General features: G+C 51.0%; 44 protein-coding genes (2 of these 44 only partly in view). 20 read left to right on the top strand and 24 right to left on the bottom strand.

Annotated features, from left to right (window positions below):
* The 8 genes from msbA to M975_RS04060 all read right to left on the bottom strand — a co-directional run.
* Nucleotides 1-892: the 5' portion of a lipid A ABC transporter ATP-binding protein/permease MsbA gene (gene msbA / locus M975_RS04095; RefSeq protein WP_064557521.1), read on the bottom strand. It extends 857 nt beyond the left edge of the window; only the first 892 of its 1,749 coding nucleotides appear in the window; its start codon is at nucleotides 890-892; its stop codon lies off the left edge, out of view.
* 37 nt (nucleotides 893-929) lie between these two features.
* A complete protein-coding gene (locus M975_RS04090; protein WP_280643760.1) occupies nucleotides 930-3,200 on the bottom strand; it encodes a ComEC family protein in 2,271 nt (756 codons plus the stop codon).
* 203 nt (nucleotides 3,201-3,403) lie between these two features.
* Nucleotides 3,404-3,691: an integration host factor subunit beta gene (ihfB, locus tag M975_RS04085; RefSeq protein ID WP_034494322.1), complete on the bottom strand. Its 288-nt coding sequence runs from the start codon at nucleotides 3,689-3,691 to the stop codon at nucleotides 3,404-3,406.
* A 90-nt stretch (nucleotides 3,692-3,781) separates the two neighbouring features.
* Nucleotides 3,782-5,458 carry a 30S ribosomal protein S1 gene (gene rpsA / locus M975_RS04080; RefSeq protein ID WP_064517522.1) on the bottom strand — a complete coding sequence of 559 codons (1,677 nt, stop codon included), beginning with the start codon at nucleotides 5,456-5,458 and terminating at the stop codon, nucleotides 3,782-3,784.
* A 195-nt stretch (nucleotides 5,459-5,653) separates the two neighbouring features.
* Nucleotides 5,654-6,340, bottom strand: coding sequence for a (d)CMP kinase (gene cmk / locus M975_RS04075; protein WP_064557516.1), 687 nt, complete (start codon nucleotides 6,338-6,340; stop codon nucleotides 5,654-5,656).
* Between the two features lie 249 nt (nucleotides 6,341-6,589).
* Nucleotides 6,590-7,873: a 3-phosphoshikimate 1-carboxyvinyltransferase gene (gene aroA, locus M975_RS04070; RefSeq protein WP_064557673.1), complete on the bottom strand. Its 1,284-nt coding sequence runs from the start codon at nucleotides 7,871-7,873 to the stop codon at nucleotides 6,590-6,592.
* A 79-nt stretch (nucleotides 7,874-7,952) separates the two neighbouring features.
* Nucleotides 7,953-9,038, bottom strand: a complete 1,086-nt coding sequence (serC, locus tag M975_RS04065; protein WP_064557514.1) for a 3-phosphoserine/phosphohydroxythreonine transaminase — start codon at nucleotides 9,036-9,038, stop codon at nucleotides 7,953-7,955.
* Nucleotides 9,039-9,198: 160 nt separating this feature from the next.
* The gene (locus tag M975_RS04060) at nucleotides 9,199-9,891 is read right to left on the bottom strand and encodes a DUF421 domain-containing protein (protein WP_064557512.1); all 693 of its coding nucleotides are present in this window, start codon (nucleotides 9,889-9,891) and stop codon (nucleotides 9,199-9,201) included.
* Nucleotides 9,892-10,028: 137 nt separating this feature from the next.
* Between M975_RS04060 and ycaO the strand changes: the two genes are divergently transcribed.
* The 4 genes from ycaO to pflA all read left to right on the top strand — a co-directional run bounded on the left by ycaO (nucleotide 10,029) and on the right by pflA (nucleotide 16,378).
* On the top strand, nucleotides 10,029-11,786 hold the full coding sequence (ycaO, locus tag M975_RS04055; RefSeq protein ID WP_064557510.1) for a 30S ribosomal protein S12 methylthiotransferase accessory factor YcaO: 1,758 nt from the start codon (nucleotides 10,029-10,031) through the stop codon (nucleotides 11,784-11,786).
* Nucleotides 11,787-12,192: 406 nt separating this feature from the next.
* Entirely contained in the window at nucleotides 12,193-13,050 is an 858-nt protein-coding gene (gene focA, locus M975_RS04050; RefSeq protein ID WP_064557509.1) for a formate transporter FocA, read from the top strand.
* A gap of 53 nt (nucleotides 13,051-13,103) precedes the next feature.
* A complete protein-coding gene (gene pflB, locus M975_RS04045; protein ID WP_064557507.1) occupies nucleotides 13,104-15,386 on the top strand; it encodes a formate C-acetyltransferase in 2,283 nt (760 codons plus the stop codon).
* A gap of 251 nt (nucleotides 15,387-15,637) precedes the next feature.
* Entirely contained in the window at nucleotides 15,638-16,378 is a 741-nt protein-coding gene (gene pflA, locus M975_RS04040; protein ID WP_064557506.1) for a pyruvate formate lyase 1-activating protein, read from the top strand.
* Between the two features lie 75 nt (nucleotides 16,379-16,453).
* Here the strand turns inward: pflA and M975_RS04035 are convergent, their stop codons facing one another.
* From M975_RS04035 to lrp, 9 genes are all read right to left on the bottom strand, one after another.
* Nucleotides 16,454-17,602 carry an MFS transporter gene (locus M975_RS04035; protein WP_064557672.1) on the bottom strand — a complete coding sequence of 383 codons (1,149 nt, stop codon included), beginning with the start codon at nucleotides 17,600-17,602 and terminating at the stop codon, nucleotides 16,454-16,456.
* 277 nt (nucleotides 17,603-17,879) lie between these two features.
* Nucleotides 17,880-18,740 carry a dimethyl sulfoxide reductase anchor subunit family protein gene (locus tag M975_RS04030; protein ID WP_064557502.1) on the bottom strand — a complete coding sequence of 287 codons (861 nt, stop codon included), beginning with the start codon at nucleotides 18,738-18,740 and terminating at the stop codon, nucleotides 17,880-17,882.
* 1 nt (nucleotide 18,741) lies between these two features.
* The gene (locus M975_RS04025) at nucleotides 18,742-19,359 is read right to left on the bottom strand and encodes a DMSO/selenate family reductase complex B subunit (RefSeq protein WP_064557500.1); all 618 of its coding nucleotides are present in this window, start codon (nucleotides 19,357-19,359) and stop codon (nucleotides 18,742-18,744) included.
* A gap of 10 nt (nucleotides 19,360-19,369) precedes the next feature.
* The gene (dmsA, locus tag M975_RS04020; protein WP_064557498.1) at nucleotides 19,370-21,814 is read right to left on the bottom strand and encodes a dimethylsulfoxide reductase subunit A; all 2,445 of its coding nucleotides are present in this window, start codon (nucleotides 21,812-21,814) and stop codon (nucleotides 19,370-19,372) included.
* Nucleotides 21,815-22,168: 354 nt separating this feature from the next.
* Nucleotides 22,169-23,461: a serine--tRNA ligase gene (gene serS / locus M975_RS04015; protein WP_064557495.1), complete on the bottom strand. Its 1,293-nt coding sequence runs from the start codon at nucleotides 23,459-23,461 to the stop codon at nucleotides 22,169-22,171.
* 93 nt (nucleotides 23,462-23,554) lie between these two features.
* Nucleotides 23,555-24,898: a replication-associated recombination protein A gene (locus M975_RS04010; RefSeq protein WP_064557493.1), complete on the bottom strand. Its 1,344-nt coding sequence runs from the start codon at nucleotides 24,896-24,898 to the stop codon at nucleotides 23,555-23,557.
* Between the two features lie 8 nt (nucleotides 24,899-24,906).
* Nucleotides 24,907-25,518 (bottom strand): outer membrane lipoprotein periplasmic chaperone LolA, encoded by a 612-nt coding sequence (lolA, locus tag M975_RS04005; RefSeq protein ID WP_064557491.1) that lies wholly within the window; start codon nucleotides 25,516-25,518, stop codon nucleotides 24,907-24,909.
* A gap of 163 nt (nucleotides 25,519-25,681) precedes the next feature.
* Nucleotides 25,682-29,470, bottom strand: coding sequence for a DNA translocase FtsK 4TM domain-containing protein (locus M975_RS04000; RefSeq protein WP_064557490.1), 3,789 nt, complete (start codon nucleotides 29,468-29,470; stop codon nucleotides 25,682-25,684).
* 121 nt (nucleotides 29,471-29,591) lie between these two features.
* Entirely contained in the window at nucleotides 29,592-30,086 is a 495-nt protein-coding gene (gene lrp / locus M975_RS03995) for a leucine-responsive transcriptional regulator Lrp (protein WP_000228469.1), read from the bottom strand.
* A 490-nt stretch (nucleotides 30,087-30,576) separates the two neighbouring features.
* Between lrp and trxB the strand changes: the two genes are divergently transcribed.
* The 5 genes from trxB (at nucleotide 30,577) to infA (ending at nucleotide 36,570) form a co-directional block, all read left to right on the top strand.
* Complete coding sequence (trxB, locus tag M975_RS03990; protein ID WP_064557488.1) at nucleotides 30,577-31,545, top strand: thioredoxin-disulfide reductase; 969 nt, start codon at nucleotides 30,577-30,579, stop codon at nucleotides 31,543-31,545.
* A gap of 189 nt (nucleotides 31,546-31,734) precedes the next feature.
* Nucleotides 31,735-33,498, top strand: a complete 1,764-nt coding sequence (gene cydD / locus M975_RS03985) for a heme ABC transporter permease/ATP-binding protein CydD (RefSeq protein ID WP_064557486.1) — start codon at nucleotides 31,735-31,737, stop codon at nucleotides 33,496-33,498.
* On the top strand, nucleotides 33,498-35,219 hold the full coding sequence (gene cydC / locus M975_RS03980; RefSeq protein WP_064557485.1) for a heme ABC transporter ATP-binding protein/permease CydC: 1,722 nt from the start codon (nucleotides 33,498-33,500) through the stop codon (nucleotides 35,217-35,219). The genes cydD and cydC overlap by 1 nt, the downstream gene beginning before the upstream one ends.
* A gap of 148 nt (nucleotides 35,220-35,367) precedes the next feature.
* Entirely contained in the window at nucleotides 35,368-36,060 is a 693-nt protein-coding gene (gene aat / locus M975_RS03975; RefSeq protein WP_064557482.1) for a leucyl/phenylalanyl-tRNA--protein transferase, read from the top strand.
* Between the two features lie 291 nt (nucleotides 36,061-36,351).
* Nucleotides 36,352-36,570 (top strand): translation initiation factor IF-1, encoded by a 219-nt coding sequence (gene infA, locus M975_RS03970; protein ID WP_002211347.1) that lies wholly within the window; start codon nucleotides 36,352-36,354, stop codon nucleotides 36,568-36,570.
* 114 nt (nucleotides 36,571-36,684) lie between these two features.
* On the opposite strand, the gene clpA is transcribed toward infA, so the two are convergent.
* Together clpA and clpS are read right to left on the bottom strand one after the other, a co-directional pair.
* Nucleotides 36,685-38,958, bottom strand: a complete 2,274-nt coding sequence (gene clpA / locus M975_RS03965) for an ATP-dependent Clp protease ATP-binding subunit ClpA (RefSeq protein WP_064517462.1) — start codon at nucleotides 38,956-38,958, stop codon at nucleotides 36,685-36,687.
* A gap of 27 nt (nucleotides 38,959-38,985) precedes the next feature.
* Nucleotides 38,986-39,306: an ATP-dependent Clp protease adapter ClpS gene (gene clpS / locus M975_RS03960; RefSeq protein WP_034456405.1), complete on the bottom strand. Its 321-nt coding sequence runs from the start codon at nucleotides 39,304-39,306 to the stop codon at nucleotides 38,986-38,988.
* A 323-nt stretch (nucleotides 39,307-39,629) separates the two neighbouring features.
* Between clpS and cspD the strand changes: the two genes are divergently transcribed.
* Nucleotides 39,630-39,854, top strand: coding sequence for a cold shock-like protein CspD (gene cspD / locus M975_RS03955; RefSeq protein WP_034456407.1), 225 nt, complete (start codon nucleotides 39,630-39,632; stop codon nucleotides 39,852-39,854).
* A gap of 89 nt (nucleotides 39,855-39,943) precedes the next feature.
* Here cspD and macB read toward each other — a convergent pair whose 3' ends face one another.
* Nucleotides 39,944-41,890: a macrolide ABC transporter ATP-binding protein/permease MacB gene (gene macB / locus M975_RS03950; protein WP_064557480.1), complete on the bottom strand. Its 1,947-nt coding sequence runs from the start codon at nucleotides 41,888-41,890 to the stop codon at nucleotides 39,944-39,946.
* The gene (macA, locus tag M975_RS03945) at nucleotides 41,887-43,002 is read right to left on the bottom strand and encodes a macrolide transporter subunit MacA (protein ID WP_064557478.1); all 1,116 of its coding nucleotides are present in this window, start codon (nucleotides 43,000-43,002) and stop codon (nucleotides 41,887-41,889) included. Before macA ends, macB begins: the two co-directional genes overlap by 4 nt.
* A gap of 141 nt (nucleotides 43,003-43,143) precedes the next feature.
* Here macA and M975_RS03940 point away from each other — a divergent pair, with 141 nt between their 5' ends.
* Nucleotides 43,144-44,091 carry a VirK/YbjX family protein gene (locus M975_RS03940; RefSeq protein ID WP_064557671.1) on the top strand — a complete coding sequence of 316 codons (948 nt, stop codon included), beginning with the start codon at nucleotides 43,144-43,146 and terminating at the stop codon, nucleotides 44,089-44,091.
* 12 nt (nucleotides 44,092-44,103) lie between these two features.
* Here M975_RS03940 and M975_RS03935 read toward each other — a convergent pair whose 3' ends face one another.
* The gene (locus tag M975_RS03935; RefSeq protein ID WP_064557476.1) at nucleotides 44,104-45,759 is read right to left on the bottom strand and encodes an ATP-dependent endonuclease; all 1,656 of its coding nucleotides are present in this window, start codon (nucleotides 45,757-45,759) and stop codon (nucleotides 44,104-44,106) included.
* A gap of 470 nt (nucleotides 45,760-46,229) precedes the next feature.
* On the opposite strand from M975_RS03935, the gene aqpZ reads away from it, so the two are divergent.
* The 8 genes from aqpZ (at nucleotide 46,230) to M975_RS03895 (ending at nucleotide 56,202) form a co-directional block, all read left to right on the top strand.
* Entirely contained in the window at nucleotides 46,230-46,925 is a 696-nt protein-coding gene (gene aqpZ / locus M975_RS03930) for an aquaporin Z (RefSeq protein ID WP_064557475.1), read from the top strand.
* A gap of 173 nt (nucleotides 46,926-47,098) precedes the next feature.
* The gene (locus M975_RS03925) at nucleotides 47,099-47,998 is read left to right on the top strand and encodes a LysO family transporter (protein ID WP_064557474.1); all 900 of its coding nucleotides are present in this window, start codon (nucleotides 47,099-47,101) and stop codon (nucleotides 47,996-47,998) included.
* 143 nt (nucleotides 47,999-48,141) lie between these two features.
* Nucleotides 48,142-49,794, top strand: coding sequence for a hydroxylamine reductase (gene hcp / locus M975_RS03920; RefSeq protein ID WP_064557472.1), 1,653 nt, complete (start codon nucleotides 48,142-48,144; stop codon nucleotides 49,792-49,794).
* A gap of 9 nt (nucleotides 49,795-49,803) precedes the next feature.
* Entirely contained in the window at nucleotides 49,804-50,772 is a 969-nt protein-coding gene (gene hcr / locus M975_RS03915; protein WP_064557470.1) for an NADH oxidoreductase, read from the top strand.
* Between the two features lie 103 nt (nucleotides 50,773-50,875).
* On the top strand, nucleotides 50,876-52,597 hold the full coding sequence (gene poxB, locus M975_RS03910) for a ubiquinone-dependent pyruvate dehydrogenase (protein WP_064557468.1): 1,722 nt from the start codon (nucleotides 50,876-50,878) through the stop codon (nucleotides 52,595-52,597).
* Nucleotides 52,598-52,635: 38 nt separating this feature from the next.
* The gene (ltaE, locus tag M975_RS03905) at nucleotides 52,636-53,637 is read left to right on the top strand and encodes a low-specificity L-threonine aldolase (RefSeq protein ID WP_064557466.1); all 1,002 of its coding nucleotides are present in this window, start codon (nucleotides 52,636-52,638) and stop codon (nucleotides 53,635-53,637) included.
* A gap of 16 nt (nucleotides 53,638-53,653) precedes the next feature.
* On the top strand, nucleotides 53,654-55,102 hold the full coding sequence (locus tag M975_RS03900; protein ID WP_064557465.1) for an SDR family oxidoreductase: 1,449 nt from the start codon (nucleotides 53,654-53,656) through the stop codon (nucleotides 55,100-55,102).
* 92 nt (nucleotides 55,103-55,194) lie between these two features.
* Nucleotides 55,195-56,202 carry an NAD-dependent epimerase/dehydratase family protein gene (locus M975_RS03895; RefSeq protein WP_064557464.1) on the top strand — a complete coding sequence of 336 codons (1,008 nt, stop codon included), beginning with the start codon at nucleotides 55,195-55,197 and terminating at the stop codon, nucleotides 56,200-56,202.
* Nucleotides 56,203-56,261: 59 nt separating this feature from the next.
* Here M975_RS03895 and M975_RS03890 read toward each other — a convergent pair whose 3' ends face one another.
* Nucleotides 56,262-57,107, bottom strand: a complete 846-nt coding sequence (locus M975_RS03890) for an N-acetylmuramoyl-L-alanine amidase (RefSeq protein ID WP_064557462.1) — start codon at nucleotides 57,105-57,107, stop codon at nucleotides 56,262-56,264.
* Entirely contained in the window at nucleotides 57,104-57,427 is a 324-nt protein-coding gene (locus M975_RS03885; protein WP_064557461.1) for a heavy metal-binding domain-containing protein, read from the bottom strand. The genes M975_RS03890 and M975_RS03885 overlap by 4 nt, the downstream gene beginning before the upstream one ends.
* A gap of 107 nt (nucleotides 57,428-57,534) precedes the next feature.
* Between M975_RS03885 and M975_RS03880 the strand changes: the two genes are divergently transcribed.
* Nucleotides 57,535-57,671, top strand: partial view of a lipoprotein gene (locus M975_RS03880; RefSeq protein ID WP_064557459.1) — the beginning only. The gene runs 391 nt beyond the window's last position; only the first 137 of its 528 coding nucleotides appear in the window; it begins with the start codon at nucleotides 57,535-57,537; its stop codon lies beyond the right edge, outside the window.

Here is a 57,671-nt window from a genome sequence, read left to right as displayed (position 1 = left end):
GTGGGCGCATCAGGGCAATCATAGAAGAGAAGACAACGGTGATAGTACCCGCTGTCAGCGTTTCCATAACACTTGGGAAGCTTGCCGCATAAATCACGAACGCCAGCGCCAGGGATGCAATCAGCTGAATAATCGGGTCAGAAATAGACGAAGCCGATACCAGTTTCATACCCTGGCGACGCATACGGTTACTGACTTTGTTGAAACGCTCGGTTTCCACTTCCTGACCGCCAAAGATCAATACTTCTTTGTGACCTTTCAGCATCTGCTCCGCACTGGTCGTTACCTGCCCCATCGTGTTTTGCATATTTTTGCTGATGTTACGGAAACGTTTGGAGACCATGCGAATAGCAAAGGAAACGATAGGCGCAAGGACTATCAGAATCAGTGAAAGCTGCCAGCTATACCAGAACATCAGCACGAACAGGCCAATGATGGAGGCCCCTTCACGTACAACTGTTATCAATGCGCTAGATGAAGATGACGCAACTTGTTCAGAGTCGTAGGTAATACGCGAAAGCAGCGTACCCGTGGACTGTTGATCAAAGAACGAAACTGGCATTCCCATCATGTGACTGAACAGGCGACGACGCATGTTCATTACTACCTGCCCTGAAACCCAGGAAATGCAGTAGCTTGAGATGTAACTTGTGATACCGCGCATCACCATAAGCCCGATGACAACCAGCGGCATCCATAACAAAACGGATTTATCCGTTTTACCAAAACCATCATCCAGTAACGGTTTGAGCAGCGATAGCATAAAGGTATCGCTGGCTGCGTTGAGGATTAACGCAATCCCAGCCACGACCAGACCAGCTTTAAAAGGCGCAATCATCGGCCATAGGCGGCGGAAGGTCTGCAATGTGGAGAGATCTTTATCGTTCTGCATTAAGTCGAACCAGCATTTGATGAAATAGCCGCATATTCTACCCATTATCCCGGGATACACCAAACCACTGATGATACCAACGGGGTGAAATTTGAGCTCTGAAGCTATTGATTTGCCATTTATCACTATTTATATCGATAGTGAGCTGGCCCGAATGCGCCGTGTCGTACCATTTATACCCTTGCGACTGGTAGCGTTGAACAACTTTTGCTGAGGGCAAATGCCAGGCGTTATAGCGCGATGTAGAAGATAGCGCAGCACTTCCAGCGACTGCACGTAGCAAAGGAGCACTCGAAGATGTACGGCTACCGTGATGAGGGACTTGAATAATATCAGCATGTAAGATACCCCACCGCCTCTTCAGCATAGCCAATTCCGCTTCAGCTTCCACATCACCAGTGAATAAAATACGAAAGTGACCGTCACTCACCATCACCACGCATGAACCATTATTACCTTTCATGGCTGGCTGTGCAGGAGGCCACTGGACGGTAAATTGTAACCCCTGCCATTGCCATTGATCCCCTTGAAAACATGAGTGATGCCCTTCCCAGCGCAGCGGGCTGCGAATTTTTAGTGCTGGCCATGCACGTTGCAAACTGGGCAAACCACCACGGTGGTCAAGATGTTCATGACTGATGACCACTTGTTCGAGCGATAAATGGTGCCAGCGCAACCAGGGAATAATAATTTGCTGGCCTACGTCACCGTCAGGCCAGGCGTTGCCGGTATCGTACAGAAATACTTTTCCCTGGCGGACAATAGCAATTGCCAGCCCATGCCCTACGTCCAGCATAGTGACTTGCCACGAATCATCTTTTTCTTCTGTTCGCAAAGTAGGCATAACCAATGACACCATCAGAGCCATGATTGACAGGCATGAACTGCGCCACAACGCTAAACGATGAATAATGACTACCAGCCAACCACTCAAACTCAGGACCTGAAACCGTTTATCAACGTCCAGCCAACCTTCTGGCAGCAAGGAAAGAGCCTTGAAAAGTAGAGCCAGCAAGCGATCGACGCCCCACCAGAGATATTCTCCTGCCCACGGAAGATCGGTAATGACCAAGCCTGCCAGCAAGGCTGGGACAACGGCAAATGAAATCAGTGGCACTGCGAATAGGTTCGCGATCAATGCGCTAAGACTCATGCCATGGAAAATTAATATCTGCAGCGGCATCAGTAAAAACATGATGCCAATTTGCAGATGCAATAAGGCTAATGGATATCGATAAAACCCTTTTGCGGCCTTCAGGCTTCGAGGTAGTGGCATCCACTGATACCAAAAAATCAGTGCGGCTACGGCCATTGCCGATAACCAAAAGCTATCTGACAAAACCGTCAGGGGGTCGTATATCAAAATCCCGCTTATGCAGCAGAGCCAGACCTCCCAACCAGACCAGTTTCTGCCTTTTAGCCGGAGCAATAGCCATATCATTACGCCAATGAATGCCCTTATCGCAGGTGGGTTTCCTCCTGCAAGCCAGGTATAAATCCCTGCGGCGATAACACTGGCGATTAACGGTAACCTGAAATGAATACGGTGCGCCGGGAAACTCAGTTGCGCTAAACGTGCAACTAACCACCCCACCATCGCTGCCAGTGAAATATGCATACCTGAAATAGCCATCAGATGTGCGGTTCCCGTCTGGCGCAACAGGTTCTTTTGCTCGTCGCTCATTCCAGCCCGCTCTCCAAATGCCAGCGCCAGAATGATGCCCTGATAAGGCAACGACTGAGTTGCGGCGGTGACATGAGCAAGCCACCGGGCGCGCAAATCACAGCTTCCTGTGACGCTTTGGGCCGAGATAATACGCGCACTGAGCGGTTGGTGCTGAGCAAGCGCATACCGTTGGCTGTCAAAGCCCCCAACATTGAGTTGCCCGTGCACAGGGCGCAGATGCACTTTCATGCGCCAGCGCTGTCCAGCACATGTACTATTCGGGAAGTATTCTCCCCGAACTCGAATGCCAACAGGTGGGAAAACTCTCAGCCCTTCCAGCGATACCATTCGCAACTCATGATTCTCTTTGCCATCGCTGCGGTCCATAACCGCCTCCACCGTTACGGGTTTGCCTGTCCACTTTTCGAAGGGTGCCAGGCTTTCTTTTGCATTGATTAGCGCCCAGCAAAAGCACAGTAAAGAAAACGCGACATAGCGCGCTAAACGGTGCGGAATAAATGCAATGCATAAAGAGGCAGCGAGCAGCGCGGCTATAACTGGAAATTGTGGAATAGCGGCTAACCACATTAATGGCGCGATGCCGATGATTGAGCAAAAGCAGAACCCTGTTAGATTCCTCACATGCACCTCCTTGTTAGAAGGAGTTTGAGGCATCCTGGTATGGGCGTCTGTAGGGGGTTATTAACTGTACGAGAAGGGTTCCAGAGCTTTAATGCCGGATGAACAAATATTGCAGAGTTTTGCGAGTGGCCTCGAAAACAGCCCATTCAGATATAAAAAAACGGCACCCGAAGGTGCCGTTCTTGAGAATCAAATCCGAAGATTTAATTGCCGTAAATGTTGGCGCGGTCACGTAATTCTTTACCTGGTTTAAAGTGCGGAACGTATTTGCCTTCCAGATCCACTTTATCGCCAGTTTTAGGGTTACGTCCGGTGCGAGGAGCGCGATAGTGTAAGGAAAAACTGCCGAAACCCCGGATTTCAATACGCTCACCTTGGGCGAGAGTAGAGGCCATATGCTCCAGCATCTCTTTAACTGCATCTTCTACAGCTTTCGCCGGGATGTGAGATTGCGAAGTTGCAAGTCTTTCTATCAATTCTGACTTGGTCATGATTCCTCCGGTTTCCTTTCAGGAAAATTAGCTTACAGCTATCAATCGAACAAGGGCGGCCGTAGCCGCCCTGATTTAGTGCTCGGGCGATTACTCGCCTTTAGCTGCTTTGAATGCTTCAGCCATAGCGTTAGAGAAGTTCGGTGCATCTTCCTGTTTGTTGTTAACAGTAGCGATTGCATCTTTCTCGTCAGCTTCGTCTTTAGCACGAACAGACAGGCTCACAACACGGTTTTTACGGTCAACGCCGGTGAATTTAGCTTCAACGTCGTCGCCTACGCTCAGAACCAGAGTTGCATCTTCAACGCGGTCACGGGAAGCTTCAGAAGCACGCAGGTAGCCTTCTACGCCATCTGCTAATTCAACTGTAGCACCTTTCGCGTCGACTGCTGTTACTTTACCAGTAACGATAGTACCTTTCTTGTTCAGTGCAACGTAGTTGTTGAACGGATCTTCTGCGAGTTGTTTAACACCCAGGGAGATACGCTCACGTTCTGCGTCAACTTGCAGAACCACAGCCGCGATTTCGTCGCCTTTCTTGTATTCACGAACTGCTTCTTCGCCTGCAACGTTCCAGGAGATATCAGACAGGTGAACCAGACCGTCGATGCCACCGTCCAGGCCGATGAAGATACCGAAGTCAGTGATAGACTTGATTTTACCTTCAACGCGGTCGCCCTTGTTGTGGGTTTCAGCGAACAGCTGCCATGGGTTAGATTTGCACTGCTTCAGACCCAAGGAGATACGACGACGTTCTTCGTCGATATCCAGAACCATAACTTCCACTACATCACCAACGTTAACAACTTTGGATGGGTGGATGTTTTTGTTGGTCCAATCCATTTCGGAAACGTGAACCAGACCTTCAACGCCTTCTTCGATTTCTACGAAGCAGCCGTAATCAGTCAGGTTAGTCACGCGACCAGTCAGTTTGGTACCTTCTGGATAACGCTTAGCAATTGCGACCCATGGATCTTCGCCCAGCTGTTTCAGACCCAGAGACACACGAGTACGCTCACGGTCGAACTTCAGTACTTTAACGGTAATTTCATCGCCAACATTCACGATTTCGCTTGGATGCTTAACGCGTTTCCATGCCATATCAGTGATGTGCAGCAGGCCGTCAACGCCGCCCAGATCAACGAATGCACCGTAGTCAGTAAGGTTCTTAACGATACCTTTAACTTCCATGCCTTCTTGCAGGTTTTCCAGCAGTTGATCACGTTCTGCGCTGTTTTCAGATTCGATAACTGCACGACGAGAAACAACAACGTTGTTACGCTTCTGGTCCAGCTTGATGACTTTGAACTCAAGCTCTTTGCCTTCCAGGTGCAGAGTGTCACGTACCGGACGAACATCTACCAGTGAACCTGGCAGGAACGCACGAATACCGTTCAGCTCTACAGTGAAGCCACCCTTAACTTTGCCGTTGATGATACCGACCACAGTTTCAGCTTCTTCGTAAGCTTTTTCCAGCGTGATCCAAGCTTCGTGACGCTTAGCTTTTTCACGGGACAGCAGAGTTTCGCCAAAGCCATCTTCAACAGCGTCCAGAGCAACATCAACTTCGTCACCAACCTGGATTTCCAGTTCGCCAGCAGCGTTTTTGAACTGCTCAATCGGAATTGCAGATTCAGATTTCAGACCGGCGTCAACCAGTACTACGTCTTTATCAATAGAAACTACAACACCACGAACGATGGAACCCGGACGGGTTTCGATTGTTTTAAGGGATTCTTCAAAGAGTTGAGCGAAAGATTCAGTCATGTTGTTAATCTTCAAGGTTCTTTAGTTTAACGTCCATTTAGCATCCCGCCGAATGGGGTTGTTTCACATACCCCGCCATTGGCTCCATGCCGACAGGGTTTAGGTTACAGGGGTAAAAAACTACCCGATATGTCAGGATACCACTATGGCAATATCATGACAAATATGACAAAACACACACCAGCACAATATCGACTATTGAGCTGGTGTTAAAATTTTCTGCGCATATATCAGCGCTTGTTTGATGACTTCGTCAATGGACATGCTGGTTGAATCCAGCACCAACGCATCTGCGGCTGGCACTAACGGTGCTACTGCACGGTTACGGTCACGATCATCACGTTCTTTAATTTCTGCCAAAAGGCGCTCAAAGTTAACACTAAAGCCCTTCTCCTGCAACTGTAGCATACGCCTGCGAGCACGCTCTTCCGAAGACGCGTCAAGGAATATTTTTACCGGGGCATCAGGGAAAACGACAGTTCCCATATCACGGCCATCAGCAATCAGGCCAGGGGCTTCTCTGAATGCACGCTGGCGGCGTAATAACGCTTCGCGAACACGTGGGAAAGCCGCAACTTGTGAGGCTGCGTTGGCAACTTCCTGAGTACGGATTTCTGCGCTAACGTCTTCGCCTTCAAGGATCACTTCCAGGTTGCCGTTGTTGGCAACGAAACGCACATCAAGATGCGCGGCCAACGGGACCAGCGTTTCTTCGGACGCCACATCAACCTGGTGATGCAGGGCCGCCAATGCCAGAACTCGATAAATTGCACCAGAATCAAGCAGATGCCATTGCAATGCTTCCGCCATGGCTTTACACAGCGTGCCTTTACCTGCGCCGCTTGGGCCATCGATCGTTATTACCGGGGCGGGTGCCGTCATCGTACTCTCCTCTCGCTGGAATTGCGGACCTAAAATATCAACGCCGCATATTATACGCCGCCAGATTCCTGACCGTTATCTTTCCTGCCAATTATCGTAGTTAATGTGGCTGAGTGTAGAAGAATTGCGCAACTTGCGTTAAAAAGCCTGGAAAAACAGCAGTAATTGATAAAGAAGATGAGAAATATGGCGGGGGAACGGGTTGAAATTAGCTCCGCCACGTAGTGCGGCAGGAGCCAAAATTCGGTATTAAACCAGAGTGCTAATACGTGCTAACTGCTCGAAATAGTCCGGGAAAGTTTTCGCGGTGCATTTCGGATCAAGGATAGTCACAGGTGTGTCTGACAACGCCACCAGCGAGAAACACATCGCCATACGGTGATCGTTATAAGTGCCGATTTCAGCAACTTGCAGCTGAGCAGGTGGCGTCACAGTGATGTAATCTTCACCCTCTTCCACCACAGCCCCGATTTTACGCAATTCTGTTGCCATCGCACTCAGGCGGTCAGTCTCTTTCACTCGCCAGTTATAAATATTACGCAGCGTAGTAGTGCCTTTAGCGAACAATGCCGCCGTTGCAATTGTCATCGCAGCATCTGGAATATGGTTCATATCCATATCTATGGCGTTCAGTTCGCCGCGTTCGCAGGAGATGAAATCATCGCCCCATGTAATTTTTGCGCCCATTTTTTCCAGCACATCAGCAAAGCGGATATCGCCTTGTACGCTGTTACGGCCAATACCCGTGACTTTTACCGTGCCGCCTTTAATTGCACCCGCCGCAAGGAAGTAAGAAGCAGAAGATGCATCGCCTTCCACCAGATATGCACCCGGTGAAATGTACTGTTGGCCGCCACGAATCACAAAGCTGCGGTAATCACGGTTTTCGACTTCAACACCAAAGGTTTTCATCAGGTGCAGGGTGATGTCGATATACGGTTTCGATACTAGCTCACCTTTAATGGTGATTTCGGTGTCGTTTGCAGCCAGTGGGGCAGTCATTAAAAGAGCCGTCAAAAACTGGCTCGAAACGCTACCATCGACGGAAACCTGGCCGCCGCTAAAACCACCGCGCAAACGCAGTGGCGGGTAATTTTCTTGCTCCAGATAATCAATCTGAGCGCCACCCTGACGTAATGCATCAACCAGATGGCCAATTGGGCGTTCTTTCATGCGGGGTTCGCCCGTCAGCACGATGTTATTGCTGCCCAGACATAATGCCGCCGCCAGTGGGCGCATCGCGGTACCCGCATTCCCTAAGAACAGTTCCAGTTCGCCTGACGCTTGCAATGGGCCGCCCATGCCAGTCACTTCGCAACGCGTGCGATCGGCCGAGAGTGTATAGCTCACACCCAGGGCTTTCAGCGCGTTAAGCATGTGACGCACATCGTCACTATCCAGCAAATTAGTCAGTTCAGTGGTGCCATTAGCCAGTGCTGCCAGCAACAAAGCGCGGTTTGAGACGCTTTTTGAACCAGGAAGATTAATTGTGCCGTCGACCAGTGCGATGGGTTGTAACGTCAGGGATTCCAGCATGGGGAAAATACTCTCAACTCAAACAGAATAAAAACCCCGCGAAGCAAGTCGCGGGGAGAATAACAACGAGCAACGATTAACCGTGGCGACGTTCGAAGTCGACCATGAAATTGGTTAATGCTTGTACGCCTTCAAGCGGCATGGCGTTGTAGATGGATGCACGCATCCCGCCTACTACGCGGTGGCCTTTCAATGCATGCAGTCCGGCTGTAAACGACTCTTCCAGGAAGACTTTATCCAGTGCGCTATCAGCTAACTGGAACGGTACGTTCATGCGCGAACGGTTAGCTGAAGCAACATCGTTACGGTAGAAGTCGCTTTTATCGATAACACCATATAACAACTCAGCTTTTGCTTTGTTGATTTTGTCCATTGCTTCGACGCCACCCTGCTCTTTGAGCCACTTAAATACCAGGCCGGAAAGATACCAGGCGAACGTAGGCGGGGTGTTAAACATGGAGTCGTTTTCGTTTAGCACGGTGTAGTCAAGAATTGACGGGCACGCTTTATGCGCCTTGCCGAGCAAGTCTTCACGCACGATAACCAGCGTCAAACCCGCTGGGCCGATGTTCTTTTGCGCGCCTGCGTAAATCACACCAAAGCGGCTGACATCCATTGGGTGCGACAAAATAGAGGATGAGTAATCAGCAACGACGATTTTATCGCCGAAATCAGGTGTTTCGTGAGTTGCAATGCCGTCGATGGTCTCATTAGGACAATAGTGCAGGTAGGCACTATTATCAGAAACCCGCCACTCGCTCATCGGTTTGATGGCACGCAGGCCGTCGACCGTAACTTTGGCATCAATGACATTTGGCGTGCAATATTTGTGTGCTTCTTTTACCGCACTGCTCGCCCAGTAACCGCCATCAACATAATCGGCGGTAGTTTTGTCGCCCAGCAGGTTTAACGGGACACCAGCAAACTGGCCGCGACCGCCGCCGTGACAGAACAAAACTTTGTAGTTCGAGGGGATTTGCAGCAGATCGCGAAAATCTTTTTCAGCTTCTTCCGCAACCTTAATAAACTCTTTACTACGGTGGCTAATCTCCATTACGGAGGTGCCTAAGCCTTGCCAGTCGCAGAGTTCAAGTTGCGCACGACGAAGCACTTCAGCCGGCAGCATCGCCGGGCCGGAACTAAAATTGTATACCTGAGCCATTTCCCCTCACCACGCTTAGAGCAATAAGTTTTATCACGCTATCGGTTTTATCACTCAGATGCTGAGGCTGCAACGGTTAATCAGGCACGGCTGGGTAATGTGCGCAAAATCACACAACATAATCAACTAGTCGCTGAATTAAATGCCCGATAACCGCCCGTCACGTCACGCGCGTGGCGGTACAGGCTTTGACCCAAAACTTGTGTTCACAACGTGGGCAAGGCGTTTCATCCCCGGTATTAAGCGTCACCACTTCGCTGCAGTGAATACAGGCGTAATCTGCATCTTCAGGGACCTTAATAAACCGCTCGCAGCAAGGTTCAGGCAAAATAGGTAACCCCGGCCTGACGAGTTTATCGGGGAAAAAGTAGACGCTGATTTGACCGTTAGTTTCCAGTATGGCGAGCCGTACCTGCCCAAGATGTTCAACACCCACCAATCGCAGTTCCATAAAGAACTCAAATTCAGTCATGTTTTGCGACTTCATTTTTTCCCAGGCAAACTCGCCTTCTTCAATCAGAACCGAAGGTTTGCCTTCAAGCAGGTTTTCAAGTTTTTCGCTGTGGCTCATCAACCACATCACCAGGCGATAAAGCAGCCCCAGCGTGACGAACACAATCAAGACGGGCAACATGGGGACATCATGATAAAACGCCACATCGCCTGCCGCAGAGCCAAGTGTCAGAATGATCAATACTTCAAATAGCGACATCTGCCGAACACCGCGCCGCCCCGTTATCTTCAAAAATAGAAATACCAATATAAAGGTGTAGAGACTGCGTAAAGCGACTTCCCAAAGAAAATCGAGGGGAACGTCATTTAATGCCATCCGCTGGAGATCAAAGGTCTTCATTTATACCGCCATAACAGTAGGTTACTGACAATAAGCATAGCCTGTTATGCTAGAGCCGCCTGCATGCTGCTGACGATGGCGTCAGTCTGCTAAAACCCGTATCATTGCGCGCTTTGCGTACGACAAAAGTGAAACTCATGACTCAAACCTTTATTCCTGGCAAAGATGCCGCTCTGGAAGACTCCATCGCTCGATTCCAGACCAAGCTCGCCGATCTTGGCTTTAATATAGAAGAAGCCTCCTGGTTAAATCCTGTCCCGAATGTCTGGTCAGTGCATATCCGTGATAAAGACAGCGCGCTGTGCTTTACCAATGGTAAAGGCGCGACTAAAAAAGCCGCTTTAGCCTCTGCGCTGGGTGAGTATTTCGAACGTCTGTCGACTAACTATTTCTTTGCTGATTTCTGGTTGGGCAAAACCATCGCTAATGGCCCGTTTGTGCATTATCCAAACGAGAAGTGGTTCCCAATCCCGGAAGATGAGCAAATGCCAGAAGGCATTCTCGACGATCGCCTGCGCGCGTTTTACGATCCAGAAAACGAAGTGACCGCAGGTATGCTTATCGATCTGCAATCAGGTAATGAAGAGCGTGGGATTTGCGCGCTGCCATTCACCCGCCAGTCAGATCAAAAAACCGTTTATATTCCGATGAACATCATCGGTAACCTGTACGTATCAAACGGTATGTCCGCAGGTAACACCGCCAATGAAGCGCGCGTTCAGGCGCTGTCAGAAGTGTTCGAGCGCCACATCAAGAACCGTATTATTGCCGAAAGCATCAGCCTGCCAGAAATTCCACAAGAAGTGCTGGCTCGTTATCCGGGCGTGGTTGAGTCAATTGCTACCCTTGAAGCTGAAGGTTTCCCAATCTTTGCTTACGACGGTTCATTAGGCGGCAAATACCCGGTTATCTGCGTGGTATTGTTCAACCCAGCTAACGGCACCTGCTTTGCATCGTTTGGTGCTCACCCTGATTTTGGTGTTGCGCTGGAACGTACCGTGACAGAACTGCTTCAGGGCCGCGGTCTGAAAGACCTGGATGTATTTACTCCACCGACTTTTGATGACGAAGAAGTGGCCGAACACGCCAACCTTGAGACTCACTTTATCGACTCAAGCGGTCTTATCTCCTGGGATATGTTCAAGCAAGATGCTGACTATCCATTTGTAGACTGGAGTTTCTCCGGCACAACTGAAGAAGAGTTCGCCACATTGATGGCAATCTTTGATGCTGAAGACCAGGCAGTCTATATCGCCGATTACCAGCATCTTGATGTTTACGCTTGCCGCATCATCGTCCCGGGGATGTCTGATATCTACCCTGCGGAAGACCTGCTGCTGGCCAACAACAATATGGGCTATCACCTGCGTGACACGATTCTGGCTCTGCCGGGCAGCGAGTGGGAAAAGCAAGATTATCTGGACCTCATCTCTCAGTTAGATGAAGAAGGCCATGATGATTTCACCCGTGTGCGTGAATTACTGGGTCTGGCGACCGGTAAAGACAACGGTTGGTACACGCTGCGTATTGGTGAGTTGAAAGCCATGCTGGCGTTGGCTGGTGGCGACACCGAGCAGGCGCTTATCTGGACTGAGTGGACGATGGAATTCAACGCGTCTATTTTCAGCGCCGAGCGTGCTAACTATTACCGTTGCCTGCAAACCTTGCTGTTGCTGGCAATGGAAGAAGACCGCCAGCCGTTGCAGTACCTGAATGCCTTTGTGCGCATGTACGGTGCAGAAACTGTTGAAGCCGCAAGTGCAGCCCTGAGCGGCGAAGCTGCATTCTATGGCCTGCAAGCCGTCGATAGCGATTTGAAAGCCTTCCCTGCGCACCAGGCATTGTTGAGCGCCTATGAAAAGCTGCAACGCGCAAAAGCCGCTTTCTGGAAATAAAGTAACAAAAAGAAACTCAAAGATGCGTAAACCCTAAGGTTTACGCTATATTACGGGGCGATTTTTATTGCCCCGTGTTTTTATTGGCAGCGTAATAATTTCATTTGTGACTTAATGGTTAAATATTGGTGAAATATTATTGCTTTAAACTATAAATAATGTTGCCAGATTAGCGAAATACTCCATTCTAATTAACCAGGTACAAAAGCGCAGAGGTTAAATATCAAATTACATTATAAACTTTAAACTTTATTTTTATGTTTAGATTCAATCCCTTAAGCTGAAAATCAGGTAAACACCTGCTTTTTTCAGGCCTATAAGCTTGGCGAGATATGATCCATATCAAATTTTACTCTATAATGCTTTGTTAGTATCTCGTCGCCGAATTAAATAAGAGAGAGTTAGTGTGAAAGCTGACAACCCTTTTGATCTATTGCTCCCAGCAGCCATGGCGAAAGTCGCCGAAGACGCTGGCGTCTATAAAGCAACAAAACACCCGCTAACGACGTTTTATTTAGCGATTACTGCGGGTATGTTCATCTCGATTGCCTTTGTCTTTTACATCACTGCTACAACCGGTACTGCAACCATTCCGTTTGGGATTGCAAAACTGATTGGCGGTACTTGCTTCTCCTTAGGGCTTATCCTGTGTGTCATCTGCGGTGCAGACCTTTTCACTTCTACAGTGTTAATCGTCGTTGCTAAAGCCAGTGGACGTATCACCTGGGGTCAGTTAGCCAAGAACTGGGTTAACGTTTATATCGGTAACCTGTGCGGCGCCCTGATGTTTGTGGTGTTGATTTGGTTGTCAGGTATGTACATGACAGCGAACGGTGCGTGGGGTCTGAATGTGCTACAAACTGCAGACCACAAAATGCACCACACCTTTATTGAAGCTGTTTGCCTGGGTATTTTGGCTAACCTGATGGTCTGTCTGGCTGTCTGGATGAGCTACTCTGGCCGCAGTTTGATGGATAAGATGTTTGCTATGATCCTCCCGGTCGCCATGTTTGTTGCTTGTGGTTTTGAGCACAGTATCGCAAACATGTTCATGATCCCATTGGGTATCGTAGTGCGCAACTTTGCAAGCCCGGAATTCTGGACCGCAGTTGGGTCGTCTCCGGACAATTTCTCTCACTTGACCGTATTGAACTTCATCACTGATAACCTGATCCCAGTTACTATTGGGAACATCATCGGTGGCGGCGTACTGGTTGGGTTGACGTACTGGGTAATTTATCTGCGCGGTGGCGATAAGCACTAAGTGCTAAGCAACGTGTAGGGAATAAGAAATCCACATTAGAAGGTAGGTGTTAAATGTCCGAGCTTAATGAGAAGTTAGCCACAGCCTGGGAAGGTTTTGCCAAAGGCGACTGGCAGAATGAAGTCAACGTGCGTGACTTTATTCAGAAAAACTACACCCCTTACGAGGGTGACGAGTCCTTCCTGGCAGGTGCTACTGAAGCAACTACCACTTTGTGGGACAACGTCATGGAAGGCGTTAAACAGGAAAACCGCACTCACGCGCCTGTTGACTTCGACACTGACCTCGCTTCCACCATCACCTCTCATGATGCTGGTTACATCAACAAGTCCCTCGAAACTATCGTGGGCCTGCAAACTGATGCTCCACTGAAACGTGCAATTATTCCGTTTGGTGGCATCAAAATGGTTGAAGGTTCTTGCAAAGTATACGGTCGTGAACTTGACCCAATGCTGAAGAAGATCTTCACCGAATACCGTAAAACTCACAACCAGGGTGTTTTTGACGTTTATACCAAAGACATCATGAACTGCCGTAAATCAGGCGTAATCACCGGTCTGCCGGATGCTTACGGTCGTGGTCGTATCATTGGTGACTACCGTCGCGTAGCACTGTACGGTATCGACTTCCTGATGAAAGACAAATTCGCTCAGTTCAACTCTCTGCAGAGCAAACTGGAAAACGGCGAAGACCTGGAAGCAACAATCCGTCTGCGTGAAGAAATCTCTGAGCAGCACCGTGCTCTGGGCCAGATCAAAGAAATGGCTGCTAAATATGGCTGCGATATCTCTGGTCCTGCTAAAAATGCTCAAGAAGCCATTCAGTGGACTTACTTCGGCTACCTGGCTGCGGTTAAATCTCAGAACGGCGCTGCAATGTCCTTCGGTCGTGTATCCACCTTCCTGGATGCATTCATCGAACGTGACCTGAAAGCTGGCACCATCACTGAGCTTGAAGCACAGGAAATGATTGACCACCTGGTCATGAAACTGCGTATGGTTCGCTTCCTGCGTACCCCTGAGTATGATGAGCTGTTCTCTGGTGACCCAATCTGGGCGACCGAATCTATCGCCGGTATGGGTGTAGATGGCCGTACTCTGGTTACCAAATCTAGCTACCGTTTCCTGAACACCCTGTACACCATGGGGCCGTCTCCGGAGCCGAACATCACTATTCTGTGGTCTGAAAAACTGCCACTGAACTTCAAGAAGTTCGCAGCTAAAGTTTCCATCGATACCTCTTCTCTGCAATACGAGAACGATGATCTGATGCGCCCTGACTTCAACAATGATGACTACGCAATTGCTTGCTGCGTAAGCCCAATGATTGTTGGTAAGCAAATGCAGTTCTTCGGTGCTCGCGCTAACCTTGCGAAAACCATGCTGTATGCAATCAACGGCGGCGTTGATGAAAAACTGAAACTGCAGATCGGTCCTAAAGAAGCGCCAATCATGGCTGACGTTCTGGACTACGATAACGTTCTTGACCGTCTTGATCACTTCATGGACTGGTTGGCTAAACAGTACGTCACCGCGCTGAACATCATTCACTACATGCATGATAAGTACAGCTACGAAGCGTCTCTGATGGCTCTGCATGACCGTGACGTTGTTCGCACTATGGCTTGTGGTATCGCGGGTCTGTCTGTTGCAGCTGACTCCCTGTCTGCAATCAAGTATGCGAAAGTTAAACCTATTCGTGACGAAGACGGCCTGGCTGTAGACTTCGAAATCGAAGGCGAATACCCAATGTTCGGTAACAACGATTCTCGCGTAGATGATATCGCTGTTGACCTGGTAGAACGTTTCATGAAGAAAATTCAGAAACTGACTACTTACCGTAACGCTATCCCGACTCAGTCTGTTCTGACCATCACCTCTAACGTGGTTTATGGTAAGAAAACTGGTAACACCCCAGACGGTCGTCGTGCTGGCGCTCCATTCGGTCCAGGTGCTAACCCAATGCACGGTCGTGACCAGAAAGGTGCTGTTGCCTCTCTGACTTCCGTTGCTAAACTGCCGTTTGCTTACGCTAAAGATGGTATTTCTTATACCTTCTCTATCGTTCCTAACGCACTGGGTAAAGACGACGAAGTTCGTAAAACTAACCTCGCGGGTCTGATGGATGGTTACTTCCACCACGAAGCGTCCATCGAAGGTGGTCAACACCTGAACGTGAACGTAATGAACCGTGAAATGCTGCTGGACGCGATGGAAAATCCTGAGAAATATCCTCAGCTGACCATTCGTGTTTCTGGTTACGCAGTACGTTTTAACTCCCTGACTAAAGAACAACAGCAGGATGTTATTACCCGTACCTTCACTCAAACCATGTAATTCACGGTTTGTCTGAAAAGGCGTAGAATACAAGGCTCCACCTCGGTGGGGCCTTTTCTTTGTGAAGAATCGGTTTTGCAAGATAACTGCTACGTTTAAGGTATTACCCAAAATAGTTCATGTTGCAGCCAACACCCCTGCAATTTGAAGTATGAAGGGTATCTTGCAAAATTGATTCGACGTGGCATACAGACCACGCTCAACCAGGCTGATGCCTTTGCGCATCAACCAATACTGGAGATAACACCGCAATGTCAGTAATTGGCCGAATTCACTCCTTTGAATCCTGCGGTACCGTGGATGGTCCCGGTATTCGTTTTATTACCTTTTTCCAGGGCTGCCTGATGCGCTGCCTGTATTGCCACAACCGCGATACATGGGATACGCACGGTGGCAAAGAAGTCAGTGTTGAAGAGCTGATGAAAGAAGTGGTGACCTATCGCCACTTTATGAACGCATCTGGTGGTGGTGTAACAGCCTCCGGTGGCGAAGCAATTCTGCAAGCTGAGTTTGTGCGTGACTGGTTCCGTGCTTGTCGCACAGAAGGCATTCATACTTGCCTCGATACCAACGGTTTTGTGCGCCGCTACGATCCGGTAATTGATGAATTGCTGGAAGTAACCGATCTGGTCATGCTCGATTTGAAACAGATGAACGACGAAATCCACCAGAATCTGGTTGGTGTCTCGAACCATCGCACACTCGAATTTGCACGCTACCTTTCGGATAAAAACGTCAACGTCTGGATTCGCTATGTTGTGGTACCTGGCTGGTCTGACGATGATGACTCAGCACACCGCCTGGGTGAGTTCACGCGCGATATGGGCAACGTCGAGAAAATCGAATTATTGCCATACCACGAGCTGGGCAAGCACAAATGGGTGGCGATGGGTGAAGAGTACAAACTTGATGGCGTGCACCCGCCGAAGAAAGAGACCATGGAACGTGTAAAAGGCATTCTGGAACAGTATGGTCACAAAGTGATGTACTAAGTTTTAAACATCCGGCTAGCCGTTTCATGCAAAAGCCCCTTCTGCGACTGCGAGGGGCTTTTTTGTATATTTAATTCAGGCGTGAGCAATGGGCGTTGAATGAGGCCCGGCTTTGCGCAGCAGCATCAGTAAGTAAACGAACGCCACACCGGCAATCATAACGAACAGCAGACTATCCGAATAACTTTGCATCAGCATTGAGGTAAACGTTGGCCCAAGCAAACTCCCCACGGTGTAACTGAGTAACAGCGCCTGGTTCATCGCGACTAATTGATGATGCTCAACACGTTCGCAAGCCCATGCCATTGCCACCGGGTAGAGCGTGAAACCGGCCGCTCCCAGCACAAACAATGTTGGGCCCATGGCTGCATTGGTCAGCATCGCCAGGCAACCCAGAATCACAATAAACACCTGAACACGTAGCACCAGTAAACGGCCAAAACGATCCGCCAGGCGCCCTACTGGCCACTGCCCCACGATACCGGCACTGACCATTACCGCCATCCAGAAACCAATACCGGCATCACTTACGCCCTTGTGGTTTAAATACAGCGGCATTAACCCATAAAGAGAACCGAGAACAATCCCTGAAATAATACAGCCATTCACACCAAGGCGCGCATGGCGCAGGCGTAGCATTGGCCAGACAGGCGTCGCTTCCTGGTTTTCACTGCGGTCATTAACAATGCGGGTAAACAACAATGGAAGAATCGCGGTAAGAATAAGCGCTGTCACCCATGGCAGAACGCTGGCTAAATCTGTCGGCATTTTGCTGATCATCAGTTGCCCCAGAACCGTACCAACGTAATAAACCATCATATAGGCCGCCAACAGGCGCCCGCGGTTGCGAGAAGTACCGCTGCACATCAACGCGCTTTCCACTACCACCCAAATCATCGCACAGCCGATGCCGGCGATGAAACGCCACATCATCCAGCTCCAGAAACCTGTCATTAAACCCAGACCGACACAGCCTGCAGCAAAAATCAGCGATGCGAGATAGTAACTACGGTTGAATCCGTGGCGTTTAATCAGCCACCCGGTAATCAATGTACCCAGTAAGTTTCCGGCAAAATACGACGAACCCACCATCCCAACCTGCCAGGTTGGAAGATTTCCATGGGCTAACCAAAGTGGAACCAGCGTATTTAAAACCGCTATCGCCAGGGTCAAAAGCATCAGACCACAGAGCAAAAGCATCACTGGCCGGGTATAGGTGGACATGTAAAAACCGCGAGGAAGAGAATAATTTGTGCGCATCATGCCACCGGGAAAAGGATTGTCAATCCAGTGGTAACGGGGCCTCGCACGATTTGAAAGACGTCGATTTGAAAAACTTATCCAACTTTTGAACGAAGCGCTTTATAAAAAAGCTATCTCTCTGTTTTTGATGGAATCAGCGTTTGGAAGGCGAAGCGGATTAGATGAAAAATTTCATGATGAATCAGATGAAATTTTCTTATGTGAAGAGGAAAGAATGCGCCCGAAGGCGCATCCAGTATCAGCTGGCGATCGCCATACCCACAGTCATATGCAGACCATAGAACACACCACGGCCAATCAACTCACCAGCAATGACCAGAACAAAGGCAAATGTCAGAACCGCCGGGCTTGCCACCCTACCTTTCATTTGCGGGAGCACCCAGCAGATTAATGCAGCAACCAGCACCAGTAAACGCCAGGACATTAACGCACCGTATTCAGGAACCAGTGCTGATGCCTGCGCAATGGAACTGTGAATTGTTGCCAGTTCCATCCCCTGCATCATCACCACTACGCTGCTTGCCACAACCGCCAGTAACGAAATCGCCGGGAGAATACGCATTCCCCAACCCGTTACGCCCGCGACCCGCAGCAACAAATAACCCAGTAATGGCCCGCCAATAAACATTGTCAGGAAGAAACTGAGGGGCGTGTAAACGCTATACCAGGTCGGCACAGTATCAATCAGGTAAACTTTGCACATCATCCAGACGAAGAAAACACCCAGAACCATCGTCAGGACCATCCAGATTTTACCCAACGTCTGCGGCATTTTGCCCAGCACAGTAATCAGCCACCAGAAACCACCCACCGCGAAGAACACCGAACCGCTGGCAATTTCATTACTCAATGCTGAATCACCCATTCGATTCAGAGAGTTAAAGGCGCGAAGTGGCGAGCCAAGGTGCAAGACTGAAGCCATAAAACCAATGCCCATCAACACCCACAGCACGATCATTGCCCAATGCACACGCTTTTGCTGTACACGGTCGGAAACACCGGTCAGCAATGCTAATGCCATAACAATAAAACCACCCGCGACACACTGCCCCAAAACCGTAAAGACCATTAGCGGCCATTCATGCCATCCGTTGCCCATCTCACACCTCCTTCGGGTTAGCCAGATAACCGGTTTTATCCCCACAAGGGCGGCTGTTGGCGTTGGGTTTAATGACGATATTTGGCTTAGTAAAATGTGCTGATGGCAGTGGTGCGATAGCCGCCTGCTCACCATATTTTTTACGCAGTTCGTCAATTGGGGCCATATCTAATGCGCGTAGCGGGCAGGATTCAACACAGATGGGTTTCTTGCCCTCAGCGATGCGTGAGTAACAGCCATCGCACTTCGTCATGTGTCCTTTTTCTGCGTTGTACTGTGGTGCACCGTATGGGCAGGCCATATGGCAATAACGGCAGCCAATGCACACATCTTCGTTAACCACGACAAAGCCGTCTTCACGTTTATGCATCGCACCACTCGGGCAGACCTTGGTACAAGCCGGGTCTTCGCAATGGTTACAGGCAATCGACAGATAATAGGCAAACACGTTTTGCTGCCAGACACCGTTATCTTCCTGCCAGTCACCACCGGCATATTCATAAATGCGGCGGAAGCTGACATCCGGGCCTAAGTTTTTGTAGTCTTTGCAGGCCAGCTCGCAAGTTTTGCAGCCCGTGCAGCGGCTGGAGTCTATGTAAAATCCGTATTGGGTTGTCATCAGCTATTCCTTACGCCTTCTCGACCTGGACGAGGTTACTGTGGGATGGGTTACCTTTCGCCAGTGGCGATGGTCGCTGGGTGGTCAATACGTTGATGCAACCAGCATGGTCAACTTTGTTGGCATCCGGGCTGTACCATGCCCCTTCCCCCATTGCGACGACACCAGGGATAATGCGTGGCGTGACTTTCGCGTTGATGTGAACCTCACCGCGCCCGTTGAAAATGCGCACCATGTCACCGTTTTTAACCCCACGTTGCTGGGCATCAATCGGGTTGATCCACATTTCCTGGCGGCATGCCGCTTTCAACACTTCTACGTTTCCGTAAGTTGAGTGGGTACGCGCCTTGTAGTGGAAGCCGGTCATTTGCAATGGCCATTTTTCTGCTAATGGATCGCCGAAGTTTTCGAAGCCCGCGCTGTAAACCGGCAGCGGATCGATGACATCTCCTTCATTCAATTGCCACGTGGCCGCAATTTCTGCCAGTTGCTCAGAATAAATTTCAATTTTCCCGGATGGCGTGGTCAGTGGATTGGCTTTCGGATCTTCACGGAACGCTTTATAGGCTACGTGGTGCCCTTCAGGATCGCGCTGCTTGAAGATGCCAATTTTGCGGAATTCGTCAAAGCTCGGCAGTGCCGGAATCGCTTCCTGAGATTGTTGGTATAAATGACGCATCCAGCCTTCTTGCGTGCGGCCTTCAGTGAACTGCGGCTCAACACCCATGCGTTTTGCCAGCTCGGTGGTCATTTCGTAGATTGTTTTGCACTCAAAACGCGGTTTGATTGCCTGATCGGCAAAAATCACATAGGCCATGTTGCCGCATGACGCATCGAGGCAGAAGTCCATTTGCTCAGACGCGGTGCAGTCCGGCAACAGAATATCGGCGTATTTAGCCGATGAAGTCATGTGGTTATCAATAACCACAATCATTTCGCATTTCTTGTCGTCTTGCAGGATATCGTGGGTACGGTTAATTTCTGAGTGCTGGTTAATCAGGCAGTTACTGGCATAGTTCCAGACCATTTTGATTGGCACATAAAGCTTATCTTTGCCGCGCACACCGTCGCGAGTTGCGGTCATTTCTGGGCCGCGTTCGATGGCATCCGTCCACAAGAACATCGAAATACTGGTTTGCACCGGGTTTTCCAGTGTCGGCATACGCACAAATGGCAGGCTATAAGAACCTTCTCGAGCACCGCTGTTACCGCCATTTATTCCCACATTCCCCGTCAGGATCGACAGCATAGCGATGGCGCGTGAAACCAGTTCACCATTTGAGTGGCGCTGTGGCCCCCAGCCCTGGCTTATAAAAGCAGGTTTAGCGGTGGCGATTTCGCGCGCCAGCTTAATAATGCGCTCAGCAGGAATACCGGTGATTTGTGCCGCCCATTGCGGTGTTTTCGCCACACCATCAGCACCTTCGCCAAGAATATAAGCCTTGTAGTGGCCGTTAGTTGGGGCTGTTTTTGGTAGCGTTGTTTCGTCGTAACCGACGCAGTATTTATCCAGGAACGGCTGATCGACCAGATTTTCATTGATCATCACCCAGGCAAGCGCGGAGATAAGCGCGGTATCAGTACCCGGACGAATTGGAATCCACTCATCTTCACGCCCGGCACCGGTATCGGTGTAACGCGGATCGATGATAATCATGCGAGCATTGGATTTTTCGCGTGCCTGCTCAAGATAGTAAGTCACCCCGCCGCCGCTCATACGCGTTTCGCCAGGGTTATTACCAAACAGAACGACTAACTTGCTGTTTTCAATATCTGACGGGCTGTTGCCGTCTGCCCAACCACCGTAGGTGTAATTCAGGCCAGCGGCAATCTGTGCTGTAGAGTAATCACCATAATGATTGAGATAACCGCCGCAGCAGTTCATCAAACGGGCGATTAATGTTGACCCTGGTGGCCAGGAGCGGGTCATGGTGCCACCCAGCGTACCGGTGCCGTAATTCAGGTAAATAGCTTCGTTGCCGTACTCTTTGATGATGCCTTTCATGCTATTGGCGATGGTATCGTAGGCTTCATCCCAACTGATGCGTTCAAACTTCCCTTCACCACGAGCGCCAACGCGCTTCATCGGGTATTTCAGGCGATCGGCATTATAGACACGACGGCGCATTGAACGGCCACGCAGGCAGGCGCGAACCTGATGCAGACCTTCATAATCATCATTACCGGTATTGTCGGTCTCAACGTATTTGATTTCGCCATCAACCACATGCATGCGTAGTGGGCAACGGCTGCCACAGTTGACCGTACAGGCGCTCCAGGCCACTTTTCCAGCGGCGGGAACGGTGTCAGCGGCAGTCTGGGCAAAAGCCAGGCGGCTAAAGGGAAGTGTTAATGCGCCACTCGCAGCGGCAAGCCCACCGATAGCCGTGGTTTGCACCAGCTTACGGCGACTCACTTTCGCGTTCAGAACCGCATCAGTAGTTTTATCTTTCATAATGACCCACTTGTTTCATGCTCACATTTAAACAAGCCGGCAGTGGATACTCTGGGGGAAAGTACGGCCCACGCATCCATTGCTCAGCCAAAAGAGAAAGGAGTGTCTTAATTTGTGTCAGTACCACGACTGACAGCCTGGTTACGTCATGTAACGCCACGCCGCCAAATGATAAGAGTACTGAATGAGTTGTATTAGTAATCATCACTCGCTTTCTGCAGGCGATGATACTCATATAGGGGTATTTGTTATTGTCGGGAGTCAATAAACGCAGATTGTCTGTGGGAATGAGAATTTTTACGTAATAAAAAAGCGCCCGCAGGCGCTTTTCAGGAATTAAATAGCACTAATACATTAGCCGATGTACTCAAGCCCTTTCATGTAAGGACGCAATACTTCAGGAACTTCGATACGGCCATCTGCTTGCTGGTAGTTTTCCAGTACCGCAACCAGTGTGCGACCGACAGCCAGACCAGAACCGTTCAGGGTATGCACCAGACGGGTTTTCTTGTCTGCTTTGCTGCGGCAGCGAGCCTGCAAACGACGCGCCTGGAAATCCCACATGTTTGAACAAGAAGAGATTTCACGGTAAGTATCTTGCGCCGGTAACCAGACTTCGAGATCGTAGGTTTTAGCCGAGCCGAAACCGATATCGCCACTGCACAGCAGCACTTTACGGTATGGCAGACCCAACAATTGCAGCACTTTCTCAGCGTGCCCAGTCAGCTCTTCCAGCGCATCCATCGAGTCTTCAGGGCGTACAATCTGCACCATCTCGACTTTATCGAACTGGTGCTGACGAATCAGACCACGGGTGTCACGACCGTAAGAACCCGCTTCTGAACGGAAGCATGGGGTATGCGCGGTCATTTTCAGCGGCAGATCATCTTCATCGAGAATTTCGTCACGCACCAGGTTGGTCAACGGCACTTCCGCAGTTGGGATCAACGCATAGTTGCTGCTGCCGGCTTCTTCATCCAATGGACGAGTATGGAACAAGTCGCCGCCAAATTTTGGCAACTGACCCGTACCGTACAGCGTTTCATGGTTCACCAGGTACGGGACATAGTTCTCAATATAACCATGCTGCTCAGTATGCAGATCAAGCATGAACTGGCTCAAGGCGCGGTGCAGACGAGCGATTTGCCCTTGCATCACAACAAAACGAGCACCGGTCAGTTTAACCGCAGATGCGAAATCCAGGCCTTTAGCCATTTCGCCCAGCGTCACGTGGTCACGTACTTCAAAATCGAATTTACGCGGCTCACCCCAGCGGCAGATTTCAACGTTTTCGCTGTCATCTTTACCCATAGGTACGCAATCGTCAGGAATGTTAGGCAGCGTCAGCGCGATGTCGCGGATTTCTACCAGCAAGGCATCAAGCTCAGTTTTCGCTGCATCCAGATCTTCACCCAACTGGTTGACTCGCAAACGCAGTGGCTCAATATCTTCCCCGCGTGCTTTCGCCTGGCCGATGGATTTCGATCGCGAGTTACGCTCAGCCTGCAGATTTTCAGTTTTGACCTGCAATACTTTACGACGCTCTTCTAAAGAGCGCAGCGTTTCTACATCCAGCTTGAAGCCTCGGCGTGCCAGTTTTTCAGCGACTGCGTCTGGCTCTGTACGCAGCAGATTGGGATCGAGCATGCTTATCCTGTGCTTATCGAATTAAATGAAGGGGATGCGGTCACAGCCTGCAACCGCATAGATAGTCTTGCTAACCTTACCGCAACGTCTGCTTTAGCGGTAGCGTTTTGTCGGGCTATTTTGATCCTGTTCAGCAAGCCAGGCGAGCTTTTCGCCAATCTTGCCTTCAAGACCTCTGTTTGTCGGCCGATAATAGCGTGTTTGTGCCATTTCCTGCGGGAAGTAGACCTCGCCGGAAGCATAGGCATTGGGTTCGTCGTGAGCATAACGATACTCCTGACCGTACCCCATCTCTTTCATCAGCTTGGTTGGCGCATTGCGAAGATGGACAGGAACGTCGTAATCCGGGCGTTCACGGGCATCCGCCATGGCCGCCTTGAATGCTGTATAAACCGCATTACTTTTCGGCGCACAGGCCAGATAGACAATCGCCTGAGCGATAGCACGCTCACCTTCGGCAGGGCCTACGCGGGTAAAGCAATCCCAGGCAGAAACAGCGACCTGCATGCCACGGGGGTCAGCATTACCGACATCTTCCGAGGCAATCGCCAGCAAACGGCGAGCGACATACAAAGGGTCGCCACCTGCGGTGATAATACGCGCATACCAGTACAAAGCCGCATCTGGCGAAGACCCCCGCACCGACTTATGAAGAGCGGAAATGAGATCGTAGAAACGGTCACCTTTGTTATCAAAGCGCGCACTGCGTTCCCCTGCGATTTCGGTCAAAAGAGCAATTTGTAGAACGCGGTTGCCGCTCGCATCGGTTTCCGCCATATCCGCCATCATTTCCAGCGTATTTAATGCACGCCTGGCATCGCCGTTGACCAGTTCTGCAATAGCAAGACGCGTGTCTGCGGGCAAGACGATGTTTTGCCCGCCATAGCCACGCGCAGAATCGCTCATCGCCTGGCTCAAGACTTTTTCAATGTCTTCCGTGGTCAGCGATTTAAGCAAATAAACGCGTGCGCGCGAAAGCAGCGCTGAGTTCAGCTCAAATGATGGGTTTTCTGTGGTTGCGCCAATAAATGTAATCGTGCCGTCTTCAATGTGCGGCAAAAAAGCATCTTGCTGGCTTTTGTTGAAGCGATGGACTTCGTCGACAAATAGAATCGTTCGCCGCCCGGCGTTGCGATTCTGGCGCGCACGCTCTATGGCTTCGCGGATTTCTTTGACACCTGAAGTGACAGCCGAAATGCGTTCTACATCGGCGTCAGCATAGTGAGCAATCACTTCAGCCAGCGTAGTTTTGCCCGTGCCAGGCGGCCCCCATAGAATCATCGAATGGAGATGCCCTGCTTCGATGGCTTTCGGAAGTGGTTTGCCTGGAGCGAGCAGATGCTGTTGGCCGATGTACTGCGCGAGGTTCTCCGGCCGCATACGCGCGGCCAGAGGTTTGAAGGCATTCTCAGAAAAATCGAGCGACAGGTTGCTCACTCATACCTCTACTTACGTTGGTCGTCCACCGTCACGCCAGCAGGCGGGGTAAACGTAAACTTGCTCATATCCACCGCACCATTTTGCTGGGTTTTCAGCGCATAGCTGCTGCGTTGATCATCTTGCTCAATTGCGCTGAACTGATGGATAGTCCCGTCGCGCCCGACGTTGATAGTGAACTGTTTGAGGTTACCGGCGCTGGTTTTTGGCGTCAGCACAAAATCATCACCGCTTTGTTTGATGTTGTATTGCTGCCAGTCACTGCTCTGGTTACGGGCAATCAGCATAAACGGCGTATTGCCGGTCGCATCTTTCAACCAGGTTGCGCTAACCTGCTCAACGAACGGGTTGTAGAACCACAATGTTTTGCCATCAGAAACCAGAATGCTTTCATCAGGCTGAGTCATGTGCCAGTTGAACAGGTTTGGGCGCTTAACCCACAAATCACCCTGGCCTTCCTGAACAGCTGCACCACTGCCATCAGTGACCTTCTGGGTGAAGCTGGCGTGGAAGCTGCTGACTTTATCCAGACGAGTTTTCAGGTCGCCTGCGGCATCAGCCCAGGCAGCGGTTGCTGTAAGAGCAGTCAACAAAGCACAAGTAATAGCGATTTTTTTCATTATGATCCCTTAAAATTCATGCACCACAAAGCGACTGCACTGTGGCATTTCTGCTGCACACTCTAGTCGAGAGCCAATCAGGTGCAACAGAAGAAAAAGCTGATTTTCCGGTAATTTACCCATCTTTGCAAAAGAGCCGCAACCACCACTCTTTTGCACAGGGTTACTCAAATGGCGGTGGTGCAAGCACTTCGCGGTTACCGTTATGCCCCTGTGGACTCACGATACCCTGCGCTTCCATCTGTTCAACGATTCGCGCCGCACGGTTATAACCGATACGGAACTGGCGCTGAACACCAGAAATTGAGGCTTTACGCTTTTCAACCACAAACGCGACAGCCTGATCAAATAACGGATCGAGTTCTTCATCACCGTCAAGACCGCCCCCTGCACCGCCTTCACTTTCGGTATCTGAAGTAATACCGGTGATATATTGTGGGCGTCCACGCGCTTTCCAGTCCTGAACCACTGCATGCACTTCCTGGTCACGAACAAACGCGCCATGCACACGCACTGGCAGTGTAGAGTTTGGCGCGGAATAGAGCATATCCCCCATCCCCAGCAGTGACTCGGCACCGGCCTGGTCAAGAATGGTGCGGGAGTCAATTTTGCTCGACACGGTAAACGCCACACGCGTAGGAATGTTAGCTTTAATCAAGCCGGTAATGACGTCTACCGATGGGCGCTGAGTCGCCAGCACTAAGTGGATGCCCGCAGCACGCGCTTTCTGTGCCAGACGCGCAATCAACTCTTCCACTTTCTTACCAACCGTCATCATCAGGTCAGCAAACTCATCCACCAGCACGACGATATACGGCAGCTTTTCAAGCATTGGATGGGAAACTTCCATGCTGTCGCCCGGTTTCCAGAATGGATCCGGAATCGGACGGCCCATGCGTTCAGCTTCCAGGACACGCTCGTTGTAACCCGCCAGATTTCGCACGCCTAGCGCAGACATCAGCTTATAGCGGCGTTCCATTTCATTGACGCTCCAGCGCAATGCATTGGCAGCATCTTTCATATCTGTTACGACTTCCGTTAACAGATGTGGAATGCCTTCATATACAGACAGCTCAAGCATTTTCGGGTCGATCATAATAAAGCGGACATCTTCCGGTGTCGCTTTATACAGCATGCTGAGGATCATGGCGTTGACGCCAACAGACTTACCGGAACCGGTCGTACCGGCCACCAACAAGTGCGGCATTTTTGCCAGATCGGCAATCACGGGCTCACCACCAATGTCTTTACCTAACACCACTGTCAGCGGAGAAGTACTTTCACGGAATTTGGCACAATCCAACACTTCGCGCAGGTAAACGGTCTGGCGCTTTTTGTTTGGTAATTCCAGGCCAACATAGGGTTTACCCGGAATCACCTCTACAACACGCACCGCAACAGTCGACAACGAACGCGCAAGGTCACGAGACAGGTTAGAAATACGCGCAGCTTTAACACCAGGTGCCAGATCAAGCTCAAAGCGCGTGATTACCGGGCCTGGAGAGTAATCCACCACATCGGCTTTAATACGATAATCTGCCAGACGAGCTTCAACCAGGCGTGCCATTTGCTCAAGAGCAAAGGTATCTACTGGCTCAACTTCCGCAGGTGGCGAAGTCAGTAAGTCCAGTGATGGCAGTGGCGTAGTTGGGCGCTGTAACGGGCGATCGTCACCATTACGCATCAAGAAAGGATGAATCAAACTTTCATGTATTTGCGCCTGCGGTGCGGCAACTGGCGCAGAAGGTGCTGGCGGTTGCTGAACATTTGGCTGCGGCGCTGCTGCCTGCCAATTTTGTGGCGGTGCAACGGGAACAGGTTCTTCAACCATGCCAGGCGTAAACAATGGTTCGCTCGGCCCGTCGTTTACCAGGGTTTTCATTGGTGAGAAATCAAAATCATCCAGTGAGAACGGCACATTGTTTTGCTGTTGTTGATTCGGTTGATGTTGAGTCGGTTGCTGCTGAGGGGCGGAATAACGCTGCTGTTGCTGTGCCGCAAACTGGCGCGCTAATTCAGCCTGTTCAGCCTCATCTTCATCTTGTTGCAAAGAGTCATCTTCATACTCTTCGCCATAACGCTGCTGCTGTTGAGCTGCAAACTGGCGAGCAAGCTCATGTTGTTCAATTTCTTCCGCGTCGTCAGCATAATCGTCTTCGATATCCATATCATTCTGGCGACGAGCCTCTTCTTCAGCCATACGCTGAGAAGGCAACTTGATACCGTAGGAAGCAAGTTCGCGACGAGTCGGTACGCGCACGCGATTTGGACGCGGCAACTGTGGGCCAATTCCCTCTTTAATCTGAGGTCGTGGCGCATCGCTTGCTATGCTAAACACCGGGCTAAAGGCCGCAGCCGCACCAGCAACTTTCGCTGCGTCTTTAACACCTTGTGGCATAGATGGCGCGGCCACTACCGGAACTTCAGGCACTACGCTTGCAACACCCTGAGGCATGCCCGGAGCTTCAAAGCGTGAAGAATCGGTTACAGATGTTGATGCAAAAGCAGGAGAACTGTCATAACCGTAAGGATCAGGTTTTGGCTCATTAACGGGCTGATACCATGCAGCCAGTTGTTCACGCTCACGAGCACGTTTCGCTTCGACTTCTTCAAAATGATAGATAGGCGGGCGTACGGCCGGTTTTATCTCTTCAACCGGCTCAGGCTCAGCAACAGGCTGAATCGGAGTTGGGTCGTAATAAATTGGCTGAAGCGGAGCCTGCTCAACAACAGGTTGCACCATTTCTGGCTCTGACCAATGGCTGGTCACCTGTTGCGGGTTGTGCTGTTCCGCGGTACGAGGCGCGTGATAACTTTCTGGTGTCGGCGCAAGCACAGGCTCAGGCGTCACCGTTGTCGGTGCCGGTTGCCAGGCAATGGACGGAGTTTCTACCACTTCCGGCGCAGGCGTGGCGACAGGAGACACGGTAGCTGTTGGCATCACCGGCGCGGCGTAAGCTGGGTTCGCCATAGCGGCCGCAGCAGCGACTGGCGCAACGATAGACTGCCCGTGTAATAACGGATCGTACTCATCGTTTTCCGGCAGCGTTGCTTTATTACCCGAGAACAGTACGTCATCTTCCGGCAGAGTCGCTTTGTTTGGCGAGAACAGCACATCATCCTCGGCATCATCCATACGCTTGCCAGAAAACAGCGCTGAGTCTGTTTTACGTGCGTTTGGATTGGCGAATTTTTCTGAGATACGCTGCTTGCGGGCCAGTGCGCCACGCAAAATACGTGCGCGACGAGACTCACGCTTTTCTACTGCTGGCGCGTGCTCTTCACTATGCTCTGCTTCTTCATCGTAATCATCGTCCTGCCAGGTGTTATCCCGGCGCGTACGGTTGCTGGCGAAAGTCAGAACGCTCAATGTTGCGCTGCCAATTTTCTCAGCAATGCTGACCCATGACCAACCCGTAAACAGGGTTAAACCTGCCGCCCATACGCACAGTAATGCGATTGTGCCGCCGCTGCTGTTAAGCAAAGGCATCATGGCGGTGCTCAGCAAACTGCCGATAACGCCACCAGAGGCAAAATACCAGATGTCATCGGCGTTAATTGCGGCAAGGCCACAAGCAGTGAGCACCATCGCCAGTACACCAATAAGGCGCATAGACACGGCGAAATAATCGATGAACTCTTCGCTATCTCTGTTGCGGAAAGTGAACCAACACGCACCGATAATGATGACCGGAATGGTGTAGGCCATTACGCCAAAGATGAACAGCAAAGTGTCAGCCATCCACGCCCCCGGCATTCCACCTAAATTATGAATAGGTTCGTGCCATGCGGTTTGTGACCAACTGGGATCGGAAGGATTAAAACTGAGCAACGCCACCATCAAATAGACGGCAAAAATGGCAACAAGGAGCAGTAAGGCTTCTAATGCCCGACGCCCGCTGCTGAGTTTTCTCAATGTAACTTCTTTTTCTTCGGTGTATTCCTGGCTCAAGTAAGACTCTCCAGGTCCTTAATAACTATGGAGAGCAACAGTGCCGGGCATTCCCGGCACTGTTGCTGTATGAATTACCAGGAGTGTAACCAAAATACGCAGATTTTGCACCTGGCCCGTGTTAACGGGTCTTAATAACCAGACGATTGCTCTGTTTGACCTCTTCCATGACCACATAGGTACGGGTATCGTTCACACCCGGCAGTCGCAACAAGGTTTCGCCTAGTAGTTTGCGGTACGCTGACATATCAGGCACGCGGGTTTTCAACAGGTAGTCGAAATCACCGGATACCAAATGACATTCTTGAATTTCTTCAAGTTTTTGAACAGCGGCGTTAAATTGCTCAAACACATCCGGTGCGCCACGATTCAGAGTAATCTCAACAAAAACCAGAAGTGATGCATCCAGATAATGCGGGTTCAGCAGAGCTGTGTAGCCCTGAATGAAACCCTGTCGTTCCAGGCGACGCACGCGCTCAAGGCACGGAGTCGGTGAAAGCCCTACTCGCTTCGAAAGCTCGACGTTGGAAATACGTCCATCCTTCTGCAGCTCGTTTAGAATGTTACGATCGATGCGGTCGAGATCTTTGCCAGGGCGCTTCTTACTATCTACCATTATTATTGTCTCTCTGTGTTCCTTCCTTCACCTGCCATAACCCGGGCAACGTCAATGTTCCGAGTGTACGTGAGAAGACCGGTGCCCAATGGCCGCCATCGACATCACTCATAGCGTCTGTCCACGACATGAGTAAATTTCAATAACCCGGTAAAATTGCATCAGGTATGCGTGATTATTTTACAGCTCTCACACCAAATGTTTTTCTTCCTCGAATGTTTTCGCAAATGCTTAGCGGATTGTCAAAGCAAAACATCGAAATTTAGTGGAACGTGCCATATATCCGGGGCAGTTGACGATTATTCATCACTTTACCTGCGTGACTAATTACCCTGTTCAGGTGGATTTTTATGCGCTTTCAGTGAATTGTTCTACGGCTGATTGAGTACAGCTATTGCACATATAGTTAACAAAATCGCTGCACCCTTTTTTTACCCCGCCAAATTCCCTACAATCCCTCGATTGTCTGCCAACGAACAATGAGGATCTCATGGGCACCGCTAAACACAGTAAATTGCTAATTCTTGGCTCCGGCCCTGCGGGCTACACCGCAGCAGTCTATGCGGCACGCGCCAACCTCAAACCTGTTCTGATTACCGGAATGGAAAAAGGTGGCCAACTGACCACAACGACCGAAGTTGAGAACTGGCCGGGTGATCCTAACGACCTGACTGGCCCCGCGTTAATGGAACGTATGCACGAACATGCGGCCAAATTCGAAACAGAAATTCTGTTTGATCACATCTCTAAAGTTGATCTACAAAATCGTCCGTTCCGTCTGACGGGCGACAGTGGTGAATACACATGCGACGCGTTGATCATTGCAACCGGCGCGTCTGCCCGCTATCTGGGTCTGCCTTCTGAAGAAGCCTTCAAAGGCCGTGGTGTTTCTGCCTGTGCGACTTGTGATGGTTTCTTCTACCGTAACCAAAAAGTGGCGGTCATCGGTGGTGGTAACACAGCCGTTGAAGAAGCACTTTACCTGGCAAACATCGCCTCTGAAGTGCATTTGATTCACCGCCGCGACAGTTTCCGCGCCGAAAAAATCCTGATCAATCGTCTGATGGAGAAGGTGAAGAACGGCAATATCGTGCTGCACACGAACCGAACTCTGGATGAAGTGACTGGCGATCAGATGGGTGTAAACGGCCTGCGTCTGCGCGATGCGCATAATACGGATCAGACTGAAGAGTTAGAAGTTGCAGGTCTGTTTGTCGCCATCGGTCACAGCCCGAACACGGCGATTTTTGCTGACCAGTTAGAACTGGAAAATGGCTATATCAAAGTCCAGTCCGGTATCCACGGCAACGCCACACAAACCAGCATCCCAGGCGTGTTTGCCGCAGGTGATGTCATGGACCATATCTACCGCCAGGCGATTACCTCTGCTGGCACGGGTTGTATGGCTGCACTAGATGCTGAGCGCTACCTGGACGGACTTGCCGAACAGAATAAGTAACTCTCACAGCCCATAGCGGTAGTTTGAAGATACGTAAAGGCGACTGAATAGGTCGCCTTTCTTTTGCCTGCGTTGTAACATTGCCCGCAAATTTTGCCTGATAATTCATTATTCCCAATGGATTTCAGGATGCAGCTAATACTCCTGCAACCTGAGAGATGATGGGCATATCAACCTGCACTGGCAACCATGAATAAAACCCGTCAACAAGAACTTAGCCGCTGGCTAAAAACACAAAGTGTCCTTTCGCGCCGCTGGCTGGGACTATCCCGTTTTCTGGGGCTGGTCAGTGGGCTATTAATTGTCGCTCAGGCCTGGATTTTAGCCCGAATGCTGCAACACATGATCATGGAGAACATCCCTCGCGAAGCGCTGCTGATGCTGTTCATTATCCTGATCCTCATTTTCGTGTTGCGTGCATGGGTCGTGTGGTTGCGTGAAAAAGTCGGCTTCTATGCCGGTTTGCACATAAGGCAGGAAATACGCCGTAAAGTGCTCGATCGCGTTCATGAAGCGGGACCCGCATGGATTCAGGGCAAGCCCGTGGGTAGCTGGGCTACGCTGGTACTGGAACAAATTGAAGATATGCACGATTACTACGCTCGTTATCTGCCGCAAATGTCGCTTGCGGTGATGGTTCCGGTGCTGATTTTGATCGTGATTTTCCCCTCTAACTGGGTCGCAGCACTGATTTTGCTCTGCACAGCACCGCTTATCCCGTTGTTTATGGCGATGGTAGGTATGGGCGCTGCTGATGCAAACCGCCGTAACTTCCAGGCCCTGGCTCGTCTTAGCGGCCATTTCCTTGACCGCCTGCGCGGCATGGAAACCTTGCGTTTGTTTAACCGTGGCCATGCAGAAACGGAGCATATCCGCGTTGCTTCTCAGGATTTCCGCCAGCGGACAATGGAAGTATTACGCCTTGCGTTCCTCTCCTCCGGCGTGCTGGAGTTTTTCGCTTCGCTGTCTATTGCCGTGGTCGCGGTTTACTTTGGTTTCTCCTATCTTGGCGAACTGAACTTTGGCCATTACAGCACTGGCGTGACGCTGTTTGCCGGTTTCCTGGCGCTGATTCTGGCACCTGAATTTTTCCAGCCGTTGCGCGACCTGGGGACTTTTTATCATGCAAAAGCACAGGCTGTGGGCGCTGCCGATAGCCTGATGACATTCCTTGATGCCCCGTTAGAGCAACGCAAACATGGCAGCGCACAGTTCAACTGTAACGAGCCTGTCAGCATTGAAGCGCGTGACCTGGTTATTCTGTCTACTGAAAAGAAAAAGCTCGCAGGGCCACTTAACTTCACCCTTTGCGCCGGGCAGCGCGTGGTGTTAGTTGGGCAAAGTGGTGCAGGGAAAAGCTCACTACTCAATGTGTTGTCTGGCTTTTTGCCTTATCAGGGGCAACTGCTCATTAACGGTGTTGAGCTTTCTGATCTCGACCCGAAATGGTGGCGTGAGCGGCTCAGTTGGGTTGGTCAAAACCCACAGCTTCCGGCGCCTACCATCCGCGAAAACGTCCTCCTCGCCGCACCGGATGCCAGTGCTGAAAAGTTAACTGCAGCACTGGATAAAGCCTCTGTCAGCGAATTTTTGCCGTTGTTGCCGCAAGGAATTGATACTCCGTTAGGCGAATCTGCCGGGCGTTTATCTGTCGGCCAGGCACAACGTGTCGCCGTCGCCCGCGCATTGCTGATGCCCTGCGGGTTACTGTTGTTAGATGAACCGGCCGCAAGCCTGGATGCCCACAGCGAGCAGCGCGTCATGGACGCCCTGAGCGATGCCTCACGCCAGCAAACCACGTTGATGGTGACGCACCAGCTGGATTACATCAACGACTGGGACGAGGTCTGGGTGATGCGTGATGGACTTATTGTACAACAGGGTGATTTCGCCACGCTGTCCACTCAGGAAGGCCCGTTTGCTGCGTTATTGCATCGCCAGGAGGAAATATAATGCGTGCTTTACTCCCGTATCTGGCGCTTTATTGCCGTCATAAATGGTTGTTGATGCTTGGTGTGGTGCTGGCCATTATCACATTGCTGGCCAGCATTGGGCTTCTGACACTTTCAGGCTGGTTCCTCTCCGCGTCGGCCGTTGTCGGCGTCGCAGGCATTTATAGTTTTAACTATATGCTGCCTGCTGCGGGCGTTCGTGGCGGTGCTATTACGCGCACCGCAGGGCGTTATTTTGAACGGCTGGTCAGCCACGATGCGACGTTCCGTGTGCTTCAGCATCTGCGCGTTTCCACTTTTAGCAAACTGCTTCCGCTCTCCCCTGCCGGGCTTGCTCGTTTTCGCCAGGGTGAATTACTGAATCGCCTGGTTGCAGATGTCGACACCCTTGATCACCTTTACCTGCGCGTGATTTCGCCGATGGTCGGTGCATTTGTCGTCATTGCCGTTGTCACGTTTGGTTTGAGCTGGCTGGATGTGCAACTGGCACTGACGCTCGGCGCGATTTTACTGGCGACATTAGTGTTACTGCCGCCGATATTTTATTACGCTGGTAAATCAACGGGCGAGGCGATTACCGTCCAGCGTGGGCAATATCGTCAGCAACTCACCGCCTGGTTACAAGGCCACGCAGAGTTAACCATTTTTGGTGCTACCCAGCGTTATCGCCAGCAACTCGATGCCACGGAAGACAGCTGGCAGGAAGCGCAACGCCGCCAGGCAGAGCTTACCGCGCTCTCGCAAGCCGTGATGCTGCTTATCAGCGGTGCAGCGGTCATATTGATGCTGTGGATGGCCTCGGCAGCGGTTGGCGGTAATACCACACCTGGCGCACTTATCGCGTTGTTTGTGTTCTGCTCCCTTGCCTCCTTCGAAGCTCTGGCCCCGGTCACGGGTGCGTTTCAACATCTGGGCCAGGTTATTGCCTCGGCAATTCGCGTGACTGAAATCACCAGTCAAAAACCGGAAGTGGTGTTCACTGAGCAACCTCATGCCGTTCCTGAGCATGTAGCTGTCGATATCAACAACCTGAGTTTTGCCTATCCCGATCAGTCGCAGATGGCGTTACGGGATATCTCACTTAGCGTTGGTGCAGGGCAACATGTGGCGATTCTGGGTCGGACTGGTTGTGGTAAATCAACACTGCTTCAGTTGCTTACCCGGGCATGGGAACCGCAACAGGGCGAGATCTGCTTTAACGGCGAACCGTTGAGCCAGTTTGATGAAACGGCTTTACGCGCGGCAACCAGCGTGGTGTCTCAGCGTGTCCATTTGTTTAGTGCGACATTGCGCGACAACCTTTTGCTTGCCGCACCACAGGCAAGTGATGAAGAGTTGAGCCATGCGCTGACACGCGTAGGTCTTGAGAAGTTATTAGAAGATGCCGGTCTGAATAGCTGGCTTGGCGAAGGCGGCAGGCAGTTATCAGGCGGTGAATTGCGCCGTCTGGCTATTGCTCGCGCCGTATTGCATGACGCCCCGCTATTTTTACTGGATGAGCCGACCGAAGGTTTAGATGCTGAAACTGAACGCCAGATACTTGATTTGCTGGCTGAAGTGACCAAACAAAAAACCGTGTTAATGGTCACGCATCGCCTGCGCGGGTTAGCGCATTTCGACAACATAATTGTGATGGACAACGGGCAAATTATTGAGCAAGGTAATCACGCAGATTTGATGGCCAGCGGTGGTCGTTATTATCATTTCCATCAGCGTTTGTAGGCTGTGTAATGAGTGTCATCCCAGTAGGTGTTATTGTTGCAGTCAGTTTGAACCTGGGCAGTGCTCAGAATGGCAAATAAAATAGCCATAATGGGATGAGTACTTAGTCTATTATCAATAATTATTGCCAGCCCGGAGCCGTGACGTCATGCGTCTTATTCAGCTTTCCCGTGACTCTATTGCCTTCCCCTCACCGGAAGGCGCGTTGCGTGAACCTAATGGGTTACTGGCGCTTGGGGGCGATTTAAGCCCGGCACGGTTGTTGATGGCTTATCAGCGCGGTATCTTTCCATGGTTCTCACCAGGCGACCCTATTTTATGGTGGTCGCCCGATCCGCGCGCGGTGCTTTTCCCGGATCAGTTTCACCTGAGCCGCAGTATGAAACGCTTCCACCGCAACTCCCCATACCGCATCACGCTTAACCATGCTTTCGAACGTGTGATTAGCGAATGTGCTGACGACCGCGACGAAGGCACCTGGATTACGCCTGAAATCATCGACGCCTATCAGCGACTCCATGAACTTGGCCATGCCCATTCGATAGAAGTCTGGGAAGATAAAGAATTAGTGGGTGGGGTCTATGGTGTGGCGCAAGGCTCGCTGTTTTGTGGCGAGTCAATGTTCAGCCGCCGGGAAAATGCCTCAAAAACGGCGCTGCTGGTCTTCTGCCAGCACTTTCTCAGTTATGGCGGCAAGCTGATTGATTGCCAGGTACTGAATGCCCATACCGCTTCATTGGGCGCAATTGAAATTCCTCGCCGTGAATACCTTGAGCATCTGTCTACTTTTCGTCCGCAACATCTCGCTTCTTATTGCTGGGTGCCACAAATCCTGTCGTAACGATAATGTTTACGGCACATTACTGTTAAGAGTGTTATAATTAGCCCCGCAGAGTGAGCTCTGCTCATTACCCCGCCGCCGTTTGGGATTAGCTTTAACAGGGACAACCCATCGTTTATCTCTTCGCAGCCCTCATCCTAAGCGCCATTAGTGCAGCTTTTGAGTGGGTTTTGGGTAATGCGCAAATTGCACTTTCGCTGGTGATTTCACCAACAATTCTTTACATGATACGTGAACTTGGGCATTATCTTGCCGGTTCAAAACTATGGTAGTGATACCCTCGAGGATTAGATGGCCAAAGAAGACAATATTGAAATGCAGGGTACCGTACTTGATACGTTACCTAACACCATGTTCCGCGTTGAGCTGGAAAACGGGCACGTGGTTACCGCTCATATCTCCGGTAAAATGCGTAAAAACTATATCCGCATCCTGACGGGTGACAAAGTCACTGTAGAGCTGACCCCGTACGACCTGAGCAAAGGCCGCATTGTCTTCCGTAGTCGCTGATAGTTTTATTTAGCGCTGCGGCAACAACAGGCGGCGTGAACAATTAAGTACAAATTAGTAATAGAAAGGCCAGGTCGATGACCTGGCCTTTTTTTATTCCGTCATACGGATAAATTAATGAGCCGCTTCCGGTTTATGTTTCTGCGCACTATGGAAATTATAAATCAGTTTCTGATTCTCTTTATCCAGCGCCACCGATACCTGGCCCCCATCCACCAGTGAACCAAATAACAGTTCGTTAGCGAGTGGTTTTTTCAGGTTGTCCTGAATAACACGCGTCATTGGACGAGCGCCCATCGCACGGTCGTAGCCTTTTTCTGCCAGCCAATCGCGCGCTTCCTGGCTCACTTCCAGAGAGACACCTTTCTGATCCAACTGCACCTGTAACTCAACAATAAACTTGTCGACAACCTGGTGGATCACATCGGTAGACAGATGGTTGAACCAAATAATGTTGTCCAGACGGTTACGGAATTCCGGGGTAAAGATCTTTTTGATCTCTTCCATTGCATCAGTGCTGTTGTCCTGACGAATCAGGCCAATAGACTTACGCTCGGTTTCACGCACACCGGCGTTGGTCGTCATCACCAGAATCACGTTGCGGAAATCTGCTTTGCGCCCGTTGTTATCGGTCAACGTACCGTTATCCATCACCTGCAATAACAGGTTAAAGACATCCGGGTGCGCTTTTTCGATTTCATCAAGCAACAACACAGAGTGTGGATGTTTAATGACCGCATCCGTCAGCAGGCCGCCCTGGTCGAAACCAACGTATCCAGGAGGTGCACCAATCAAACGGCTCACCGTATGGCGTTCCATGTATTCCGACATATCAAAGCGCAGCAGCTCAATACCTAGCGATTTCGCCAGCTGAACGGTCACTTCAGTTTTACCGACACCCGTAGGCCCGGCAAACAGGAAGGAACCCACTGGCTTATGATCATGCCCTAAACCGGCACGGCTCATTTTGATGGCTTCGGTTAACGCCTCAATGGCTTTATCCTGGCCAAACACCAGCATTTTCAGGCGATCGTCAAGGCTTCGCAGCGTGTCGCGATCGCTTGCTGAAACACTCTTCTCCGGAATACGCGCAATACGGGCGACCACGGTTTCGATATCAGCAACATTGACCGTTTTCTTACGCTTACTCACCGGCATCAGGCGGCTGCGAGCGCCCGCTTCGTCGATAACGTCAATGGCCTTATCTGGCAGATGGCGATCGTTAATATATTTCACCGCCAGCTCAACCGCGGCACGAATCGCTTTCGCGGTATAACGCACGTCATGGTGCGCTTCGTATTTCGGTTTCAGGCCGTTAATGATCTGAACGGTTTCTTCAACGCTTGGCTCAGTAATATCAATTTTCTGGAAGCGACGCGCCAAAGCACGGTCTTTTTCGAAGATATTGCTGAACTCCTGATAAGTGGTAGAACCGATTACACGAATCTTGCCACTCGACAACAGCGGCTTAATCAGGTTTGCGGCATCAACCTGCCCACCCGATGCAGCGCCCGCACCGATGATGGTATGAATCTCATCAATAAACAGGATGCTGTTCTGATCCTGCTCAAGCTGTTTAAGCAGCGCTTTGAAACGTTTTTCAAAGTCACCACGGTATTTCGTGCCCGCCAGCAGCGAGCCGATATCCAGCGAGTAAATGGTGCAATCAGCAATCACTTCCGGAACATCACCTTGCACAATACGCCAGGCAAGCCCTTCAGCAATCGCGGTTTTACCGACACCCGATTCACCCACTAATAGCGGGTTGTTTTTACGACGACGACACAGAACCTGAATGGCGCGCTCGAGCTCTTTATCGCGACCAATCAGCGGATCGATCCCTCCCACGCGTGCAAGCTGGTTGAGATTGGTGGTGAAGTTTTCCATACGTTCCTCCCCGCCTGCTTGCTCTTCATTGACCGGGTTTTCTGCACCGGGTGCCTGATTAGGTTCGTCTTTACGTGTACCGTGAGAGATGAAGTTCACCACATCAAGGCGGCTGACTTCATGTTTACGCAGCAGGTACGCTGCCTGGGATTCCTGCTCGCTAAAGATAGCCACCAGCACATTTGCGCCAGTCACTTCACTGCGACCAGAAGACTGGACGTGGAACACCGCACGTTGCAGCACGCGCTGGAAGCTGAGCGTAGGTTGAGTGTCACGCTCTTCTTCACTGGCTGGCAGAACCGGTGTGGTTTGTTCGATGAAGGCCTCGAGTTCCTGTCGTAGCGCCACCAGATCTACGCTACACGCTTCCAGCGCTTCGCGAGCCGATGGGTTACTGAGCAAAGCCAGTAACAGATGCTCGACAGTCATAAACTCATGTCGGTGCTCGCGCGCTCTGGCGAAAGCCATGTTTAAACTGAGTTCCAGTTCTTGATTGAGCATAGGCACCTCCCCCAAATTTTGCCTTCTTCAGGCTTTTTCTAGCGTACACAGCAGCGGATGCTCATGCTCCCTTGCGTACTGGTTCACTAACGCGACTTTGGTTTCCGCTACTTCTGCAGTAAAAATGCCACAGATAGCTTTACCCTGATAGTGCACAGTGAGCATCAATTGCGTCGCACGTTCTACATCATAAGAAAAGAACTTTTGCAGCACGTCAATAACAAATTCCATCGGCGTGTAGTCATCGTTCATTAACATTACTTTATACATGGAGGGTGGTTTAAGCGCTTCGCGCAGTTTATCACCCACTAGCTGGTCAAAATCCAACCAATCGTTCGTCTTACCCATTGCAAATCGTCATCATGTTTAATCGCCCATTGTCATAAAGGCGAAGCCCATAGGTTGAGTGTAATACGCTTTCAGCCAACGTGACTCATCGTGTTCAAAAGGGACAGTAAATCGTGATCGAGAGCTCTGTCACATTAATCACAATAGCGTTAACTGCTTCAAATTTTTGACTCATTTTCAATCGTCCCCCCCTGTGCAACGCTTGACGACATGGTTAATTTATCTACATTGTACAAGCGTGAGTTGGCGAGGTTTTGAACAGCCCGCCCTCACCCACCGGTTCATTCCATCTCACTTATAAGATTTTCGAAGGATGTAGAAGCATGGAGACGGGTACAGTTAAATGGTTCAATAACGCCAAAGGGTTCGGTTTTATCTGCCCCGAAGGCGGCGGCGAAGATATCTTCGCGCATTACTCCACCATTCAGATGGATGGTTACAGAACGCTTAAAGCCGGACAAACTGTCAGGTTTGATGTACATCAGGGACCAAAAGGCAACCACGCTAGTTTGATTGTGCCTCTGGAGCTCGAAGCAGCGGTCGCCTGACCTTTTGTTTCATTGTGTACATCCCTAAATCAAAATGCCAGCTTGTACGCTGGCATTTTTATAACCAAACGTAATACCTCAGATTAAAATCATTCACGCGCCAGCGCATCAATCGGGTTCAATCTTGCGGCATTTCTCGCGGGCAGCCAGCCAAAAATAATTCCCGTCGCAGTCGAACAGGCAAATGCGGTTAACAATGCCATCGGCGAGAAACCAATTTCCCAGCCCGGTAAAACCAGTTGCAGCGTGAAGGCAATCAGCAGAGATAACGAAATCCCCAACGCACCGCCCACCAGGCACACCAGCACCGCTTCAATCAGGAACTGCTGCAATACATCGCTGGCCCGAGCGCCAACCGCCATACGAATACCAATCTCTTTGGTGCGTTCGGTTACCGACACCAGCATGATATTCATCACGCCAATACCGCCTACCAACAACGAAATGACCGCCACCAAAGTCAGGAACATCTGAAGAGTACGTGTGGTCTTTTCCGCCGTTTTCAATAGGCCGTCCATATTGTAGGTAAAGAAATCCTTCTTACCGTGACGTAACTGCAACAAACGATTGAGCTGCTGCTCAGCTTCATGGCTGTTGTAGCCTTCCTTAACGCGCACCGTGATGGAGTTCAGCCAGCTTTGTCCCATCACTCGCCCGGCCATGGTGTTATACGGCAGCCAGACACGCAGAATTTTACTGCTGCCAAACATCGACTGCTTCTCTTGCGCTACACCAATTACCGTCGCGGGCATATTCCCCACCAGCACGATTTCACCCACCACTTTGGCTTTATCCGGGAACAACTGCCGTTTGGTGTTGCTGTCGAGCACCACCACCTGTGCGCGCCCTGCCAGCTGCTCTTCGTTAAAGGTGTTACCTTCGCTGAAAGTCATGCCGTAGACGTTAAAATACTGGCTGCTGACACCGTTCACGCTGGCGGCAGCATCAACATTGCCATAACGTAAGCGTAAGTTGCTTGAAAGCGCAGGTGTGGCTGAGCTGACCCACGGTTGCTGGCTTATTGCTGCCAGATCGTCATATTTCAGCGCCTGCTGATACTGCGGGTCATCGTCGCCAAAATCTTTACCAGGATAGATATCAATCGTATTGGTGCCTATCGAGCGAATATCCTGCAACACCATCTGCTTTGCCGCATCCCCGACAATCACAATCGACACCACCGAAGCGATGCCGATAATGATCCCAAGCATCGTCAACAGCGTGCGCATTTTGTTCGCCGCCAGCGCAAGCCAGGCCATGGTAAATGCCTCACGGAAACTACTAAGTGTTTGCTGAAATGCCGAGTTTACAGGCTGAGGTTTCACCTCTTTCGGTGCACCTGCCTGTTGAACCACAGACGGTGGATTGCTGATAATCTCCCCATCGCGAATTTCGATAACACGCTGTGCTTGCGCGGCTATCGTCGGGTCATGGGTCACAATGATGACCGTGTGCCCCTGCTCACGCAGTTGCTTGAGCGTCGCCATCACTTCTTCACCCGAATGGCTATCGAGTGCGCCAGTTGGTTCATCAGCAAGAATAACTTGCCCGCCATTCATCAGCGCACGGGCGATACTGACGCGCTGCTGTTGTCCGCCTGAAAGCTGGGAAGGCAAGTAGTCAACGCGCTCAGCAAGCCCCAGCCGCATCAACAACGCTCGTGCACGTTGCTGGCGGTAAACTCGCGCCGTACCGGCATACACCGCAGGCACTTCCACGTTTTGGGTCGCGTTCAGATGCGAGAGCAAATGGTAGCGCTGGAAGATAAAACCAAAGTGCTCACGGCGTAATGTGGCAAGCGCATCGCTGTCCAGCAACGCGACATCTTGCCCCGCCACTGTGTAACTGCCGCTGCTGGGTTTATCCAGACAGCCAAGAATGTTCATCAGCGTGGATTTGCCAGAGCCTGATGCCCCGACAATCGCCACCATCTCACCGGCTTCAATAGTGATATTGATGCCCTTAAGCACTTCAACTTGTTCGTCTCCCGACGGATAGCTACGGCGAATATCCCGTAGCTCAAGCAGTGCTGTCATGGCGCACTCCCGGCGGTGCTTTTACCAATCACAACTTCTTCGCCTTCGGTTAGCCCAGTGGCAACCTGCGCTTGGGTGTCGTTACGCATCCCGAGGATAATTTCGCGGTCACGGGTTTCGCCATTACGTAAAACCGAAACTTTGTAACGGTTATCGCCAACCGGCTCGCCTAGTGCGGCAAGCGGAATGGTTAACACGTCTTTCACGCCGCCAAGCTGAATATGCACCTGTGCAGTCATTTCAAGACGCAATACGCCTTTCGGATTCGGTACCTCAAAACGGGCGTTATAAAATATTGCGTCATTCACTTTTACCGGCGTTGGCAAAATATCAATTAACAGCCCTTCATAGCGCGTTAGCGGATCACCAAGCACGGTAAACCACGCTTTTTGGCCGGGCTTCAGGTGAATCACGTCAGCTTCAGAAACCTGAGCTTTCACCAGCATTGTGCCGAGATCGGCAAGCGTCAGAATGTTCGGCGCTTGCTGAGCTGCAATCACCGTCTGGCCTTGTTTAGTGGTGATTTCCGTCACTTCACCCGCCATCGGCGCCACTATTTGCGTGTAATCAAGGTTGGTTTTTGCGGTATCTAACGACGCCTGATTACGTTTAATTTGCGCATCAATGGTGCCGATTTGTGCCTGCCTGACTTCCAGATCGGTCGCGGCGGTGTCCAAATCCTGTTGTGATATTGCCTGTGTTTTGGCCAGTGCCTGCTGGCGGCTTAACGTCACTTGCGCGAGTTTAGCCTGCGCCTGTGCCTGGCGACGCTGAGCACGCAGTTCCATTAACGTCGCTTCTACTTCTTTGATTTGGTTTTGTGCTTGTTCGGGATCGATAACCCCCAACAGCTGATCTTTCTTCACTTTATCGCCGATATTGACCGACAACGTTTTTAGCTGCCCGCTGACCTGAGCACCCACGTCAACTTTACGCAAAGCATCGAGTTTGCCGGTCGCCAACACGCTCTGTTGCAGCTCGCCTTTGCGCACAATCATGGTCTGATAAACCGGCGCTGGCGCGTTCAGAAACTTCCAGAGCCAAATGACGAACAGCAATACCAACAGGCCCAGAAGCCAATAACGTTTTTTTATTTTTCCCTTGAATCTCATAGGTATCCTGCAAACAAACTGGCTAATTAAATAAAGTCTCAACAAAAACCACGAACCTACGGCTCTCTGGCGACTGATTGAACATTCGTTGAATTGATGAGTGGTGAAATTACACCATTCTTTATCAACCCGGTTTCAATCATGTCGCCAATTACCGTAGACGAACTTATTTCAATCCCCCAGCTCAATGGCTGGCAGCTGTTTCTTTGTCTGGCAAAAGGGCAATGGACGCCTGGAAGTGCTTGGAAAGATCCGGCTTACCGGCGCAAGTTTGTCCTTCGGTCACTGGCAAGCCCGCTTACTACGGCGCGCTTACTGAGCGATTTATCTCATCAACCCTGGCTTGAAAAGCTGCTTCATGTGCAGCCTGGTCTGCCCTGCCGAACCCATCGCCCTTATTTAACAGCGAATTTTAACCGCAAGGCTGTGGTGAATGCATTGTCTTTCCACTACCACGAACTGACGGATGCATTGCCAGCAATGTTGTTACAACGGCACTATTCAGAAAAAGGGGCGCGTCTGGCAACCATAACGGGTAAAGATGAATGCTCCTACTACCTGAATTTATGTGCTATCGCGAATCTCGACAAAGAAGGTGAAGCGACGGTCACGTTCACCCGCGAAGACGGTATTTCACTTGCCGGGTTAACCTTCACCTTGTGCCAGCATCAAGGCCAAAAAACAGTTTTTATCGGCGGATTGCAGGGCGCTAAAAGCGATGTCCCGCATGAATATATCCAGGTTGCCACGAAAGCCTGTCACGGATTGTTCCCAAAACGTCTGGTGCTCGAAGCAACCTGCCAACTGGCACGCCATTTCGGAGCAAAACAGATTCTTGCGGTGAGCAACAGCGCGCACATCTATCGCTCATGGCGTTATGCAAAAAAGAAGAAAGACAAAATCCATGCTGATTACGATAGCTTCTGGCAATCCATGAGCGGTGAATTATTGCCAGAAGGTTTCTTTAATCTGCCTTTGAGCGTGGCGCGCAAACCCCTTGAGGAGATAGCCAGCAAAAAACGCGCTGAGTATCGCCGCCGCTACAACTTGCTAGATGAGATGACAACGCATATTGAGCAGCAGTTTTAAGCAACTGCCGGGCTAGTCAGCCCGGCCACGCGCAAGCCATAACACGCGTGAGAACATTTTTCGCAACAGCGACGGCACAGCCTCAACACCACGCCTGCCCGCTTCCATCGCCACTTCAATGGCTAAATCAGGTTTCGAAGAGCGATGGATGGCCTTCACGATAATACGCCGCATATTCATCGGCACGTTTTCGGGAATTTGCGCCACGCGATGGAAGACATCGGCAAACCCCTGACGATACATGAAATGCTCCATGTCCATCGCGGGAAGTATCGTGAGGTGATCGCGCTCCTGATCACGATCATTTTCCAGAATACCACGCACAACGGACGCATATTTCTTACCTGCTTCATCGCCATCCACCAGCACATGCCATTCAATGCCCATACGCCGTGCAAACTTGATGAGTGGGCGTAAACCAGACTGCGCAAATTCGATGACTTTCACCCCTTCGGCATCGAAATGGTGACCGCACTGGCGCGCCAGTTCATTCATCACCCACACTTCTGTTTCCCCTTCGACCAACAACCAGCAGCGCGCAAACAGAGAAGATGCTCGGTTAAAACGAATATGAAAGGCGATACGGCGGCTATCTTCGGCATTCATTCCGCCAGGACCAAGCCGCCATGCCGCGACTTTTGATGATTCACGTACCAGACGGCAGACATTCTCCACCGGGGTGAGTGATAACAGTTCACCGGAATTGGTGGTGGTGATTTTTTGCAGCGGCAGCAGGTTTAACAAATGCCACGCCACCGACAACATAATGGGATGCAACCGTGTTTCCGGGTCTTCCACCAGCAAAAGCGGACGAGCGTCTTTATCCAGCGCTACGGTTCCTTTTGCTTGCAGAAGCGTTGAGAACATACCCAGCAAAATCATGCGATGAGCGCGACTGTTGGGCTTGTCTATCATGCGGTTGATAATATCCAGGTAACGCCAGCTTCGTTGCTCATCGTGCGAGCGGCGGCGCAACAGGCGCTGATGTGCCGTGGCTCCCTGCTCAGAAAAATAGTGCTCTAATAATTGCACCATTGCCGAAAGCCCCTGCCGCAACTGTGCATCGGTAAGGTTTTGCGGGCGTGATACTAACTCTCGCGCCAGGAAATCCAACTGGCGCGCGGTCATTTCAGTTTCTGGCATAGCGGGAATGCTGTCGTTACGCAGGCGTCGCATAAAACGCGCATCGCGTAACCGCAACACCGGGTTGAGGCGAGTGATCTGTTTCGCCACGGTGTCGATATCATCAAGCTCAACTGCGTGGCCTTTGTCATCAAGGAAACTGCGTAGCGTCAGAATCGAACCGTCTTGTGCAAGCTCACCCACCAGGCGATACATGATGCGATGAAAACCGTCATCCCCTGCCACCCAGACGGGGGCCAGCGAGCGATAACGCCGCCCAAGATGGTGACCTGGAGCCGCTTCCCGAAAGGTCAATACAATGTGTAAATGGTGTTCACGGCCTTGCACATCGCCCGGCGGGAAATAGAAATCATCACGGTTAAAATGATAGAGAGTTTCGTGCGGTGATAATAACAGGGTGAGCGCATCCAGCAGGCTGGATTTACCCCACGCGTTTTCACCAATCAACACGTTATTTTGCTCAAGCATTAACGAAAGGCGGTTAATACCCCTGAATCCCACGATGTCCACGCGCTCGAGAAACATAATCCCTCCTGGTCACGTACCGCATTCCATAAGGTGCCGAAAGTGGCAATGAGTCGAGTATAGCGGGTTGGTTCAAGGGTTTGTAAGATGACAGAGGGTAAAAAACGACAAGATAATAGTTATATATTTAGTAATGGTAATATATTAAGTAATGAAAATTAAAGTTTTCAAGGAATAAATTGCAAGAAAATTCTGATTGCATTTTTATAAACAAGACAATTCTAACTTGTTTCAAAACACATCTATACTTACTCTATGCAAATTCTGACAAGGAATCACATGGCATTGCCTTAAATCAAATTAACTGGATATATTGCAATGGCACTGGAGTGACGAAGTCATTAATATTACTACGCTTTTAATATTTATTCGTCATTCCTTTAATGACATAAGTAAACAATGGGCTGGATTGTGTGCATTGAACATACAACTCATAAAAACCCATTGTTTTTAAAAACTCAGAGGTGGCTATGTTTAGAAAATTAGCAGCAGAATTTTTTGGTACATTTTGGTTGGTATTTGGCGGGTGTGGTAGTGCCGTGTTGGCCGCGGCTTATCCTGAGTTAGGGATAGGTTTTGCAGGCGTAGCATTAGCATTTGGTTTAACTGTATTAACGATGGCTTATGCTGTTGGCCATATTTCCGGTGGTCACTTTAACCCGGCAGTTACCCTGGGTTTGTGGGCTGGCGGTCGTTTCCCGGCAAAAGAAGTTATTGGCTATATTGTTGCGCAGGTCATTGGCGGGATTGTTGCAGCCGGTATCCTCTATTTAATCGCCAGTGGTAAAAGTGGTTTTGATGCGGCAGCCAGCGGCTTTGCGTCTAATGGTTATGGTGAACACTCACCAGATCATTACTCCATGCTGTCAGCCATTCTTATTGAAATCGTATTAACCTGTGGCTTCCTGATTGTCATTCTTGGTTCAACCGATAAATTTGCTCCGGCCGGCTTTGCACCTATTGCCATTGGCCTTGCGCTGACGTTGATTCACTTGATTAGCATTCCTGTCACCAATACTTCCGTGAACCCGGCGCGTAGTACTGCGGTTGCAATCTTCCAGGGCGGTTGGGCACTTGAGCAGCTGTGGTTGTTCTGGGTGATGCCAATTGTTGGCGGTATCCTGGGTGGCGTTATCTATCGTACTTTGTTAGAAAAACGTAACTAATACCCTGAATTATCTCTATAGGGCGAGTAACGCATGTTTACTCGCCCTACACGAATCCTGCCTCAAGTACTTTTATCTGCATAAAAATCCTCTTTTGTCGTAGCTTTACTCATTCCCTTTCTTTGGGTAGTGTGACATACGCCGTTACTTCTATTGCAAGGATTGTCCGCACCATGTTTTCGGGATTGTTAATTATCTTAGTACCGCTGATTGTCGGTTATCTCATTCCTCTCAAACAAACCAGCCTGCTCCGGCTTATTAACCGTCTGTTGAGTTGGATTGTGTATGTCATTTTATTTTTCATGGGCATCAGCCTCGCTTTCCTCGATAACCTGGCAAGTAACCTGCTGGCAATCTTTCATTACGCTGCGGTCACCGTCGTGGTTCTGCTGTTATGTAATGCAGCGGCGCTGCTTTGGCTTGAGCGCTCTATGCCCTGGCGGCACACTCACCAACAAGAAAAACTCCCTTCGCGTATTGCCATGGCACTGGAATCGCTAAAACTGTGCTTCGTCGTGGTAGCGGGTTTTTTACTTGGCCTGAGCGGCTGGCCAATTTTGCAACACGCGACAGACGCCAGCGAATACACGCTTATCTTCCTGTTACTGCTGGTAGGTATTCAGCTGCGCAATAGTGGCATGACGTTAAAGCAGATTGTGCTTAACCGGCGAGGCATGATTGTGGCGGTCGTCGTCGCAGCCAGTTCATTGGCAGGCGGTGTCATCAATGCCTTTATTCTCGACCTGCCGATTAAAACCGGCTTAGCCATGGCATCAGGTTTTGGCTGGTATTCACTCTCCGGTATTTTGATGACGGAATCCTACGGCCCGGTGATCGGCAGCGCCTCGTTCTTTAACGATCTGGCACGCGAACTGATTGCGATTATGCTGATCCCTGGACTGGTTCGACGCAGCCGCTCAACAGCTCTCGGGTTATCCGGGGCGACGTCGATGGACTTCACGCTTCCTGTGCTGCAACGCAGCGGCGGCCTGGAAATTGTTCCTGCGGCAATTGTTCACGGGTTCATCCTGAGCTTGCTGACGCCTCTGCTCATGGCATTTTTCGCTTCCTGATACCTCATTGGCGGTAGGTTTCTGCCGCCAAATTTGCGCTAAATCAATCTCCATCGAAGTTGCATAAAAAATCCCTTTTCCCGGTGCGGCACTGAGCATAACCTTAAACATGTATATCAAATATAACTTTAAAAGGTACGATCATGTTTTGTGTGCAATGTGAACAAACAATCCGCACCCCAGCGGGCAACGGCTGCTCTTATGCTCAGGGCATGTGCGGAAAAACGGCTGAAACATCCGACCTGCAGGATTTGTTGATCGCAACACTTCAGGGTTTATCCGCATGGGCAGTGGCCGCACGTGAAGTCGGCATTATCGATCATGAAATTGATCACTTTGCACCGCGTGCCTTTTTCTCAACGCTGACCAACGTCAACTTCGATTCCCCACGCATCGTTGGCTATGCCCGCGAAGCCATTAATCTGCGCGAAAGCCTGAAGGCGCGTGCCCTCGCCGTTAATCCAAATATTACTGTCACCAACCCAATGGCTGAACTGCAACTAGTCAGCAATGATTTGGGTGACCTGCAACGCCAGGCGGCTGAGTTCGCGCCAAACCGCGACAAAGTAGAAATTGGTGAAGACATTCTCGGCCTGCGCCTGCTTTGCCTGTACGGCCTGAAAGGTGCTGCCGCCTATATGGAACACGCCCACGTTCTCGGCCAGTACGACAACGATATCTATGCGCAATACCACAAAATTATGGCGTGGCTCGGCACCTGGCCTGCGGACATGGGTGCACTGCTTGAGTGCTCCATGGAAATCGGCCAGATGAACTTCAAAGTGATGAGCATTCTGGATCAGGGTGAAACCGAGAAGTACGGCCACCCGACTCCAACGCAAGTTAACGTGCGCCCGATCGCTGGCAAATGTGTTTTGATTTCCGGTCACGATCTAAAAGATCTCTACAACCTGCTGGAACAAACGGAAGGGACTGGTGTAAACGTTTATACCCATGGCGAAATGTTGCCAGCACATGGCTACCCGGAACTGCGCAAATTCAAACATTTAGTGGGTAACTACGGCAGTGGCTGGCAGAACCAGCAAAGCGAGTTCGCCCGCTTCCCTGGCCCAATCGTGATGACATCAAACTGCATCATCAACCCGGAGGTCGGCTCATATACTGACCGCATCTGGACGCGTAGCATTGTCGGCTGGCCGGGTGTAAGCCACCTCGAAGGCGATGATTTCACATCAGTCATCACCCAGGCTACGCAAATGGCGGGCTTCCCATACAGTGAAATCGAACACCTGATCACCGTGGGCTTTGGTCGCCAGACTTTACTGGGCGCTGCCGATACCCTGATTGACCTGGTCAGCCGTGAAAAACTGCGCCATATCTTCCTGGTGGGTGGCTGTGACGGCGAACGTGGCGAGCGTAGCTACTTCACCGATTTCGCCACCAGCGTGCCAAAAGACTGCCTGATCCTGACGCTTGCCTGCGGTAAATACCGCTTTAACAAACTGGACTTCGGCGATATCGAAGGCCTGCCGCGCCTGGTCGATGCTGGTCAGTGCAACGATGCGTACTCAGCAATTATTCTTGCTGTAACGCTTGCTGAAAAACTCGGTTGTGGCGTGAACGACCTGCCGCTGAGCCTGGTGCTTTCCTGGTTTGAGCAAAAAGCGATTGTTATTCTGCTGACCCTGCTGTCACTCGGTGTGACCAATATCGTTGCCGGCCCTACTACTCCGGCCTTCCTGACGCCAAACCTGCTGGCCGTGTTGAACGAGAAATTTGGCCTGCGCGCCATTACCACCGTTGAGCAAGATATTAAACAGCTGATGGGTGCATAAGGAGAAGCCATGACTATGCCAACGCCACTGTGCCCGTACCGCATGCAGGTGCATCATATTCATCAGGAAACGCCGGATGTCTGGACGCTGTCGCTGATCAATCACGACTTTTATCCTTACAAGGCCGGGCAATACGCGCTGGTGAGTATTCGTGATAGCGATGAAACGCTACGGGCTTACACCATTTCATCCACGCCAGGACTCAGCCCATTCGTCACGCTGACTATCCGCCGTATCGAAAATGGCGTTGGTTCTCAATGGCTGACCCAGGATGTCAAACCTGGCGACTACCTGTGGCTGTCAGAAGGACAAGGGGAATTTACCTGCGAAAACCTGGCGACAGGCCACTATCTATTGATGGCTGCTGGTTGTGGCGTAACGCCAATTATGTCGATACGCCGCTGGCTGGCAAAGCACTGTCCACAAGCCGACGTGCAAGTTATTTATAACGTTCGAACGCCCGAAGATGTGATTTTTGCTGACGAATGGCGTGATTACCCCGTGACACTGGTGGCCGAGAATAACGCGACGCACGGTTTCATTTCCGGGCGCATCACTCGCGAAATTCTTGCTTGCGTGCCGGATATTGCCTCGCGCACCGTTATGACCTGCGGCCCTGCTCCGTATATGGAATGGGTGGAAAAAGAAGTTCAGGCATTGGGCGTGAGCACGTTTTATGCGGAGAAATTCTTTACGCCGGTCGCCGCACCTGTCGAAAGTGGATTGAAGTTCACGACGCTAAAACCGCTGCGCGAGTTCTACGCGCCGGTGGGCAGCTCGCTGTTGGCGGCAATGGAAAGCAATAAAGTGCAAGTGAATGCAGCTTGTCGTGCTGGTGTGTGCGGCAGCTGTAAAACCAAAGTTGAGTCCGGTGAATACACCGTAAGCAGCACCATGACATTGACCGACGCAGAAGTTGCGAACGGTTATGTGCTGGCTTGTTGCTGCCACCCGCAAGGGGACTTAGTTCTCGCTTGATCCACTCGTGCCACTCAGACGCTGAGTGGCACTTTCTGCCCCGCCTCTTCTGTTTCCTTGACTAAGCTTGTTTACGTTAACTGAATCGTGACAAGGAGAACCAATGAAACAGACCGTAGCAGCTTACCTGGCAAAAACGCTTGAAAGTGCAGGCGTAAAACGAATCTGGGGCGTCACAGGCGACTCCCTCAACGGACTAAGCGACAGTCTGAACCGCATGGGAACCATTCAATGGATGCCGACCCGTCATGAAGAAGTCGCCGCTTTTGCCGCAGGAGCTGAAGCCCATCTTTCCGGTGAACTGGCCGTTTGCGCCGGTTCCTGTGGCCCCGGTAATCTGCATTTAATCAATGGCCTGTTCGACTGCCATCGAAATCGCGTTCCGGTACTGGCCATTGCGGCGCACATTCCGTCGAGCGAAATCGGCAGCGGTTATTTCCAGGAAACCCATCCAGAAGAGTTGTTCCGCGAATGCAGCCATTATTGCGAGCTGGTGTCATCCCCGGAACAAATTCCACAGGTACTGGCGATTGCGATGCGCAAAGCAGTATTGAACCGTGGCGTTTCGGTCGTGGTTTTACCCGGCGATGTGGCGCTAAAACCCGCCCCCGAAACCGCCAGCACCCACTGGTACCCGGCACCACAGCCAATTATTGTGCCGCCGCATGACGAGCTAAAAAAACTGGCGCAATTGCTGCGCTATAACGACAACATCGCGCTGATGTGTGGTAGCGGTTGTGCTGGCGCGCATGAAGAGCTGGTGCAGTTTGCGGCCACGCTCAAAGCGCCGATTGTTCACGCGTTGCGCGGGAAAGAGCATGTCGAATACGACAACCCTTACGATGTGGGCATGACCGGGCTAATCGGTTTTTCATCAGGCTTCCATACCATGATGAATGCCGACACGCTGATACTGCTCGGTACACAATTCCCCTATCGCGCCTTCTACCCGACCGATGCGAAAATCATTCAGATTGATATCAACCCCGGCAGCATCGGTGCGCATAGCAAAGTCGATATGGCGCTGGTCGGTGACATCAAAGCCACACTTGCGGCACTCATTCCGTTACTGGAAGAAAAAACCGACCGCAGCTTCCTCGACAAAGCGCTGGATAACTACCGTGAAGCGCGGGAAAGCCTCGACGAACTGGCTCAGCCCGGCGATAGCGACGTCATTCACCCACAATACGTTGCACAACAAATCAGTCTGCACGCCGATGAAGATGCCATTTTCACCTGCGATGTCGGCACACCCACCGTGTGGGCTGCGCGTTATCTGAAAATGAACGGTAAACGCCGCCTGATTGGTTCGTTTACCCACGGTTCAATGGCAAACGCCATGCCACAGGCGCTGGGCGCAAAAGCGACCGCACCAGACAGGCAAGTTATCGCCATGTGCGGCGATGGTGGTTTCAGCATGTTAATGGGGGATTTTCTCTCCGTCGTGCAGATGAAACTGCCCATCAAAATTGTGGTGTTTAACAATAGCGTGCTGGGCTTTGTAGCCATGGAAATGAAAGCGGGCGGCTACCTGACAGACGGCACGGAACTGCACGACACTAACTTTGCTAACATCGCTAACGCCTGCGGAATCACCGGCATCCGCGTTGAAAAAGCGGAAGAGTTAGATACCGCTCTGCAACGTGCTTTTAGCATCGACGGCCCGGTATTGGTCGACGTGGTCGTTGCCAAAGATGAGCTGGCGATCCCACCGCAAATCAAACTCGAGCAGGCCAAAGGGTTCAGCCTGTATATGTTACGCGCCATCATCAGCGGGCGCGGGGATGAAGTTATCGAACTGGCGAAAACGAATTGGTTCCGGTAAAACAGTTCTTTAACTGAGGATAATAATAAGGACTCCCCGTGATTGACTTGCGCAGCGACACCGTAACCCGCCCGAGCGATGAAATGCTCAAACGTATGATGGCAGCCCCCACTGGCGATGACGTCTACGGTGATGACCCGACGGTCAACGAACTACAGGAATATGCTGCCAAACTCAGCGGCAAAGAAGCCGCGCTATTTCTGCCAACCGGCACTCAGGCAAACCTGGTGGCGCTGCTCAGCCATTGCGAACGTGGCGAAGAGTATATTGTTGGGCAACTTGCGCACAATTATCTCTATGAAGCCGGCGGTGCTGCGGTATTAGGCAGCATTCAGCCGCAGCCTATTGATGCCAACCCCGACGGTTCGCTGCCACTTGATAAAGTGGCAGCGAAAATCAAACCGGACGATATCCACTTTGCGCGTACCAAACTGCTCAGCCTTGAAAACACCCATAATGGCAAAGTGTTGCCGCGCGAATATCTCAAACAAGCCTGGGAATTTAGCCGCAATCACAACCTGGCTTTGCACGTTGATGGCGCACGTATCTTTAACGCCGTGGTGGAATATGGCTGCACGCTTGAAGAAGTAGTGCGCTATTGCGACACCTTCACAATTTGTCTCTCTAAAGGTCTGGGAACGCCGGTTGGTTCGCTGTTAGTCGGCAGCCATGAGTACATCAAACGTGCGACGCGCTGGCGTAAAATGGTCGGTGGCGGCATGCGTCAGGCTGGTATTCTCGCAGCGGCCGGTTTATACGCCCTTGAGAATAACGTGCAACGCCTGAAAGAGGATCACGACAACGCCCATTGGCTGGCAGGCGAACTGCGCGAAATTGGCGTGGACGTGACCCGCCAGGACACCAATATGGTGTTTGTACGTGTGCCGGTAGAACAAGCCGAAAGTCTCGGTAAGTTTATGAAGGAGCATGGTGTACTGATGAGCGCCGGGCCAATCACTCGTTTAGTGATTCACCTGGATGTCAATCGCCAGCAGCTCGCGGAAGTGGTTTCCCACTGGCAGGCTTTCTTACAGCGTTAATCAGAGGTCAGGGACGATGACACAGCCACAAAATATTCTGGTACTCGGCGCAAGTGGTTATATCGGGCAGCATCTGGTGCCGCGACTCGCTCAGGCCGGGCATCACGTCACCGCAGCCGCGAGGCGTGTTGAGTGGCTCGAGAAACAACCCTGGCCGGGAGTAGTTTGCCGCCATGTCGATTTACAGTGGCCGAAAACACTTCCAGTACTTCTGGAAAATGTCGATACGCTGTATTACCTGGTGCACAGCATGGGTGACGGTGCTGATTTCGTGGCCCATGAGCGCCAGACCGCGCTCAATTTGCGCGACGCGTTACTCGCTCACCCGGTTAAGCACCTGATATTTCTCAGCTCGCTTCAGGCACCAGAAGGTGATGGCGATTCCGAACATCTGCGCGCTCGCCAGCTCACTGCCGATATTCTGCGTGAATCAGGCGTACCGGTGACCGAAGTCCGTGCCGGTATTATCGTGGGTGCCGGTTCCGCCGCTTTCGAAGTGATGCGCGACATGGTCTATAACCTGCCCGTGCTCACGCCGCCACGCTGGGTGCGCTCACGCACAACGCCTATCGCACTCGAAAACCTGCTGCATTATTTAACTGAAATGCTCAACCATCCCTCAGCGGAAAACCGGGTTTTTGAAGCCGCTGGGCCAGAAGTACTGAGCTATCAACAGCAGTTTGAGCGGTTTATGGCGATCTGCGGTAAGCATCGCCCACTTATCCCTATTCCGTTACCCACCAGTTGGATCTCAGTGTGGTTCCTCAACATGATCACCTCGGTGCCGCCGACGATCGCCAAAGCACTGATCCAGGGGCTGAAACACGATCTTCTGGCCGACGATCGTGAACTCCGCGCGTTGATCCCACAAAAGTTACTGACCTTTGACGATGCCTTGCGCGTCACACTTGAAGATGAGCACAAACTCGCAAATTCGCAGGACTGGGGTTATGACGCTCAGGCGTTTGCCCGCTGGCGGCCTGAATATGGCTATTTCCCAAAACAGGCGGGTTGCACGTTAACCACAGAAGCTGAGCTGGCCGATTTATGGCAAGTGGTGAATCAGATCGGTGGAAAAGAGGGCTATTTCTTCGGCAATGCTCTGTGGAAAACACGCGGCTATATGGACCTGCTGGTGGGCCACAGGCTGGCAAAGGGTCGCCCTGAGCGGCCAATGCTTGAAGTAGGCGACCATGTAGATAGCTGGAAAGTGATTATTGTTGAGCCACAAAAAGAGCTGACGTTGCTGTTTGGCATGAAAGCGCCAGGGCTTGGGCGGCTTTCATTCACGCTGCGTGACCAGGGTAAACATCGAACGCTCGATGTTCGGGCATGGTGGCATCCGCACGGAACCGCAGGTTTGTTCTATTGGCTGGTGATGATCCCCGCGCATCTGTTCATTTTCCGTGGCATGGCCCGCCGAATTTGCCAGGTTTCCGAACAAACGTTAGATAAACTTCGTTAACTGCTCCTAATCTTTGGCTTTGCCCATTGCAAGCGCTGCCATTTCACGGAAAAATGCGCAGCGTAAATCTCAATTATCATGAGTTGGTCCACATGAAGGTACTGGTAACGGGCGCCACCAGCGGTTTAGGCCGAAACGCGGTCGAATTTCTTCGCGCGAAAGGCATCAGCGTACGGGCGACCGGGCGCAATGAAGCTATGGGCAAACTGCTGGAAAAAATGGGCGCCGAGTTCGTTCATGCTGACCTGACAGAACTGGTTTCATCGCAAGCTAAGGTGATGCTGGCCGACGTCGATACGCTTTGGCACTGCTCGAGCTTTACCTCCCCATGGGGAACACAGGAAGCATTCGATCTTGCCAACGTCCGTGCGACGCGTCGTTTAGGTGAGTGGGCCGTTGCCTGGGGAGTGCGCAATTTTGTGCATATTTCCTCACCGTCGCTCTACTTCGATTACCATCATCATCGTCGTATCAACGAAGATTTTCGTCCGGTTCGCTTTGCTAACGAATTTGCGCGCAGCAAAGCCGCCAGTGAAGAGGTTATCCAGCTTTTAGCACAATCAAACCCGCATACGCGCTTTACGATTTTGCGCCCACAAAGTTTGTTTGGCCCGCATGACAAAGTCTTTTTCCCACGACTGGTTCAGATGATGCGCCATTATGGCAGCGTGCTATTGCCACGCGGCGGCGAAGCGATGGTTGATATGACGTATATCGAAAATGCGGTGCACGCGATGTGGCTTGCCACACAGTGCGAAACGCAGCCATCTGGCCGGGCCTACAACATCACTAACATGGAGGCTCGCCCGCTCCGCGTGATCGTGCAGAAGCTGATTGATGAGTTAGAGATTAAATGCCGGATTCGTTCTGTGCCCTATCCTATGCTGGATGTGATTGCCCGCAGCATGGAGCGTCTTGGTAGCAAATCCGCCAAAGAGCCGGTACTCACGCACTACGGTGTATCAAAGCTTAATTTTGATTTAACGCTGGATACCACTCGCGCGGAGACAGAGTTGGGTTACCAACCCATTATCACGCTCGATGAAGGTATTCGACGTACCGCGCTCTGGCTGCGTGATCACGGTACGCTGCATCGTTAACCAGACTTGCTATCCTTCAAGCCGCAAAGATGTTGGCTGCAGTTTGAAGGATAACCAGTTTACCCCTGCCCGTACTTCTCCAGTAACGCTTGTGCGATAGCTTCTGTTTGCGCATCCGGCAGGCCCGAATATTCTTTTGGCCGGAAGTGCATCTGGAAAGCCTGAATCACTCTTTTTTGCTGTTCCGACGACATTTCAGGCGTCACCTGATAACCATAACGCGATAGCAATTCAAGCACACCTCGTTTATCCACTGGCTGGTACGGACCACGACCATTCAGATAAAAGGCCACTCTGCTGGCATCAGGCCATGCACCCACGCCCTGTTGTGCCAGTTGCTGCCATGGGAATAGCGGGCCAGGGTCAACTTTACGTTGCGGGGCAATATCCGCATGCGCGACGACGTTTTGCGGTTGGATTTGATAACGCGCGATAATCACTTTCGCCAGTTTCTCAAGCACCGAGATCTGCGCCGCGTTGAACGGGTAAAACTGCTTTACGCGGCCCTGGCGGGTGAAACCTTTATTCTCAAGCTCAATGCCAATCGACGTGTCATTAATCCGCGTCGCGCCACGCCAGAAACTCACCCCGGCATGCCAGGCTAACTCACTTTCAGGCACCAGTTGCCAGATAACCGGTTTGCCGCCAGAAGTCGGTGGTGTATCGGGAATCAGGTAGTGCGAACTGACATTTTGGTCAGTTAAAGTGGATAATGAACCAGCAAAATCATCGGCAGTGTAGTGAATAACCAACACTTTCACACGTGGATAGGCAGCCCGCGCAGTGTGGCTGGTGTCGACTTTAAAATCGCCTTTATCGACAACGATTTTATCGGCAACTTCAGGTTTGCTGGCGCACCCCGCCAGCAACAACGCGATTAAAAATGCGGCTAGACGACCTTTCATCGACGCGTTTTCACGGCAGTACCGGTGACGCTCACCATCAACATGCTGCCATCTTTGCCCACCGTTTCGTAGTCGATATCAATCCCCACTACGGCGTTCGCGCCCAGACTTTCCGCTTGTTCTTGCAACTCTTTAAAGGCTATCTCACGCGCCTTACGTAACTCTTTTTCATACGCACCGGAACGTCCACCGACGATATCGCGCACACCGGCAAAAAAATCACGGAAAATATTGGCCCCCAGAATGGCCTCTCCGGTAACCACACCACAATATTCCGTGATGCTCTGGCCCTCGAGCGTTGGGGTCGTTGTAAATTGCATAAGCTTCTCCTCTCTTTGTATCAACATCTTAGCGCATTTCCCGCCACGCATTTTGGCAGCGATACGCTATGCTAAGTTAGTCCTCCTGAGAAGATAAGGAAATAAAAATGCGCAGCTCAGTTTTGGCTCTTCTTCCGTGCGCCCTGTTACTTACGGCATGTACCACCAGCGTTACCCCTGCATTTAAAGATATTGGCACCCGCAACGGCCCTTGTATTAATGGTGGCCCGGATAGCGTGGCGCA

Origin of the sequence: Buttiauxella brennerae ATCC 51605, assembly GCF_001654925.1 — a bacterium.
In the GTDB taxonomy this organism is placed as follows: Bacteria; Pseudomonadota; Gammaproteobacteria; order Enterobacterales; family Enterobacteriaceae; genus Buttiauxella; species Buttiauxella brennerae.
The sequence above is the reverse complement of the archived record's forward strand: the minus strand, read 5'-3'. Positions and strand labels throughout refer to the sequence as shown.

Coding starts and splice junctions, on each gene's coding strand:
- ihfB (WP_034494322.1), bottom strand. CDS start 3,691: ATGACCAAGTCAGAATTGATAGAAAGACTTGCAACTTCGCAATCTCAC.
- rpsA (WP_064517522.1), bottom strand. CDS start 5,458: ATGACTGAATCTTTCGCTCAACTCTTTGAAGAATCCCTTAAAACAATC.
- cmk (WP_064557516.1), bottom strand. CDS start 6,340: ATGACGGCACCCGCCCCGGTAATAACGATCGATGGCCCAAGCGGCGCA.
- serC (WP_064557514.1), bottom strand. CDS start 9,038: ATGGCTCAGGTATACAATTTTAGTTCCGGCCCGGCGATGCTGCCGGCT.
- M975_RS04060 (WP_064557512.1), bottom strand. CDS start 9,891: ATGAAGACCTTTGATCTCCAGCGGATGGCATTAAATGACGTTCCCCTC.
- ycaO (WP_064557510.1), top strand. CDS start 10,029: ATGACTCAAACCTTTATTCCTGGCAAAGATGCCGCTCTGGAAGACTCC.
- pflB (WP_064557507.1), top strand. CDS start 13,104: ATGTCCGAGCTTAATGAGAAGTTAGCCACAGCCTGGGAAGGTTTTGCC.
- pflA (WP_064557506.1), top strand. CDS start 15,638: ATGTCAGTAATTGGCCGAATTCACTCCTTTGAATCCTGCGGTACCGTG.
- M975_RS04035 (WP_064557672.1), bottom strand. CDS start 17,602: ATGTCCACCTATACCCGGCCAGTGATGCTTTTGCTCTGTGGTCTGATG.
- M975_RS04030 (WP_064557502.1), bottom strand. CDS start 18,740: ATGGGCAACGGATGGCATGAATGGCCGCTAATGGTCTTTACGGTTTTG.
- M975_RS04025 (WP_064557500.1), bottom strand. CDS start 19,359: ATGACAACCCAATACGGATTTTACATAGACTCCAGCCGCTGCACGGGC.
- dmsA (WP_064557498.1), bottom strand. CDS start 21,814: ATGAAAGATAAAACTACTGATGCGGTTCTGAACGCGAAAGTGAGTCGC.
- serS (WP_064557495.1), bottom strand. CDS start 23,461: ATGCTCGATCCCAATCTGCTGCGTACAGAGCCAGACGCAGTCGCTGAA.
- lolA (WP_064557491.1), bottom strand. CDS start 25,518: ATGAAAAAAATCGCTATTACTTGTGCTTTGTTGACTGCTCTTACAGCA.
- lrp (WP_000228469.1), bottom strand. CDS start 30,086: ATGGTAGATAGTAAGAAGCGCCCTGGCAAAGATCTCGACCGCATCGAT.
- trxB (WP_064557488.1), top strand. CDS start 30,577: ATGGGCACCGCTAAACACAGTAAATTGCTAATTCTTGGCTCCGGCCCT.
- cydD (WP_064557486.1), top strand. CDS start 31,735: ATGAATAAAACCCGTCAACAAGAACTTAGCCGCTGGCTAAAAACACAA.
- cydC (WP_064557485.1), top strand. CDS start 33,498: ATGCGTGCTTTACTCCCGTATCTGGCGCTTTATTGCCGTCATAAATGG.
- aat (WP_064557482.1), top strand. CDS start 35,368: ATGCGTCTTATTCAGCTTTCCCGTGACTCTATTGCCTTCCCCTCACCG.
- infA (WP_002211347.1), top strand. CDS start 36,352: ATGGCCAAAGAAGACAATATTGAAATGCAGGGTACCGTACTTGATACG.
- clpA (WP_064517462.1), bottom strand. CDS start 38,958: ATGCTCAATCAAGAACTGGAACTCAGTTTAAACATGGCTTTCGCCAGA.
- clpS (WP_034456405.1), bottom strand. CDS start 39,306: ATGGGTAAGACGAACGATTGGTTGGATTTTGACCAGCTAGTGGGTGAT.
- cspD (WP_034456407.1), top strand. CDS start 39,630: ATGGAGACGGGTACAGTTAAATGGTTCAATAACGCCAAAGGGTTCGGT.
- macB (WP_064557480.1), bottom strand. CDS start 41,890: ATGACAGCACTGCTTGAGCTACGGGATATTCGCCGTAGCTATCCGTCG.
- macA (WP_064557478.1), bottom strand. CDS start 43,002: ATGAGATTCAAGGGAAAAATAAAAAAACGTTATTGGCTTCTGGGCCTG.
- M975_RS03940 (WP_064557671.1), top strand. CDS start 43,144: ATGTCGCCAATTACCGTAGACGAACTTATTTCAATCCCCCAGCTCAAT.
- M975_RS03935 (WP_064557476.1), bottom strand. CDS start 45,759: ATGTTTCTCGAGCGCGTGGACATCGTGGGATTCAGGGGTATTAACCGC.
- aqpZ (WP_064557475.1), top strand. CDS start 46,230: ATGTTTAGAAAATTAGCAGCAGAATTTTTTGGTACATTTTGGTTGGTA.
- M975_RS03925 (WP_064557474.1), top strand. CDS start 47,099: ATGTTTTCGGGATTGTTAATTATCTTAGTACCGCTGATTGTCGGTTAT.
- hcp (WP_064557472.1), top strand. CDS start 48,142: ATGTTTTGTGTGCAATGTGAACAAACAATCCGCACCCCAGCGGGCAAC.
- hcr (WP_064557470.1), top strand. CDS start 49,804: ATGACTATGCCAACGCCACTGTGCCCGTACCGCATGCAGGTGCATCAT.
- poxB (WP_064557468.1), top strand. CDS start 50,876: ATGAAACAGACCGTAGCAGCTTACCTGGCAAAAACGCTTGAAAGTGCA.
- M975_RS03900 (WP_064557465.1), top strand. CDS start 53,654: ATGACACAGCCACAAAATATTCTGGTACTCGGCGCAAGTGGTTATATC.
- M975_RS03895 (WP_064557464.1), top strand. CDS start 55,195: ATGAAGGTACTGGTAACGGGCGCCACCAGCGGTTTAGGCCGAAACGCG.
- M975_RS03890 (WP_064557462.1), bottom strand. CDS start 57,107: ATGAAAGGTCGTCTAGCCGCATTTTTAATCGCGTTGTTGCTGGCGGGG.
- M975_RS03885 (WP_064557461.1), bottom strand. CDS start 57,427: ATGCAATTTACAACGACCCCAACGCTCGAGGGCCAGAGCATCACGGAA.